Source organism: Falsirhodobacter halotolerans (genome assembly GCF_022899245.1).
Taxonomy (GTDB): Bacteria; Pseudomonadota; Alphaproteobacteria; order Rhodobacterales; family Rhodobacteraceae; genus Falsirhodobacter; species Falsirhodobacter halotolerans.
Window position 1 is genome coordinate 1949526 of sequence record NZ_JALJAZ010000001.1, and the last position, 57085, is coordinate 2006610.

Genomic DNA, 57085 nt, shown 5'->3' on the forward strand with positions numbered 1-57085 from the left:
ACACGATATCCATGGTGGCGATGATGGCGGACACGTCGGCCAGCTGATGACCCTTGGCCAGATGGTCGATCGCCTGAAGGTGGGGATAGCCCGGCGCGCGGATCTTGGCGCGATACGGGCGGTTGGTGCCGTCGGCCACAAGGAACACCCCGAATTCGCCCTTCGGCGCTTCGACCGCGGCATAGACCTCGCCCGCCGGGACGTGGAACCCTTCGGTATACAGCTTGAAGTGGTGGATCAGCGCTTCCATCGAGCGCTTCATCTCCGCCCGCTTCGGCGGCGCGATCTTGCCCCGCGCCAGCACATCGCCGGGGTTCTGCCGCAGCAGCGCGCAGGCCTGCTTCACGATCTTCAGCGATTCCCGCATTTCCGCCATGCGGCACAGATACCGGTCATAGCAGTCGCCGGACTTGCCCACCGGGATCTGGAAATCGAACTCGTCATAGCATTCGTAGGGCTGCGACCGCCGCAGATCCCAGGCCAGACCCGAGCCGCGCGCCATGATGCCCGACATGGACCAGTCGAACACGTCCTGCTGGCTGACGATGGCGATATCGACGGTGCGCTGCTTGAACACGCGGTTTTCGGTGATCAGCTCATCCACGCGGTCCAGAACGGCGGGGAACGTCTCGCACCATGCCTCGATATCGTCGATCAGGTCGGGCGGCAGATCCTGATGCACGCCGCCGGGCCGGAAATAGGCCGCGTGCAAACGCGCACCGCAGGCCCGCTCATAGAACACCATCAGCTCCTCGCGCGGAACGAAGGTCCAGAGTGGCGCGGTCAGCGCGCCCACGTCCAGCGCGCCGGTGCCGACGTTCATCAGATGGTTCAGCAACCGGCCGATCTCGCAGAACAGCACGCGGATGATCGAGGCGCGGCGCGGCACCTCCGTCCCCGTCAGCTTTTCGATGGCCAGACACCAGGCATGTTCCTGGTTCATCGGCGTGACGTAATCCAGCCGGTCGAAATAGGGCAGGTTCTGCAGATAGGTCCGGCTTTCCATCAGCTTTTCGGTGCCGCGGTGCAAGAGACCCACATGCGGATCGCAGCGCTCCACCACCTCGCCGTCCAGTTCCAGCACCAGACGCAGCACGCCGTGCGCCGCCGGGTGCTGCGGCCCGAAGTTGATGTTGAAGTTGCGGATCTTCTGTTCGCCCGCGGGGGTGGGAAGATCGTCCATCATGGCTTGGCCTTGTCATCGCCGGGAAGGATGTATTCCGCACCCTCCCACGGGCTGAGGAAGTCGAACTGCCGGTATTCCTGCACCAGCTTCACCGGCTCGTAGACGACGCGCTTCAGCGTCTCGTCATACCGCACCTCGGTATAGCCGGTCGTGGGAAAATCCTTGCGCAGCGGATGGCCGCGAAAGCCGTAATCCGTCAGCAGGCGGCGCAGGTCGGGATGGCCCGAGAACAGGATGCCGAACATGTCGAACACCTCCCGCTCATACCAGTTGGCCGCCGGATAGACGCCGGTGATGGACGGCATCATCCCGTCCTCGGCCAGCGCGCATTTGATGCGGATGCGGTGGTTCAGGTGCATCGACAAAAGGTTGTAGACCAGATCGAACCGCTCTGGCCGTTCGGGGTAATCCACCGCCGTAATGTCGATCAGCGTGCCGAACCGGCAGGCGCCGTCCTGCTTCAGGACTTCCATCACCGCGACGATGGCGTCGGCCCGCACCTCGACCGTCAACTGCCCATGCGCGATCGCATGGCCCGTCACTGCGTCGGGCAGGCGCAGTTCGATCTGGGCGCCAAGCTCGGCCAGCGCGTCGAACGTCGTATCGGGAGAGGCGTCGGTCATCGTGGCGTCCCTTTCCTTAGCGCGTCAGCGTGCCGGTGCGGCGGATCTTGCGTTGAAGCTGCAGGATGCCATACAGCAGCGCCTCCGCCGTGGGGGGGCAGCCGGGAACATAGATATCCACCGGAATCACCCGATCACAGCCCCGCACCACGGAATAGCTGTAGTGGTAATACCCGCCCCCGTTGGCGCAGGAGCCCATGGAGATGACATAGCGCGGTTCGGGCATCTGGTCATAGACCTTGCGCAGCGCGGGGGCCATCTTGTTGGTCAGCGTGCCGGCCACGATCATCAGGTCCGACTGGCGCGGCGAGGCGCGGGGCGCCGTTCCGAACCGTTCGATGTCATAGCGCGGCATGGAGGTCTGGATCATCTCCACCGCGCAGCAGGCCAGCCCGAACGTCATCCAGTGCAAGCTGCCGGTGCGCGCCCAGTTGATCACATCCTCGGTGGAACTGAGGAGGAACCCCTTGTCCTGCAACTCCCGGTTCAGGGCTTGCGTCGCGACCTCGGGGTCGCCGCCCGCGCGGTTCACGGATGTGCTCAGGCCCATTCCAACGCCCCCTTCTTCCATTCGTAGATGAATCCGACCGTCAACACCCCAAGGAATACCATCATCGACCAGAACGCCGCCATGGAGATGTCGCCGAAGGCCACGGCCCACGGGAACAGGAACGCCACCTCAAGGTCGAAGATGATGAACAGGATGGAGACGAGATAGAAGCGCACGTCGAACTTCATCCGCGCGTCGTCGAACGCGTTGAACCCGCATTCATAGGCCGACACCTTTTCCGGGTCGGGATTGCGCACCGCGATGAGGGCCGCCGCCAGAAGCAGAACCAGCCCCAAGGCCACGGTGATCCCAAGGAAAACGATGAGCGGGAAGTACTCTCGGAGAAGTTCGTCCACGAGTGGCTCCTTCAGCCAGCACCCACCTCAGAGTGCGCGAAAAGTTGCTGCGCTTCATGTATCCTTGGAAGGCACAGGGGTCAACCGAGCACGGGGAATGGCCACGTCAGTAAAATAAGGGAAAGCGCACCCGATGATCAAAAAATATTCTTTGGGATACCCGCGCATTCGACGGCATACCGAAATCATCGGACAAGCCGGTCCATCACGGCCTCCAGATCGGCATAGCGGTGCAGGAGCGCGTCGGGCTTCAGCGCCGCCACCGCCCCGCCCGCCGGGCCGAAGGTCACCAGCGCCACGGGCACCCCGGCCGCCGCCCCGGTCTTCAGGTCCGTCTCGGTATCCCCGACCAGGAACGACCGCCCCACCTCGCCCCCCGCGCGCCGGACCGCCTCGAGGTAGGGGGCCGCGTCGGGTTTGCGGGTGGGCAGCGTGTCGGCCCCGATCATCGCGTCGAACAGGTCCGTCACCCCCAGATGCGCAAGCAGCGTATGGGCCAGACCCTCGGGCTTGTTGGTGCAGACCGCCGTCGCAACTCCGGCGCGGCGCAGCCCCTCGACGGCCGCCACCGCGCCGGGATAAAGGGTCGTGTGCACCGCGATCGCCTGGCCATAGGCCTCCAGCAGGATCGGGAATTGCCGGTCGATATCGGCATCGGTGAAGGCCGTCCCCACCCGCTCGAACCCCAGCTTCAGCATGGCCCGCGCGCCACGCACCGCCGTCGCCGCATCCTCCACCGGATGCAGGCGGTCGCCATGCCCCAATGCGCGAAAGCAGTGGTTGGCCGACGCCACCAGATCGGCGGAGGTGTCGGCCAGCGTCCCGTCCAGATCGAATACCACGCAACGCATCTTGAAACCTCCGGTAAGACAGTGTGACCGCCCCGCCCCTTGCGGTGCCCCGCCCAAGGGGTAAAACCAGCGGCAGACAAAGACCAGAGGGACATATGGCCGGGGTTTCGCTCATCATCCTTGCGGCGGGCATGGGCTCGCGCATGAACTCGGACCTGCCCAAGGTTCTGCACCGCATCGGCGCGGCCCCCCTTCTGCATCATGCGATGCAGGCCGGGCGCGCGCTGGATCCCGATCGCACCATCGTCGTCACGGGCCACGGCGCCGACGCGGTGGACGCCGCCGCCCGCGCCTTCGACCCGGAGGTGGAGACCGTGCGCCAGACCGAGCAGCTGGGCACCGGCCATGCGGTGGCGCAGGCGGCCCCCCTTCTGGCGGGGCAGACGGGCGACGCCGTGGTTCTTTACGGCGACACGCCCCTGATCCGCCCCGAGACGCTGGAGGCGATGCGCGCCGCCCGTGCCCGCCACGCGGTCGTGGTCCTGGGCTTTCACCACCACGGCGCGGGCCGCTATGGCCGCCTGATCGCCGAGGGCGAGGCGCTGGAGAAGATTGTCGAATACAAGGACGCCACCGAGGACCAGCGCGCCGTCACGCTGTGCAATTCCGGCGTCGTCTGCGCCGATGCGGGCACGCTGATGGACCTTGTGGCCCGGATCGGCACCGCCAACGCGGCAGGAGAATACTACCTGACCGACATCGTGGAGATCGCGCGCGCCCGTGGTCTGACCGCCGGTGTCGTGATCTGCGACGAGGCCGAGACGCTGGGCATCAACACCCGTCAGGAACTCGCCGCCGCCGAGGCCGCCTTCCAGACCCGCGCCCGGGCCGAGGCGCAGGAGAACGGCGTCACCCTCACCGCGCCCGACACCGTGTTCTTTGCGCTGGATACCGTGGTGGGCCGCGATACCGTCATCGGCCCGAACGTGGTCTTCGGCCCCGGCGTCACCGTGGAAAGCGAGGCGGAGATTCGCCCCTTCTGCCATCTGGAAGGGTGCCACATCTCTCGCCTTGCCACGGTCGGGCCCTTCGCCCGCCTGCGCCCCGGCGCGGAACTGGCCGAGGATGTGCATGTCGGCAACTTCGTCGAGATCAAGAACGCCATTCTGGACGAGGGCGTGAAGGTCGGCCATCTCACCTATCTGGGCGATGCGCATGTGGGCGAGAGGACCAATATCGGCGCGGGCACCATCACCTGCAATTATGACGGCGTGAACAAGCACAAGACGACCATCGGCCCGCGCGTCTTCATCGGGTCGAACACGATGCTGGTCGCCCCCGTGACTGTGGGGCGCGACGCCATGACCGGATCGGGCAGCGTCATCACCGAGGATGTCCCGGCCGAGGCGCTGGCCATCGGGCGCGCGCGGCAGGTCACCAAACCCGGTCTGGCGGTGAAGTTGATGGACCTGTTCCTGTCCAAGAAAAAGAAGGGCTGACCCCATGTGCGGCATCATCGGAATCCTCGGAAAGCACGAGGTCGCCCCGCAATTGGTGGAGGCGCTGCGCCGTCTGGAATATCGCGGCTATGATTCGGCGGGCATCGCCACCGTGAACGCGGGCGTGCTGGATCGCCGGCGGGCGGTCGGCAAGCTCGTGAACCTCTCCGATCGGCTGGTGCATGACCCGCTGGCGGGGAAATCCGGCATCGGCCACACCCGCTGGGCCACCCATGGCGCGGCCACCGAAACCAACGCCCACCCCCATCGCGCGGGCAAGGTGGCGGTGGTCCATAACGGCATCGTCGAGAATTTCCGCCCCCTGCGCGAAGAGCTGGAGGCCGACGGCTATGCCCCCGAAGGCCAGACCGATACCGAGGTCGTGGCCCTTCTGGTCGCGCGGGAGATGGACCGTGGCGCAGCCCCCCGCGACGCGGCCCTGTCGGTGATCGACCGGCTGGAAGGGGCGTTCGCGCTGGCTTTCCTGTTCGACGGGGAAGAGGACCTGATGATCGGCGCGCGCAAAGGCTCCCCCCTGGCCGTGGGTCATGGCGAGGGGGAGATGTTCCTCGGCTCGGACGCCATCGCTCTCGCCCCCTTCACCAACCGCATCACCTATCTGGACGAAGGCGACCGCGTGATCCTGACCCGCGCGGGGGTGGAGATCCTGGATGCCGAGGGCACCCGCGTCCCCCGCGCCATGGCCCGTATCGACGTGGGCGCGACCCAGATCGACAAGGGCGGGTTTCGGCATTTCATGGCCAAGGAAATCGCCCAGCAGCCCGCCGTTCTGGCCGATGCGCTGGCCCATTACGTCCCGTCCGACCTGAACATGCCGCTGGATTTCCGCGCGGTGGATCGCCTGACGCTGGTCGCCTGCGGCACCGCGCATTACGCCTGCCACGTCGCGAAATACTGGTTCGAACAGATCGCCCGCCTGCCGGTGGACATCGATATCGCCTCCGAATTCCGCTATCGCGATCCGGTGCTGACCGACCGCCAATGGGCCGTCTTCGTCAGCCAGTCGGGAGAGACGGCGGACACCCTCGCCGCCTTGCGCCACGCCACGGGTCGGGTGGGCAAGACGGTGGCGGTGGTCAACGTCGCTACCTCCTCCATGGCGCGGGAGGTGGATGTGGCGCTGCCGATCCTTGCGGGGGTGGAGGTGGGCGTGGCGTCCACCAAGGCCTTCTCCTGCCAGCTTCTGGTGCTGCTCCTGATGGCGCTGAAGGCCGCGCATGACCGGCGCGTGATCGACGACGCGACCCTGACCGCCCGACTGGCCGAGGTTCGCACCCTGCCCGGCCTGATGAATCAGGCGATGACCGTGGCGGACCCCATCGCCGCCCTGTCCGACGATCTGGCCGAAGCGCAGGACATCCTGTTCCTTGGCCGCGGACCCATCTATCCCTTGGCGCTGGAAGGCGCGTTGAAGCTGAAGGAACTCAGCTACATCCACGCCGAAGGCTACCCTTCGGGCGAATTGAAGCACGGCCCCATTGCCCTGATCGACAGCCATGTGCCGGTGGTGGTCCTTGCCCCCCGCGACGCCCTGTTCGACAAGACCGTGTCGAACATGCAGGAGGTCATGGCCCGCCACGGGCGCGTCCTTCTGATTTCGGACGCGCAGGGGCTGGCCGAGGCGGGGGCGGGCTGCTGGCGCACGGTGCGTATGCCCGACGTGCCCGACGTTCTCGCGCCGCTCGTCTATGCCGTTCCGGCCCAGCTTCTGGCCTATCACACCGCCGTTGCCAAAGGCACCGATGTGGACCAACCCCGCAACCTCGCAAAATCGGTGACCGTGGAATGACCGCTCTCGACACACTTCACACGGCCATCGACGCCGCCGACCGCCCGCAGGCCGCCATCGACGCGCAGGTGGCCGAATGGCGCGACACCCTGACGGTGGAGGATCGCGTGGCCCTTGCCGCCGATCTGTGGGACAGCGGCGAGGAGCCCGCCCGCATCGCTGCCGCCCGCCTTCTGTTTCAGGCCCGCCTGCGCCCCGACGACCGGGCGTGGGGGCTGCTTCAGGCCTGGGTGGCCCAGGCCGCCGATCAGAAACAGGCCGATCTGGTCGCCAAAAGCGCCGAGAAACGAGTGATGGCCGACCTGTCGCGCCTTCCCGTCGTGGCGGACTGGCTGGAGGACGCCTCCCCCCTGATCCGTCGAGCGGGGCTGATCGCCACGCTGGCGCTGGCCAAGCTGGACCACCCCTCCGAAGCGCAGGCCGAAGCCCGCACCCGCATCTATGCCCACCTGCCCCGCATGATGAATGACGAGGATCGGATGGTGCGCGGTGCGGTGGCCGAATGGCGCACCGTCTATAACCGCCATAAATAAAGGCCGGGTTTCCCCGGCCTTCCATCCTCAGATATGCAGCGCCTTGCCATAGGCGCTCAGCACCGATTCGTGCATCATCTCGCTCAGCGTCGGGTGCGGGAAGACGGTCTGCATCAGGTCTTCCTCGGTCGTCTCCAGCGTGCGGCCGATGACATAGCCCTGGATCAGTTCCGTCACCTCGGCCCCGACCATGTGGGCACCCAGAAGCTCGCCGGTCTTGGCGTCGAACACGGTCTTGATCAGGCCCTCGGCCTCGCCCAGGGCGATCGCCTTGCCGTTGCCGATGAAGGGGAAACGCCCGACTTTCACGTCGAAGCCTGCTTCCTTGGCCTTCGCCTCGGTCATGCCGACCGACGCGATCTGGGGGTAGCAATAGGTGCAACCCGCAATCGTCCCGGGCTTGATCGGATGGCCCTTCTGGCCCGCGATCATCTCGGCCACCATCACGCCTTCATGGCTGGCCTTGTGCGCCAGCCACGGCGCACCGGCAATGTCGCCAATGGCATAGACACCGTCCACGCCCGTGCGGCAGTATTCGTCCACCACCACATGCGTCCGGTCGATCTTGACGCCCAGCTCTTCCAGCCCCAGCCCTTCGACATTGCCGACGATGCCCACGGCGGAAATCACCGTGTCGAACTCCTGCGTCGTGACCTTGCCGCCGGATTCCAGATGGGCAGTGACCTTGCCGCCCGCCTTGTCCAGTTTCTTCACGGACGTCTTTTCAAGGATCTTCATCCCCTGCTTCTCGAACGCCTTCTTGGCGAAGCCCGCAATCTCGGCATCCTCCACCGGCAGGACGCGATCCATGACCTCGACCACGGTGGTGTCGGCGCCCAAAGTGTTGAAGAAGGACGCGAATTCGATGCCGATCGCGCCCGACCCGATGACCAGCAGCTTCTTCGGCATCCGCTTGGGTTGCAGCGCGTGGCGATAGGTCCAGACCAGATCGCCATCGGCCTCCAGCCCCGGCAGGGTGCGGGCCCGCGCCCCGGTGGCCAGCACGATGGCCTTGGCGGTCAGGTCCTGCGTCCCCTTCTCGCCCTTGACGGACACCTTGCCCTTGGCGGGGATCGTCGCCTCGCCAATGACCACGGTGATCTTGTTCTTCTTCATCAGGTGGCCGATGCCCGAGGACAGCTGCTTTGCCACCCCGCGCGAGCGTTTGACCACCGCGTCGAGATCATAGCTGATACCTTCGGCCTTCAGCCCGAATTCCTTGGCACGGTGCATCAGGTGGAACACTTCGGCCGAGCGCAAAAGCGCCTTGGTCGGGATGCAGCCCCAGTTCAGGCAGATGCCGCCCAGATTCTCGCGTTCCACGATCGCGACCTTCAAGCCAAGCTGCGCGCCACGGATGGCCGCCACATAGCCGCCGGGTCCGGCGCCAATCACGATCATGTCGAAGTTGTCGGCCATCGAGCCCTCCACTGAAAACTAGTTCAGTATTAAACTATCACCGGACCACACGCAACGGACCCTCCGCCCGGAAACGTTCGACGAAGCCGGCATAGGCCCCTTCGGACATGAACGCCTCTTCTTCGGGGGTATTCGCGCGGCCCAGGGCGGCGTTGCGGAACGGGAATCGCCCGAACTGCTTGATGATCGCCTCATGCGCGCGGGCGTGAAGATAGTTCTCCGCCCCTTCCGGCATCCGTTCCCGGAAGAGGTGAACGGCCAGCGCCTGATCCTCGGGATATTCGGAATGTTCGAACGGCAGATAGAAAAACTGCCGCTCCGGCTCGGGGGCCAGCATGTCCCAGCCATGTTCCAGGGCGCGGCGTGCGGCGGCGCGGGCCTGCGGATCGGTGGCGAAGGCGCGCGCCTTGCCGCGCCAGATGTTGCGCGAAAACTGGTCGCAGACGATCAGGAAGGCCAGCGTTCCCGCCGGGCCGTCGATCCAGTGGTCCAGACCGCCCTGCAGCGCCGCCTCCCACAGATCGCCGAAACTTTCGCGGATCTCCTCGTCCAGTTCGGGATCGGCGGAATACCAGTCCTCGGGGGAACATTCGCCCAACCAGAAATCGAGCACGCTTTGTGGATCGTCCATCAGATACCTCCGTCCCCCCACCGTGACAGAGCGGCGGGGGTCTGACAACACTAGGGCGATCTCAGAGTTGCTCCACCTCGGCCGCGGTATCCTGACCCGCTTCCTCCATCAACTGACCCACGGCGACGGCGGCGGCGGTCGGCGCCATGACGACGAAGGCCCCCGTATCCTCGGGCTTGGGCGCGGTGCGCTGCGTCGTGCGATAGGCGGCATAGGCCGCGATCATCACCATCAGGGCGCAGATGAACACGAAGAACCCCTGTTGCCCGATCCGGTCCATCATCCAGCCGATGATCGGCGGCCCCGCCATCGCCCCCAACCCGTTCGACAGCAGCAGGCCCGCGCTGGCCCCCGCCATCTGCTCTTTGGTCAGGTGGTCGTTGGTGTGCGCGATCAGCAGCGAATACATCGGGTTGGCCACGCCGCCGATGACGATCGCCGCCGGGATCAGCACCCACATGGCGATGGGCAGGAAGGTGGTGATGAACATCGCCACCGCGCCCACCGCCGCGACGATCCCGATCAGCGCGCGGCGGTCCATCCGGTCCGACATCCAGCCGATGGGATACTGGAACACCAGCCCCCCCACATACATCGCGGCGATGAAGGCTGAGATCTGCGCGACCGACAGCCCGACCACCGTGCCCCAGACGGCGGCCATGCCGAACATGCAGGCGAAGATCCCGCCCGCAAGGAACATGCCCACCACGCCCAAGGGCGACACTTCATAAAGGCGAGCGAAGGACAGCCGCTCCGTCGTCTCGAACGTGGGGGCCTGCGTCACCGTCAGCAGGATCGGGATGAAGGCGATGGACACGAGGACCGAGGGCAGCACGAAGATCGCGAACCCCGCCGGATCGCCCACGTTCAAAAGGATCTGCGACGTCACGATCCCCAGCATCTGCACGATCATGTAAATCGACAGCGCCTGCCCGCGCGTCTCGTTCGTGGCGGTGTTGTTCAGCCAGCTTTCGGCGGTGATATAGACGCCCGAGAAGCTGAACCCGATCGCCACCCGCATCAGCGCCCAGATCAGCCAGTCCGGCATCACCGGATAACAGACCAGCACCGCCGAGATGATGGAGCCCAGCGCGGCGAACACCCGCACATGGCCCACGCGCTGGATCATGTCCGGCACCATTTTCGACCCGAACAGGAAGCCCGCGAAATAGGACGACATCACAAGCGATATCTGCAGCGTCGTGAAGTCCTCGATCCCGCCGCGAATCCCAAGAAGCGAGCTTTGCATCCCGTTGCCGACCATCAAGAGCAGCACGCCGACAAGAAGCGGCCAGGTGGAAAAGAATACGGCGGTCATGAATCACCCGAAGGAATAAGCAGCGACGAATCGCCATAGGAGAAGAAACGGTAACCCTGCGTGACGGCGTGATCGTAGATGGCGCGGATGCGCGCCTCGCCCATCAGGGCCGAGACCAGCATCAGCAGGGTCGATTTTGGCAGGTGGAAGTTGGTCATCAGCGCGTCCGTCACGCGGAAACGGTATCCGGGATAGATGAAGATGTCCGTCGTGCCCCGCCACGCCCGCACCTGCCCCGAGGCGGCGGCGCTTTCGATCAGGCGCAGGGCGGTGGTGCCCACGGGGATGATCCGGCCCCCGGCGGCGCGGGTGGCCGAGATCTCGGCGGCGGCGTCCTCGGTCACCTCGCCCCATTCGGCGTGCATCTTGTGGGTGGTCACATCCTCCACCTTGACCGGCAGGAAGGTGCCCGCGCCCACATGCAGCGTGACTTCGGTGAAGGTGACACCCTTGGCGCGCAGGGCGGCCAGAAGGGCATCGTCGAAATGCAGGCTGGCGGTGGGGGCCGCAACCGCGCCGGAATGGCGGGCAAACACCGTCTGGTAATCGTCGCGATCCTGCGCATCAGGGGCGCGTTTGGCGGCGATATAGGGGGGCAGCGGCATCGCCCCCACCTGCGCCAGCGCCGCATCGAAGGCGTCGCCTTCGGCATCGAAGACCAACCGCAGTTCGGTCTCCGACTTTTCCACCACGCGGGCCGACAGCGCGTCCGAAAAACGGATCACCTCCCCCTCCGCCAGTTTCCGCAGCGGTTTGGCCAGCGCCCGCCAGCCGGTCGCGGCGGGTTCCAGCAGCGTCACCTCGATCTTGGCGGTGGCCTCCCCCTGCCCCGTCATGCGGGTGCGGGTGCCGGTCAGGCGGGCGGGAATGACCCGCGTGTTGTTCAGGACCAGCCGGTCGCCGGGCCGGAAGATGTCCACCAGATCGCGCACATGCCGGTCGTGGATCGCCTCCCCTTCGGCCAGCAGCAGCCGGGCCGAGGTGCGGGGCCGCGCGGGCCGGGTCGCGATCAGATCGTCGGGCAGGTGGAAATCGAAATCGGACAGTTTCATTCGGCCAACCTCGGCGGGGGGGATTGAAGAAGATCGCGCAGCGGGCCGGGGGCCAGAAGCGCCAGCGGATTGGCGGAAAACTTCGGCGCGTCCGCCGTCCCGCGCAGGCGATAGGTGACGCCGAACAGCCCTTCGCCGCGCGGCGCCAGCGCCCCGTTCAGGAAATAGATGGGGGATACGACGCCCTGCATGAAGAATCGCTTGTCCGCCATCCGATACACTCCCGCCGCCGTTACACCCAGCGACGCCCCGACCGCAACGCCTTGCGTGACCTCCACCGCGCCGGGGGTGAAGCGGAACCGCGCCTCGGCCCCGTCGAACAGGATGCCGCCCCCTTCGGCCGCCTGCGCCGCGCCCACGACCGAGACGGCGTTCACCGCCTGCGCCAGAACCGGAAGGTCGTGGATACGCAGGGCGTTGGCGCGGGCCACGCCGTCATATTCGCCCGACGCCGCGCGGGGGGTCAGGATCACTTCCATCGGGCCGCCGGTCGCCTTGTCGAAGATCCCCGCCGACCGCAGCGCGCCCCCCGCATCGCGGGCGTAAAGGCGGATCGCCGTGCCGTGCTCGGACGGGGTCAGGCGGCCCGTCGCCTCGGTCCCGCCATTGATCCGGCCTGCGAAATCGCCTTGGAACCCGCCCGCCGTGCGGAAATCGCCGCGCATGTCGGTCAGCGCCAGCGCGTCGCTCACCCGCACCTCGTCCAGTCGGGCCGTGACCGGCGTATCGCCCGCGCCGTCGCCCCCGCCGGGTCCCAGGGACAGGCGGCGCAGGTCCACCATGCCCGCCCCCACCGCCACCGCCGGGGTCTGCCCCGCGCCCCGCGCGGTCAGCGTCACCGGCGCATCCAGCCAGCCGTTCAGACGCAGGCGCGAAAACCGGACCGCGTCCAGCCCGCCTGCGGGGGTCAGGTCCACCCGCCCCTCGGCGGCCAGCCCGCCGCCCTCGACGGCCAGACGGCGCACCTCGGTCGGTTCCGACAGGACGGCGTCCACCTCCAGCCGCCCCGCCGCCGCCGCGGGCTTCGACCACCCCACCGCCGGAACCGCCGCCCCGATCCCGCGCAGGTCCGAGGTCAGGGTCAGGTGCGGCGGCTGGCCGGGGTCGAGCGCCACCTGAAACCGCCCCTGCCCCTGCCCGGTGATCAGCCCGTCGGGCAGGTCGATGCCGAAGGTGCGCGCGGCCCGAGGCGACAGCGTCGCCTGGCCCACCACCGTCTGGGTCGTGCCGGGGGCGGCCAGCGGCAGGCGATAGGTGGCGGTGAACGGGACCCCCGCCAAGGTGCCGTCCCCGGCCACGGTCAGGGCCTGCGGCGTTGCCGCCAGCGTCAGGGCGTCGGACAGCAATTCCTTGCCCGGCACCAAGGTCGAGGATGCGAAATCCGTGATCCGCCCCTGCACGTCGAAATCGACGGCATCGGGGGTCAGGCCATCGACGATGGGCAACGTCAGCCGCGTGCGCACCGCCGCCTGCCCCGTGCCCAGATCGACGCTGCGGTTCGCGCGGCTTAAAAAGCGGAAGGGCGGCTGATCCAGAAGCGACAGCGCCGCCGTCACGCTGGACCGGGTCACAAGGTCGATCTGCGCCCGGATGGGGCGTTCGCGCAGGTCCGGCACGACAAGGGTGGACCGATCCGCCGCCACCCGCCCCCCTTCGGGCGGGGTTACATGGCCGCGTTCCAGCACCATGGAATACCGGTCGTTCTGGATGGCGGAATACCCCTCCCCCCCCTCGATCGGCGGCAGGGTGCGCAGGAAGCGCACATCGCCCCCGGCAAAGGAATAGCCCAAGGCCACCCGCGTCTCCTGCCCCGGGGCGATGCGGACAGCGGCGCGCACGTCGCGCAGATTGCCCTCCAGCACGTTCTGGTCCAGCCAGTCGCGCGTGCGCGGCACCAGCGTCACGGGCCACAGCGCCAGAAGCTGGTCGCGGCGGATGGCGTTCAGCGTCGGATCAAAGGACAGCCACCAGCCGTCGGGATCCGCGCGCACCTGGCCCCGCCCGCGCAACGTCCGCTCCCCCTCCATCAACGCGACCTGCCCGATGTCCAGCGTGAACGGATCAAGCCGCAGCCGGGCGTCCAGCTGCCCTTCGGAAAAGCGGACGGGTTCGGTGAACAGGCCCTGCGGGTCCACCGCCACATCGCGCAGGCGGATCTGCGCCAGAAGCGTCTGCGGCCGCCCCCGCTCCAGATCGCGCAGAAACATCTGCCCCACGGCCTTGGTGCGCAGGGTGGGGCCCTGCACCGACAGATCGGCCAAATCCAGACGCTGATCCGTGGGGTCGTAGCCGATCGTCAGGCCCGCGCTGTCGAACGGAATGGGGCGCATGTCGTCGCGCGGCAGCAGGGCGCCGCGTCCCAGCTCCAGACGCGCATCGAACGCCGCCAGTGCCCCCGTCCGGTCCAGCGAGGCGCGCACCGTGCCCGCCGCCGGGGCCCGCAGCACCGCAAGCACGGCCAAGGGGGCCGCCTGCGCCGCCACGTCGGTCGTGGCCACATCGCGCACATCCGCGCGAAGCGTGGTCTGACCGTTCTCCAGATCGGCGGCGATGCTCAGCCCCAGCCGGCCTTCGGTGGTGCCCGCCACCCCCGCCGACAGATCCGCCGAAAGGATGTCGTCGTCGCGCAGCAGCGTCAGGCTGCCGTCCCGCAGTTCCCAGATGCGGTCCGCCCGCTCGTCGTCGATCCGAACCGTCACGCGGGAAATGGAAATCTCGTGCAGGTCCGAGATGACGGGCGCGGTCAGAAAACGCCGCACCTCCTCCAGCGCGCCGGCGTAATCGGTGGTCATGGCGCCTTCGGCCTGAACGCCCAACGCCAGATCGAAGCGGCCATCCGCATCGCGCCGCACCGCGATGCGGGCGCCGTCCAGCACGACGGCATAGGGGCGCGGCACGGGGGTCAGCAGGGTCGGGTGGGTGAAGACCAGCCGCGCCTCGGGCAGGTGCAGGATGGGGCGCTGGGTCGCATCGGACACGCGGATGTCGCGCAGCACCACGCGCGGGCGCAAACTGCGTTCCACGGCCAGCGACACGCCGCCCAGACGGACCGCCACGCCCGTGGTGCCCGCCTGCCGCAGCCCCGCGTCGATCCGGTGCTGCGCCACGTCCAGCACCGCGCGCGGCAGGGGCACGGCGCGGCCCGACACGGCCAGCGCGCCGATCGCCAGCACGACGAGCGTCAGCGCCACGAGGCACATGGCCCCCGCCCCCCGCATCAGCCGTCCTGCCGCCCGCTTGCCCGCCACACCCGTTCCTCTATCCTGCTTCATCAGGCGATGCCTGTTTCCCGCCGCAATGGCAACATAGGACAAGGACCGATCATGACCCGCACCGCGCCCGATTTCACCCTGCCCACCACCGATGGCGAGGTTACGCTTTCGGCCCTGAAGCAGCCGGTGGTTCTGTATTTCTATCCCCGCGACGACACGCCCGGCTGCACGCTGGAGGCGCAGGACTTCCACCGCCTGTCGCCCGAGTTCGAGGCGGCGGGCGTCCGGGTGATCGGCATTTCCAAGGACGATCTGGCCTCGCACAACAAGTTCTGCGGCAAATACGGGCTGGGGATCACGCTGGCCTCGGACGTGGCGGGGGTGGCGGAGGCGTATGGCGTGTGGGTCGAAAAGAACATGTATGGCAAGAAAAGCATGGGCATCGAACGCGCCACCTTCCTGATCGACTCCGAAGGGCGGATCGCGCAGGAATGGCGCAAGGTGAAGGTGCCCGGCCATGCCGAGACCGTGCTGGACGCCGCCCGCGAACTGTAGTTACCCACAGGCAATGTGGCGAAAATCCGCCGAAATGCGCAAGGTTCCGCCGCAGTGCGGAACCCGATTTCCAAATTGGTTGCCCTTTCCCGCCCCGCTGCCGTATCCATACGGCGGGACAGGGAATGCGAGTCAGGAAATCTTCCGATATTCGCATTGCGGTCGTGGGTCACGCGGGCGTCTTGTCTGGGCAACAACAACGGAAACCGATCCTTTGCTGAAACGCACCACCTACCGGCTTCATTCGACACTGGAACGCTGGCTTCCCGAACAGCGGCTGTATCTGAAGTCCGACACGGCCACGCGCTTCGTGCGCATCCGCCCCCTGACCCAACTGGCCGCACTGGCCGGGGGGGTGACGCTGACGGGATGGGCCATGGTGGCTTCGGCCATCGTGTTCATGGACGGCGTATCGACCGAATCCGGCAAGGGCGCCACCGCCCGCCAGCAGGCGATGTATGAACAGCGCCTGAACGAATTGTCCGACGACCGTGACGCCCGCGCGCAGGAGGCGGCGAACGCCCAGGCCCGCTTCGCCACCGCCCTGGCCGAAGTGTCGTCGATGCAATCGCGCCTGCTTGCGTCCGAAGACGAACGGCGCGAACTGGAAAGCGGCCTCGGCGCGGTGCAGGACACCCTGCGCAAGACGCTGGAGGAACGCGATTCCGCCCGGACCGAAATCACCCGCGTGACCGCCGCGATGAACGACCGCACCCCCGAGGACGGGGTGGAGGCGACCGACACGCTGAAGATGATCACCGCCGCGCTGGACAGCACCGCGCGCGAACGCGACGACATGGCCCAGGCCGCGCAGACCGCGCTGGCCCAAAGCACCGACACCGCGGACGAGAAAGCGGCGCTGGAGGCGCGCAACAACGCGATCTTCACCCAGTTGGAAGACGCGGTGGAGATGTCGATGGAGCCGCTGGACCGCATGTTCCGCGCCGCGGGCCTCAACACCGACGACCTGCTGCGGCAGGTGCGGCGCGGCTACTCCGGCCAGGGCGGCCCCCTGACGCCGGTCAGCCTCTCCACCATGAGCGGCGCCGTCTCGGCCGAGGAAACGCGCGCCAACGCCATTCTGGACGGGTTGGAGCGGATGAACATGTATCGCATCGCCGCCATGCGCGTGCCGATGGCGATGCCGGTCACCAGCCGTTTCCGCTACTCCTCCGGCTTTGGATATCGCAACGATCCCAAGGGCGCGGGCCGCCGGATGCATGCGGGCATCGACATGGCCGCCCCCGTCGGCACCCCCATCCTGACCACCGGCGACGGTGTCGTGGTCAAGGCCGGTTGGGGCAACGGATATGGCCGCATGGTCGAGGTGCGGCACGATTTCGGCATCATGACCCGCTATGCCCACATGTCGCGAATTGATGTGAAAGTCGGCGATAGGGTGTCGCGTGGCGACCAGATCGGTGCTATGGGAAGTTCAGGACGGTCCACCGGCAGCCATCTGCATTACGAAGTGCATGTTGGCGGTCAGGTCGTGAACCCCATGACCTTCATCAAGGCGGGAAGAGATGTTTTCTAAAAGCAGAGTGAACGAGCCCGGCCCGAAACAGGGCGATGGCGAAAACAAATCCTGGACGGACGCGCCCAAGGGCGATGCGCCCCCCCCGCGCGCCAAGGCGGGCACTTCGGTCCTGTCCTCGGATCTGACGATCACGGGCAACATCAAGACCACCGGCGACGTTCAGGTCGAAGGCACGGTCGAAGGCGACATCCGCGCCCACCTGCTGACCGTGGGTGAAACCGCCACCATCCGGGGCGAGATCGTGGCCGACGATATCGTCGTCAACGGTCGGGTCATCGGCCGCGTTCGGGGTCTGAAGGTTCGCCTCACCTCCACCGCGCGGGTGGAGGGCGACATCATCCACAAGACCATCGCGATCGAGTCGGGCGCGCATTTCGAAGGCTCGGTTCAGCGTCAGGACGATCCACTGCAGCAGGGCAAAAAGGCCATCGCGCCGCCCCAGCCGCAGGTAACGCAGACGGCGGCCCCTGCCCCGGCCGCGCCCCCCAAACCCCAAGTTTGACAAAAGCGCCCCACGGGGCGCTTTTTTATTGCATGCTCACTTTTTATGACACCTTTAAAAAAGACTTCGTATTCCCAATTAAATTCAAGACAGCGGGAAAATTTTAATTTCCATAAAATCGCCTCTTGTTTAGCAGATTACGGCTATCATTCGATACGTCTATCTGACGACTTCCACGGAGCGGATTTTATTGCACTTCACATCGGCGGAAGTGATATTTTAAGGGTGCAACAAAAGGCCCGCATGACTATCGATAAGAAATACGAGGGCAAAGATATTTACATTGCCTTCTGAGAAGATGAGCAAGTGTATCTTTACCCACACGACAAAACAATTGACTGGATTGTAGCTCAAGAGCGCATTTCGGGCACTGTATCTTGGAGTACGCATCGTGGGTATTCGTGGCCAAGAATACCGGTTTGGGCAAAAGATTATATGAAGCAATTCGCAATTTGATAGGTCCAACAATGCGGGATGACCCCGCATCCATTAAGCGTCACTCCGCGTTCGCTTCCGCCCGGCTTTTCCCGGCCACGTCCTGCGCCAGCGTCGCCGCCATGAACTTGTCCAGATCGCCGTCCAGCACGCCCTGCGTGTCCGATGTCTCCACGCTGGTCCGCAGGTCCTTCACCATCTGGTAGGGCTGAAGGACGTAAGAGCGGATCTGGTTGCCCCAGCCCGCGTCGCCCTTCGCGTCGTGTTGGGCGTTGATCGCGGCGTTGCGGCGGTCCAGTTCCTGTTGATACAAGCGCGACTTCAGCGCGGCCATACAGTTGGCGCGGTTCTGGTGCTGCGACTTCTCGGAGCTTGTCACCACGATGCCCGTCGGAATGTGGGTGATCCGCACGGCGGAATCGGTGGTGTTGACGTGCTGCCCACCCGCGCCGGACGAGCGATAGGTGTCGATGCGGATGTCGCGGTCGGGAATGTCGATCTCGATATTGTCGTCCACCACCGGATAGACCCAGACCGACGAAAACGACGTGTGCCGCCGTGCCGCGGAATCATAGGGGGAGATGCGCACCAGACGGTGCACGCCCGATTCCGATTTCAGCCAGCCATAGGCGTTCGGCCCGGAAATCTTGTAGGAAACGGACTTGATCCCCGCCTCCTCGCCCTCGGACATGGACTGGGTTTCGACCTTGTAGCCCTTCTTTTCGGCCCAGCGGACATACATCCGCGCCAGCATCGACGCCCAGTCGCAGCTTTCGGTGCCGCCCGCGCCCGCATTGACCTCCAAAAATGTGTCGTTGCCGTCCGCCTCGCCGTCCAACAGCGCCTCAAGCTCTTTCGCCTGGGCCAGGGTGACCAGATCGCGAATGGCCTGCTCGGCCTCCTCCACGATGTCCTGATCGCCCTCGGCCTCGCCCAGCTCGATCAGTTCGACATTGTCGCGCAAACCCGCGTCGATCAGGTCGAAGGTGGAGATCTGGTCCATCAGCGCCTGCCGGTCGCGCATCAGCTTCTGCGCTTTGGCCGGGTCGTTCCAGATGTCGCCCGCCTCGATCATGGCGTTGAACTCCTCCAGCCGGTGACTGGCGGTTTCACGGTCCATGCGCTGCGCCAGAAGCTCCAGCGATTTGCGGATCGTCTCGACGTGGTTCTGGATTTCAGTGCGCATGGGTGTCCTCGGCAGGTGTGGGGTCGTCTTATCCGCTTGCCCCCCGCGCTTCAAGCGGGGGGCGGCGGGAGTGTCAGTAGAGCCCCCCAGAGCTGAGCGTGCCAAAGCCCGCATTCTCACGCGGGATGACCCGCCGTTCGCCGGTGGAGGTGGTGACCGCCTGACTGTCTTCGGTTTCGCCCGGCGCGAACATGGGCAGGTTTTCCCCCATGACGAAGCCGCCATCTACCGCGTTGCCGAATTGCGGCTCGATTCCATCGCGGAAATATTCCGAGATGACGTTCGGACCCGATGCGCTGTCCGGCAGGCGCGCGCCCGAGAACCGGTCGATCTTCATGAAATATCCGCCCGGCGGCACCTTGAAATCCGTCCCGCCAAAGCGCGCCACGGCCTTTTCCATGAACTCCTGGAACACCGGCACGCACAGGGTTCCGCCGAAGGCCGACCGGCCCAGCGAACGCGGCTGGTCATACCCGATATAGCAGCCCGCCACGATGTTGGAGGTGTAGCCGATGAACCACACGTCCTTGGCGTCGTTCGTCGTCCCCGTCTTGCCCGCCACGGGCACGGGCAGATGCACGCCGCTGCCCGATCCGCGCTGCACCACGCCCTGCATCATGGAGGTGAGCTGATAGGCGGTGATCGGGTCCATGATCTGGTCGTTGTTGGCCTGAATCTCCGGGGCCTGCCCGCCGGGCAGCGTGGCCGATCCGCAGTTCGTGCAGGTGCGCTGATCATGACGATAGACCGTCCGCCCGAAGCGGTCCTGCACCCGGTCCACCAGCGTCGGTTCCACCCGCTGCCCGCCATTGGCGAACATGGCATAGGCCGACACCATCTTCATCAGCGTCGTTTCCTGCGCGCCCAGCGCGTTGGCCAGGAATTGCCGCATGGGGGCATAGACGCCGAACCGTTCGGCATATTGCGCCACGGTGTCCATGCCGATTTCCTGCGCCAGACGCACGGTCATCAGGTTGCGCGACTGTTCGATCCCCACGCGCATCGGCGTCGGCCCGTAATAGCGCCCGGAGGCGTTCTGCGGCGTCCAGAGGCCCTGAGGGGTGTTCACCTCGATCGGGGCGTCAACGATGATCGTGGCGGGCGTCATGCCCCGATCCAGCGCGGCGGCATAGATGAACGGCTTGAACGACGACCCCGGCTGACGCTGCGCCTGCGTCGCCCGGTTGAAGCTGCTGTCCTGATAGGAGAAGCCGCCCTGCATCGCCAGAACGCGGCCCGAATTCACGTCCATCGCCATGAACCCGCCCTGCACCTCGGGCACCTGACGCAGGGACCACGCGTCCCCGCTTTCGCGCACCAGCACCACGTCGCCCACCGCCACCAGATCGGAGGCCTCGTCGGCGCGGGGGCCAAGGCTGCCATTGGCCGTCAGCTTGCGCGCCCAGGTCACGTCGCTGGCGGGAACGGTGCCCGTGCCCTCCACGTCCTCGATGCCCAGCGTCGCGGTCGCCCCGGCCTCCAGCACCACCGCCGGGTGCCAACCCGGAATGTCGCGCGGAACGGCGGCGGCGGACAGGGCGGGACGCCAGTCGTCCTCGGATCCCAGCACCTCGGGGGGCAGGGTCACGCGGCTGCCGCGCCACACGCCTTTGGAACGGTCAAGCTTCTCCAACCCTTCGCGCAGGGCGGCGGCGGCGTCGGCCTGCAATTCGGGGTCCACCGTGGCGCGGACCGAAAGGCCGCCGCCGAAGAACTGCTGTTCGCCGAAATCCCGCGACAACTGGCGCCGGATCTCGTCCGAGAAATAGCTGCGGGGGGGCAGCGCCTCGCGGTAGGGTTCGTAATCGCCCGTCTGGACCGACCGCAGCGGTTCGGCCAGCGACGCCTCCATCTGCGCATCATCGATATAGCCGTTCTGGCGCATTTCGCGCAGGACGTAATCGCGCCGCTGGGTCAGGCGTTCCCCGTTGGTGGCGGGGTTGTAGCGGCTGGGCGCCTGCGGCATCGACGCAAGAACCGCGGCCTCGGCCGGGTCCAGATCGCTCAGGCTCTTGTTGAAATAGGTCTGCGCCGCCGCTGCCACGCCATAGGAGTTCTGGCCCAGGAAAATCTCGTTCATATAGAGTTCCAGAACCTTGTCCTTGGACAACGAACTGTTCAGCCGTGTGGCCAGGATGATTTCCTTGATCTTGCGTTCCGCCGTGCGGTCCGAGGACAGAAGGAAGTTCTTGGCCACCTGCTGGGTGATGGTGGATGCGCCGCGCACGGTGGCGCCGCGCGTCTGCACCGCCTCCACGATGGCCGCCGTGATGCCGCGCGGGTCATAGCCCTGGTGGGTATAGAAGTTCTTGTCCTCGGCCGAGATGAAGGCGTTCTTCACCAGATCGGGGATTTCCTCCACCGGGACGAAGATGCGGCGTTCATGGGCAAACTCGTCGATCACCTGCCCTTCGCCGTTATAGATGCGGCTGATCGTGGGCGGCGTGTATTGCGCCAGACTGTCATGGCTTGGCAGATCGCGCGAATACATCCAGAAGACCGCGCCCAGAACCAGGGCCCCGAACACGATCCCAAGGGTGATCGCCGTGAAGATGGCCCCGAGAACGGAGCCGATGAACCTGAACACTACCCTGCCCCCGCACCTGTGCTGGGCGGTATATACTCCGCGTGGGGGCGAAGGTCAAAACGACAGGTGCGGCGGTAACGCGATCTTATGGGGGCCCCCTCAGGGGGCGACGATGAACCGAAGCTCGCCATCCTGCGCGGCCCAGGCCTTCAGCGCGTCGCGGATCGCCTGCGCCATGCGCAGACGCCAGGCCTGCGTGGTCATCAGCGCCATGTCGCGGGACGAGGACATGAACCCCAGTTCCAGCAGCACCGACGGCATGTCGGGGGATTTCAACACCGCGAAATCCGCCGCCTGCCGCGGGCGGGTGTGCATACGGATGTCCTGCCCCTTGATCGCCCGTTCCAGCGTCCAGGCCAGACGTTCGGTGCGCGGGGTGGTATCGGTGCGGGTCATGTCCATCAGCACGCGGGCCAGCGCATCGTCCTGCCCACCCAGATCGACGCCCGCCAGAATGTCGTCGCGGTCGTGCATCGCGGCCAGCACTTCGGCCGCGCGGTCGGTCGCGTTCGGGGAAAAGGTGTAGATGGTGGCCCCCGACGCCTCGCCCGAACGGATGGCGTCGGCATGGATCGACAGAAACACCCCCGCCCCCGCTTGACGCGCGCGGGTCAGCCGCGCCTCAAGCGACACGAACTCGTCGCTGTCGCGCGTCAGGGCCACGCGGAACGTGCCGTCGGCCACCAGCACCGCCTGCAGCTCCCGCGCGAATTGCAGGGTCAGCGCCTTTTCGGCATAGCCCTGATAGCGGGCGCCGGGGTCGATCCCGCCATGGCCGGGGTCCAGCATCACCGTCAACGGCCCGCGCCCCTGCGCCGGTGCGGGGGCGGGTGGTTCGGGCAGGGTCCATTCGGGCGGCTCGGGGCGGGCCGCCTCGGCGCGGAAGGCGGCCTCGTCGGTCTTTTCCAGCGCGATGGTCACGGTGGCCCCGTTCCCCGTCGCCATGTCGGCGCGGGTGATCGCGAAGGGACCGTTCAGCCCCACCACCAGCCGCGACCAGCCGGGGCGAAGCGAGCCGGAGGTGACCGAGGTCACCCGCCGCCCATGCGTCCACTCGGCCTCCCCCAGATCGGCGCCGCGAAAATCGACGATCAGGCGCGGGGGATCGTCCATCAGCCGCGCGCGCCACGGCACGGGGGCCGAAAGCTTCAGCACCGCTTCCACCCCGCCCAGCCACGGCGTGCGGATGGCCGACCCTTCGGGGTCAAGCCGCGCCCCCTCCTGCGCCACCGCCGCCACGGCCAAGGCCAGCCACAGGGCCAACGCACGCCAGATCATGCCCGCCCCGCCATGAACGTCACAAGCCGGTCCAGCCCTTCCTCGATATCCGCCGTGGCGCGGGCATAGGAGAAGCGCAGCCATTGCCCCCCGCGCACCGGGTCGAAATCATGGCCCGGCGTGACCGCCACCCCCGCCTGATGCAGGATGTCCTGCGCCAGCATACGGCTGTCAGGCGTCAGGTCGGACACGTCGGCATAGATATAGAAGGCCCCATCGGGCGGCGCGATTTTCGTGAACCCCGCCTGCGGCAGGCGTTCCAGCATCAGGGCGCGGTTGCGGGCATAGACGGCGCGGTTGGCCTCCAGCTCCTCCCCCGCCTCAAGCGCGGCCAGCGCGGCCACCTGACTGGCATGGGGCGGGCAGATGAACAGGTTCTGCGCCAGACGCTCCACCCGGCGGACATGATCCTCGGGCACGACCATCCAGCCGATGCGCCAGCCGGTCATGGAAAAATACTTGGAAAACGAATTGATCACATAGGCGCGGTCCGAGATTTCCAGCGCCGATACCGCACGGGGGCCGTAATGCAGCCCGTGATAGATCTCGTCCGAGATGAAGGTTATGTCGCGCCCCGCCGCATGGTCCATCAGCGCGGCCATCGCGGCACGGTCCAGCATCGTGCCCGACGGGTTGCCGGGCGATGCCACGATCAGCCCCGCCAGATCCGGCACCGCCGCCAGATCCTCCGGCACGGGCTGCAGACGGTTCTCCACCCGCGCGGGGATGCCCACGGGCGTCACGCTCAGCGCGCGCAGGATCTGGCGATAGGAGGGATAGCCCGGCTCGCCCAGCGCCACACGGTCGCCCGCATCGAAAAGCGCGGTGAAGGCCAGAAGGAACGCCCCGGACGACCCCGAGGTCACGATCACCCGCGCCGGGTCCATATCCACGCCATACCAGCGGGCATAAAGCGCCGCGATCCCCGCCCGCAACTCCGGCAGGCCCAGCGCCAGCGTATAGCCCAGGGGCCGGTCCATCGCCGCCGTCAGCGCCGCCCGCGCGGCGGCGGGGGCGGGCGTTCCGGGCTGGCCCACCTCCATATGGATGATACGGCGGCCTTGCGCCTCCAGCGTGGCGGCGGCATCCATCACGTCCATGACAAGGAACGGATCGACCCCGCCCCGGTTTGAAACGCGCATCTTTGCCCCCACATATGGCCCACACCCTTCTGTCGGGCACATGGTCGCAGAGGTCAACACTTGCCATCCCGCCGCGCAGCGTGTTCCCTGCCGCCGCAAACATGGAGTCGCCGATGAAACGCCTTGCCCTTGCGGCTGCCCTTGCCGCCCTTGCCCTGCCCGCCGCGGCGCAGGACATGACGAATGCCGAACGCCAGGTGCTGCGCAAGGAAGTGCGCGATTACCTGCTGGAAAACCCCGAAGTGCTGATGGAGGCGATTCAGATACTGGACGAACGCCAGCAGCAACAGCAGGTCGGCGCGGACGAGGCGTTGATCGCCGCCAATGCCGACGCGCTCTTCTCCTCCCCCGCCGATTGGGTGGGCGGCAACGTGGATGGCGACGTGACGGTGGTGGAGTTCATGGATTACCGTTGCGGCTATTGCCGGCAGGCCTTTGCCGAGACGGAGCAGCTTGTTGCGCAGGACGGCAACATCCGCTTCGTGCTGAAGGAACTGCCGATCCTGGGCGAACAGTCGGTCATGGCCTCGCGCTTTGCGCTGGCCGCGAAGGCGATCGGCGGGGATGATGCCTACAAAAAGGCGCATGACGCGTTCTTCACCCTGCGGGGGGAGGTGAACGACGCCACCCTGACCCGGCTGGCGGGCGATCTGGGGCTGGATGCGGCCGAGGTGAAGGCCCGCATGAACGCCGACGACATCACGCAGATCATCGCCGACAACCACGCGTTGGCGCAGAAGATGCAGATCCAGGGCACGCCGACCTTCGTCGTGGGGGACACGTTGCTGCGCGGCTACGTGCCCGGTCCGCAGATGGCGCAGATCGTGCGCAGCGAACGCGAGGGGTAAGATGGGGGGCGGCGGTTATTCCGCCGCCACATCCTCGGCCGCGGCCTTCTCGGCCTCGATCTGCGCGGCCTTGGCCTCCACCTGCTCCACGATGTGGTCGATCATCTGATCGTTCGACAGCTTGTGGCTTTGCTTGCCCGCCAGATAGACCATGCCGCTGCCCGCCCCGCCGCCGGTGAAGCCGATATCGGTCATCAGCGCCTCGCCCGGGCCGTTCACCACGCAGCCGATGATCGACAGGCTCATGGATGTGGTCACATGGGCCAGACGTTCCTCCAGCGTGGACACGGTCTTGATCACGTCGAACCCCTGCCGCGCGCAGGAGGGGCAGGAGATGATCGTGACACCGCGGTGGCGCAGGCCCAGCGATTTCAGGATTTCATACCCGATCTTCACCTCCTCCACCGGATCGGCGGAGAGGGAGACGCGGATCGTGTCGCCGATCCCCATCCACAACAGGTTGCCCAGACCGATGGCGGATTTCACCGTGCCGGAAACCAGCCCCCCGGCCTCGGTGATGCCAAGATGGATCGGGGCATCCGTCGCCTCGGCCAGCGCCTGATAGGCGGCGGCGGCCAGGAACACGTCCGACGCCTTCACCGAAATCTTGAATTCGTGGAAATCGTTGTCCTGCAGGATCTTGATGTGATCCATGCCGGATTCGACCATCGCCTCCGGGCACGGCTCGCCGTATTTCTCCAGAAGGTGGCGTTCCAGCGACCCGGCATTCACCCCGATGCGAATGGAACAGTTGTGATCGCGGGCGGCCTTGATGACCTCCTTCACCCGCGCCTCGTCCCCGATATTGCCGGGGTTGATCCGCAGGCAGGCCGCGCCCGCCGCCGCCGATTCGATCGCGCGTTTGTAATGGAAGTGGATGTCGGCGACCAAGGGTACCGGACTTTCGGCCACGATCTCCTTCAACGCGCGGGACGATTCCTCGTCCGGGACGGAGACGCGGACGATATCCGCCCCCGCCGCCGCCGCCGCCTGAATCTGGGCGATGGTGCCGCGGACGTCGGTGGTCAGCGTGTTGGTCATGGTCTGGACCGAGATCGGGGCATCGCCCCCCACGGCCACATTGCCCACCATGATCTGCCGGGATTTCCGGCGATAGATATTTCGCCACGGACGGACGTGGTTCAGCGACATGGGGGAAAACTCCGCTTTGGCCATGCGCCGAACATAGGTGGCGCGGGGCCGTTCGGCAACCGCCCCTATTGCGCGGCGTCGGCGGTCAGGATCTTCTGCAGATCGGCATCCTGCGTCGCGTCCGCGGCGGCATAGGTTTCGGTCAGCGCCTGCGGCGTCAGGCTGACATTCTTGACCACCGACGCCCCGGCAGCGGCGGGGCCATAGGTCTGCCCGTTCACCGCGAAATAGACCGAGCCGGAATTGCCCGCGCGCAGCCGCGCCGGTTCTTCCATCTGCGGCACCTCATACCGTTCGCCGGCCCCGAGGATCTTTTCGAACAGCACCGTGCCGTCGGCCGATTGCACGCGCACCCAGGACGGGCGCACCGCCAGGATTTCCACGGCCGGGGCCTGCGCCGCGACCACCTGCGGGGCGGCGGCGTCGGGCTGTTCGGGGCCGAACACCTCGCCCGCCTCGGCCGTCTGAACCGCACCTGCACGGGGGTCGATCGTGCCGATGGGCCCGTCGCGCGGCACAAGAACCGGCACATCCAGCGCCTGATCCTGCGGGCGATAGAGGCGCGCCATCAGATCATCGGACCGCAGGCCGGCTTCGGTCGCCGGTTGCACGGGATCGTCGGCACGGCGCCCCATGCCCGCCAGCGGATCCATGTCCGCCACGACATCGGGCGATTGGGTCACGGGGGCCAGCTGCACCTGCTGGATCTGCTTCAGAACCGACCAGCCGCCGAAACCGATGCCGCCGATCAGCATGGCCACGACCAGGATCGACGCCACGGCCCGCAGATCGATCTGCGCGGCAAGGCTTTGCCCGCGCGGCAGGAATTTCGGATGCGGATCGGCCAGCGGATCGCGCGCGACCCCGGCCCGGACGGGAACCGGACGCTTGGGCGATCCGGTCGCCATGCCGTGATGCAGCGTGAAATTGGCCTCGACGCAGAACTTCTCATAGGCCCATTCCGGGTCCATCCCCAGATACCGGGAATAGGACCGGATATAGCCTGCGATGAACCCCTGGCTTTCGAACGCCGTAAGGTCGCAATTCTCGATCGCGGCGATATAGGTGGCCTTGATCCGAAGCTCGCGCTGGACGTCCAGAAGGGATTTTCCCAGCGTCGCCCGTTCGCCGCGCATGATGTCGCCAAGACGCAACTCGAAGTCGTCAAACCCCTTGGGTTTGCCGTCCGTCGCCGTCGAAGGGGATGTCCTCCGCCAGATCATGCTCAATTCTGCCCTGCCCCGGATATGCCCGAGCCTTGTCCCGACTCGAGCCGCTTGATACTTCGATCACCTATCACAGACCAGAGAGCATTGCATCCGGCAATTCGTCAGGCCGACATCTCGGCGCGATTCAGCGCACAGTGCCCCCACAGGGAATCCAGCGCCTTCACCAGCCCGTCGATCTGCGCCGCGTCATGCAGGGGGGACGGGGTGAAGCGCAGCCGTTCCGTGCCGCGCGGCACGGTGGGGAAGTTGATCGGCTGCACATACATGCCATGATCTTCCAGCAGCATGTCCGACAGCATCTTGCAATGGACGGGGTGCCCCACATGCACCGGAACGATGTGGCTGCCGTGATCGATCAGCGGCAGGCCCAGCCCCTTCAGCCGCATCTTCAGCGTCGCCGCCTGGCTTTGGTGCCGCGCCCGCACCGCGCCGTCGCCCTTCAGATGCCGGATCGACGCCGCCGCCCCCGCCGCCACCGCCGGCGGAAGCGAGGTGGTGAAGATGAACCCCGGCGCATAGGACCGCACCGCGTCCATCATCTTCGCCGACCCCGCGACATAGCCGCCAAACACCCCGAACGCCTTGCCCAAGGTGCCGTTGATGATGTCGATCCGCCCCATCAGCCCGTCGCGCTCGGCCACCCCGGCCCCGCGCGCGCCATACATGCCCACGGCATGAACCTCGTCGATATACGTCAGCGCGCCGAATTCGTCCGCCAGATCGCAGATCGCCCCGATGGGACCGAAATCACCGTCCATGGAATAGATCGACTCGAACGCGATCAGCACGGGACGCCCGCGCAGACCCTCGAGTATCTCGCGCAGATGGGCCAGGTCGTTGTGGCGGAACACGTGCTTTTCCCCGCGCCCGTTGCGAATGCCCTGGATCATCGACGCATGGTTCAGCTCGTCCGAGACGATGACCAGACCGGGGAACAGCTTCGGCAGGGTCTGCAACGTCGCGTCATTGGCCATATAGGCCGAGGTGAAGACCAGCGCCGCCTCCTTGCCGTGCAGATCGGCGATCTCCGCCTCCAGCGCCTTGTGATAAAGCGTGGTGCCCGAGATGTTGCGCGTGCCGCCCGACCCGGCGCCGGCCGCGTCCAGCGCGTCGTGCATCGCGGCCAGAACGTCGGGATGCTGCCCCATGCCAAGATAGTCGTTGCCGCACCAGACGGTGATCTCCCGCTCGGTCCCGTCGGGTCGGCGCCACAGGGCGCGGGGAAAATCGCCCTGCCGACGCTCGATGTCGATGAAGGTGCGGTAACGCCCTTCGTCATGCAGACGGCTCAGGGCGGTGTCCAAGGCGGTATCATAGGTCATGTGCTGTCTCCCTGACGCCCGGATGGGTTGGCTGGGGCTTGTCGCGTCAGGCCGCAGGCGCGGCTTGACGTGGATGTAAGGGGCGCGTCGTCCCGGTGAAACTGGACAAAACGCCCGACGGATCAGTTCTGAAGGATGACCCGGCAGCCCGCGCCGCATTCGGCGATGGCCGCATCCGCCGCCCCCGCGCCCTTGGCCAGACCCCATTCGCCGGTGGAGGGGGAGATGGCGAAGGCCTTCGGCCCCTCGCCCCGGAAATCGTTCAGGAAGGCGGCGGTCGCGGCCTGCGACAGTTGCACCGGCTGCTGCTGCCAGCCTGCGGGCCGGATATAGCCCACGACTTCGCACGCCCGCTCGGCCTTGCGCTTGGCGTTGCAGTCGCGCAGGGCGGCGGTCGCGGCGGCGTCGGTCGTGTGATAGTTGGCCGCCGCCACCGTGGCCTCGGTCATGATCCCTTCGGCGGGCGAAATCGCAATCGCGCCGTAATAGGGCTGCTGCACGCCCACCGTGCGCAGAAGCGCGGCCTGATCGGCGGGCAGATAGTCCTTGGGCAGGATCTCGACGTCGATGCCCGCCCGAGGGTAGAGCATCCCGCGCACGTCCGTCAGCGTGGTCTGCGCGGCGGCGGGGGTGGCGATCAGAAGCGCAAGGGCAAGGTATTTCATGGTCGTCCTTCCGGTGGCGGCGTGTTCGCCCCGAACATAGCGCGGCGCGTCCGGTCTGGACAGGGGCGGATGCGGTGATACCCTGCGCGCAATTCGGACAAGGACATTCCCATGACGCTTCAATCGGTTCTGGACACCATCGACCGCGACCTGCCGCAGGCGACGGAACGGCTGCTGGACCTGCTGCGCATCCCCTCCATCTCCACCGATCCGGCGTTCAAGGGCGATTGCGACCGGGCGGCGGACTGGCTGGTGGCCGATCTGGCCGAGCTGGGATTCGACGCGCGCAAGGCCGTCACGCCGGGGCATCCGATGGTCGTGGCCCATTCGGGGACCGAAGGCCCGCATGTCCTGTTCTATGGCCATTACGACGTGCAGCCGGTCGATCCGCTGTCGCTGTGGGACCGCGATCCCTTCGACCCGCAGGTGGAGGAGACGGCCAAGGGTCGCGTGATCCGCGGGCGCGGGTCGTCCGACGACAAGGGCCAGCTCATGACCTTCATCGAGGCCTGCCGCGCGTGGAAGGCCGTGCACGGCACCCTGCCCGGCCGCATCACCATCTTCCTTGAGGGGGAGGAGGAATCCGGCTCCCCCTCGCTCATCCCGTTCATGAAGGAGAACGCGGACGAGTTGCGCGCCGACATCGCCCTGATCTGCGACACGGGCCTGTTCGAATCCCGCACCCCCGCCATCGTCACCATGCTGCGCGGGCTGGCGAAATGCGAAGTGACGGTCCACGCCGCCAACAAGGACTTGCATTCGGGCATGTTCGGCGGGCTTGCGATCAACCCGATCCGCGTGCTCACCCGCATTCTGGGCGGCCTGCACGATGACACGGGCGCGGTGGCGGTGCCCGGATTCTATGACGGGGTGAAGGAACTGCCCGACGCGATGCGCCAGCAATGGCAGGCGCTGGCCTTCGATCACGCGTCCTTCCTTGGCGACGTGGACCTGTCGGTCCCCGCCGGCGAACAGGACCGCACCCCGTTGGAGATGATCTGGTCCCGCCCCACGGCGGAGATCAACGGCATCTGGGGCGGCTATACCGGCGCGGGGTTCAAGACCGTGCTGCCCGCCGACGCCCATGCCAAGATCAGCTTCCGTCTGGTGCCCGGCCAGGACCCCGACGCCGTCATGGCCGCGTTCGAGGCATGGTTCACCCCCCAGCTTCCCGCCGATTGCGCGGCGGAGTTCAAGGACGTCAACGGATCCCCGGCGGGCGAAATGCAGATCAGCCATCCGGCCTTCGAGAAGGCCCGCCTTGCGCTGTCGGACGAATGGGAGGTGCCCGCCGCCTATGTCGGCTGTGGCGGGTCGATCCCCATCGCGGGATATTTCCAGACCTATCTGGGGATGGACGCCATGCTGATCGGGTTTGGCAAGGATGACGACCAGATCCATTCCCCGAACGAAAAATACGACCTGGACAGCTTCCACAAGGGCATCCGCTCCTGGGCACGGATCCTCGACCGGCTGATGTGATGCGCACCGAACAGGACATCCTGCGCCTGTCCATCATGGTGACCTTCGCCCTGGCCGCATTCGGCGTGGGCTTCGGCATCTGGACGGGATCATCGTCGATCATCTTCGACGGCGTCTATACCACGCTGGACGCCAGCATGACGGTGCTGGCCCTTCTGGTGTCGCGGCTGATCACCGATTCCCTGTCCGAAAGCGCCCGCGCGCGGCTGGTGCAGCATTTCACCATGGGCTTCTGGCATCTGGAGCCGATCGTGCTGGGCCTCAGCGGAACGCTGCTGATCGTCGCCTCGGGCTATGCGCTGCTGACGGCGATCAGCGACATCCTGTCGGGTGGGCGGGCATTGGAATTCGGCCATGCCGTGATCTATGCCGTCATCGCCGGGGTGGTGGCCGCCGCCATGGCCCTGTTCGGGCACCGTCAGAACAGGAGCATCGGATCGGCCTTTCTTGCGCTGGACGTGAAGGCCTGGACGATTTCGGCGGGGCTGACCTCGGCCTTGCTGGTCGCGTTCGTCTTCGGCTGGCTTATTCAGGGGACGCGGCTGGAATGGCTGTCACCCTATGTCGATCCGGCCGCCTTGGCGCTGGTGTGCCTGATCGTGCTGCCCATGCCCATCCCCACCGTGCGCGGGGCGCTGGCCGACATCCTCCTCGTCACCCCGCGCGACCTGCGCGAGGAGGTGGAGGGCGTGGCCCAGCAGATCGTCGATCAATACGGGTTTCTGGATTACCGCGCCTACGTCGCGCGGGTCGGGCGCGGGCGCCAGATCGAGCTGTATTTCATCGTCCCCACCGGAACGCCCCCCCGCGCGCTGGAGGAATGGGACGCGATCCGCGACGAGATCGCCCCCCTGATCGAAGGTCGGGGGCCGGACCGCTGGCTGACCATCGCCTTCACGACCGATCTGAACTGGGCCACGTAGGATACGAAAAAACCGCCCCGAGGGGCGGCCTTTTTCGTGGAATGGCGCGGTTGACGGGGCTCGAACCCGCGACCCTCGGCGTGACAGGCCGATACTCTAACCAACTGAGCTACAACCGCATTCCAACGGCAGCAGGACTTGGGGCGAAAGTGGCGCGGTTGACGGGGCTCGAACCCGCGACCCTCGGCGTGACAGGCCGATACTCTAACCAACTGAGCTACAACCGCCCTTTCGCCGCCCGGACCTGCCGAACGTGGGGAGGGTTTACGCACACGCATCGCCCCCGTCAAGCGCCCTTTCGCGCGAAATCGTCACGTTCCGCAAAAGGTGCGATAGGGGCCGAAATCCGCAGGTGCAGGCTGGGCCAGCGCCTCGTGCTCCGGCTGGTCGTCGAACGGGCGCTGCAACACCTGCGTCAGGCGGTCGAACGGCCCCATGTCGCCCGCATGGGCGGCGGCCAGCGCCTCCTCCACCCGATGGTTGCGCGGGATAAACAGCGGATTCGCCGCCCGCATCCGGTTGGCCGAGCCGTCGTCCTGCCGCGCCTGCCAGCGGGGAAGCCAGCCCTCCAGCCACCCATCGGCCATCAGGCGCGAACGGAACCCGTCCATGTCCCGCCCCAGATCGCGGAAGGACAGCGTCCAGTCGGCCCCTTCGATCCCGCGCAGAAAGTCCTCGGCCAGCGCTAGATCGCCCGTCTCCTCGCCCGCCAGACCCAGCTTGGCCCGCATTCCCGACAGCCAGGCCGCCTGATACTGCGCCGCCACGCCCTCCAGTATCCCGGTCGCCCGCGCGATGGCCTGCGATTCGTCGGTGTCGATCAGCGGCAGAATCGCCTCGGCCAACCGCGCAAGGTTCCACCCCAGGATCATCGGCTGGTGGCCATAGGCATACCGCCCCTGCCGGTCGATGCTGGAAAACACCACCCCCGGCGCATAGGCCTCCATGAACGCGCATGGCCCGTAATCGATCGTCTCGCCCGATATGGTCATGTTGTCGGTGTTCATGACCCCATGGACAAATCCCACCAGCATCCATTTCGCGATCAACTCCGCCTGCCGCGCGGCGACATCGGCGAAGAACCCCGCGTAATCCCCCGCCCGATGCGGATAATGCCGTGCGATGGCGTAATCGGCCAAGGCCTGCACATCGCCGTTCGCCGCCGCATACTGGAACGTGCCGACGCGCAGATGGCTCGCCGCCGTCCGCACCAGAATCGCCCCCGGCAGCGGCCCGTCCTCGCGCCACACCGACTCGCCCGTCGTCACCACGGCCAAGGCTCCGGTCGTGGGGATGCCAAGCCCCGTCATGGCCTGCGCCATCAGATATTCGCGCAGCACCGGCCCCAATGCCGCCTTGCCATCCGCCCCACGGGAATAGGGCGTCCGCCCCGACCCCTTCAGCGCGACGTCGGTCAGCACCCCGTCGCGCGCCACCTCGCCCAGCAAAAGCGCGCGCCCATCGCCCAGCCGGGGGGAATAGCCGCCGAACTGGTGTCCGGCATAGACCTGCGCCACGGGATGCGCGCCCTCGGGAACCTCCATCCCCGCCAGCATCTGCGGCGAGGCGTCGGCCAACCCAAGGCGGTCCGCCAGCGCGCGGTTCATCCGCAGGATCTTGGGACCCGGAACGTTCGCGCCTTGCCACGGGGTGACAAGGTCGGGAAGGGCGTCGGCGTAATGATGGGTCAAACGGATCTGGGTCATGGCCCCAAGATGGGCCGTTCGGCCGTCCACCGCCACCCGTTCACGATAAAATCACACCCCGGCGACGGAAATGTGGGAACCGAACGTAAGGGTTGGGGTTAACCCCGCATATTCAGGGGTGACACCTCATCGGATCCTAAGGAGATATTGGATATGACCCGTAAAGTCGTTCTCGCCATTTCGGCCCTCACCATCGTCGCCACGGTCGCAGCTTGCGGCAACACCCGCGGTCAGCGCGTGGCCACCGGTGCCCTGGGCGGTGCCGTCGCAGGTGAGGTTCTGGGCGGAGAGCCGGTTGCCGGCGCCCTGATCGGTGGCGGCATCGGCGCCGTCAACTAAGACGCTGCGCCTTCGGGCAAACGAAAACCGGGGGACGCGGTCCCCCGGTTTTTTCATGTCCGCACCTCAGGTTCGGGTGGCAAGAACCGCCATCCGCTCGCCGCATTCGCGCAGCGCGCCCCGATCGCGCCCCCAAGCCAGCTCCACCTCGCCTTGGGTCAGCGCGCGCTCCGGCAACGTCTGCGGCAAGGCGCAAGGCACGGTCAGGCTCGGAACCTCACCGCTGGTTGAGGCGGCGCACGCTGTCAGCGCGCAAAGACAAGGCAGAAGCATCAGGGTCCGCATGGGCGGCATCCTCCAGGGTTCGGAACAAACGATCACGTTCGGCCACGGCGCGCAGCCGCGCAGCCTCGGCCCGGCGGGCGGCGGCGGCGGCGGCCTCTGCCCGGGTCTGCGCCTCGGCCAAACGCAGGGCGGCGGCCGTGTCGGCGGCACGATGCCCCATCCGCCACCCATGCCCCCCGCAGGCCAACCCGAAGGCCAGCAACGCAAGGATCAGCCACGCCCTCATGACGCCACCAGATCGGGCACCTTCGCCCATTTCGCATAAGCCGCCGCCAACCGCGTGTGGTATCCGTGTCTGGCGTAGCCTGCGCCGTTATAGCCCCGCGCAAAGGCCGACCAGTCATGGCGGCGCAGTTCGTCATCCAGCCCCTCGGACTGGATGAACCGCACCATCGCCTCAAGCTGGGCCGGCTCCGAATCCATGAAGGCCGCGACCATCGCCTGCGCGGTCGGGTATCCGGCGGCCTTGTGGTTGAACCCCATGATCTGCCCCAGACCCCAGGAACAGGACCGCAGTGCCGCCACCGGATCCAGCATCATCGCCATGACCAGGCGGGGATAGCTGTCGCGCGGATAGGGCTTCTCCCCCCATTTGGGATAGGCAAGGCCCGCCCGTTCCGCCCCACGGCGCTTGGCCTCGGGCAGTTCGCGCCAGAAGACATGCGGCTCGAACAACATGCGCGGGCGGCCCTTGGCGTCGAACCCGCCGCCCGCCGTCTCCACCTCGATCACGGCGCGGATTTCGTCCTCGCCCACGCCGATCAGCGCGCCGATCTCCGGCAGATCGTAGTCGTTCAGCCGCACCGCGCGGCCCTGAAAGCGGTGTGTCATAGGAACCCCCAGATGAAAATGACGACGGCAAGGGCAAGGGACCAGGTGCGGCATTCCTCGGCGACCAGACGGCGGATGGGATCAGGCATCGCCCATCCTCCGCGCCCGCGTCTCCACCAGCGCCACGATCAACCGGACGCCAGACATGCCCAGCGTGCCGGCCACGAACGCGGCCATGGTCATGGAATGGGGGGATTCGGTCATCCCCAGCGTCCACAGGATGATCGGCCAAAGATAATGGCCGGCCAGCACCCCGCCCGCCACCGCCATGCCGGCATCGCGCAAATGCCGCCGGTCGGTCGCGATCCAGCGCGTCAACCCGCCCAGCGCACTGGCCAGAAGCGTGCCACCGCCCTCCGACAGCACCGCGCCGCATCCCAGAACGATCCGCTCCATCCCCCAACCCTTTCGTCGTGATGGGGGCAAGGTGCGACGGCGGGGGTTAAGACAGCCGATCCGCCCCGCGCGGTGCGGGTGCAACGGGTGCGCTCAGGGCCGAAAACGACAAAAGCGGACCGCGATGGCCCGCTTTTCGTAAAATGGTGCGGTCGAGAGGACTCGAACCTCCACGGGAGTTACCCCACAGCGACCTCAACGCTGCGCGTCTACCAATTCCGCCACGACCGCATATCCTGACTTGGTAGCGGGCTTGTAGCCGAGGCCGATCATGATGAAAAGCGGATTTTTACGCCCCCCGCACGATTGTATATGACCGCCGTTTCGCCCATGTGTGGGAACAGCGAACGGATATGAGCGACCCTTATGGAATGGACCCATCTTCCCGGCCGGGCGGATTATGCGGCAACCCTTGCCGCGATGGAGGAACGGGTCGCCCGCATCGCCGCCGGTGACGCACCCGAGGCGGTCTGGCTCTTGGAGCATCCGCCCCTCTATACCGCCGGCACCTCGGCCGACCCCCAGGATCTTGTGGCCCCCGACCGTTTCCCCGTCTTCGCGGCCGGGCGTGGCGGGCAATACACCTATCACGGGCCGGGGCAGAGGGTCGCCTATGTGATGCTGGATCTGGGCGCCCGCGGACGCGACGTGCGCAAATTCGTCTGCGCGCTGGAGGGCTGGGTCATCGCCACCCTCGCCGAATTCGGTGTGCGGGGCGAACGGCGCGAGGGGCGCGTCGGCGTCTGGGTCGCCCGCCCCGATCTTCCCCCGACCGCGACCGGCGCCGTGCGCGAAGACAAGATCGCGGCCATCGGCGTCAAGCTGCGCCGCTGGATCAGCTTTCACGGCATCTCCATCAATGTCGAACCCGATCTGGCCCATTTCGACGGCATCGTGCCCTGCGGCATTCGCGATCACGGCGTCACGAGCCTTGTCGATCTGGGCCTGCCGGTCACCATGGCGGATGTGGATGCGGCCCTGATGGCCACCTTTCCCGATCATTTTCCGAAGGCCGCGCGATGACCGCCCTGCTGACCACCGATCCCCGGCGAATCGCCCTTGCTCATACCGCGCTGGCGTTGGTGGCGGGCGCGCTGGCCTTGGCGGCGGTCCTGATCCTGCGCGCCACCCCGACCCTTGCCGATGCGCTGAGCCTGGCCCATGGCGCAATCCTGACCGTATTCGTGACGTTGCCGGTTCTGTTCTGCGGGCTGGGCCTCTGGCGCATGGCGGTGATGATCGGCGCGCCGGGCCTCGCCTATCCCCGCGCCGCCAATCTTGGGGCATGGCTGCATGGCGCAAGCCTGCCCACCGGGGCCGCATCACTTCTGCTGGCGGACGCGCGGCTCGCGCTTGCGGCGTTGGCGTTGATGGCGACCTGCCTGATGATCGGCGCGTTCAACGCGATCGCGACCTTCCTCAATATGCGCGCGCCGGGCGTGACGCTGGCAAAGGCCGCACCCCTCGCTTGGGCCACTTCGCTGACCGGGATGGTGATCCTGACGGCCCTGCCAGTGATGATGGCCGCCGCCATGGATCCCGTTCCCAGCCTTCCCGCCCTGCGCGACATAGTCTGGGTCACCGGGCAGCCGCATCTGACGGCGCTGTGTCTTCTGACGCTGGGCGTGGCGTCCAGCCTGCTGCCCCCCCCTCGTCGCAGGGCGCTGGCGCAGGGCAGCCTCGGGATGATCGCGGCACTGGGACTTGTCTTGTGGTTGCAGCAGGTGCTGAACACCGGGCCGATGCCCGATGCACAGGCCATGTTCCGCCTTACCATCCTGATCGCTGCCCCCTTCGCGCTGCTGTTCGCCGGCGCGGGCTGGGGGTTGCCGCGCGGCCCGCAGGCCGTCTGGATCATCGGGATGATCGCCGCCACCGCCGCCGGCCTTCTTCCCTTGGCCGAGGATATGACCGCCCGCCTTCATGGGATCCTCGGCCTCGCCTCGGTCTTTGCGACCTTCGGGGCGACGATGCTGTGGTTTCCTGCGCTGACCGGACGGCACCTGCCGCCCCGCATGGCATATGGGCAGGCCGTGGCAATGGTCGCGGGGGGGCTTCTGACGCTCCTTCCCGCCGCGCAGCCCATGGCCACGATCGGCATGGCGCTGATGACGGGGGCCTTCATGGCCTTTCTCGGCATGGCCGCCTGGGCGTTGGCCTTCGGCCCCCGCGCGCCCACGGAAACGGCGGAGGCGCGCTCCGCCGCGCCCCAGATCAGCTGAGCCGGGCCTTCACCTGCGGCCCCACGGCGGCAAAGTCCATCTGGCCGGTGTAACGCGTCTTCAACTCCGCCATCACCCGCCCCATGTCCCGAAGCGAGGTTGCGCCCGTGGCGGTCACGGCGGCATCGATCGCCGCCGCCACTTCGTCGGGCGACAGGCGGCGCGGCAGGAACTCCTCCACCACCTTGATCTCCGACCGCTCCTTCGCGGCCAGCTCGGGCCGCCCGCCCTCGTCATAGACGCGCGCGCTTTCCTGACGCTGCTTCACCATCCGCCCCAGCACGGCCAGAATGTCGGCATCCGACACCGCCTCCTGCCCCTCGCCGCGCGCGGCGATGTCGCGGTCCTTGATGGCGGCGTTGATCAGGCGCAGGGTGGACAGGCGGTCACCATCGCGGGCGCGCATCGCCTCTTTCAGCGCATCTTGCAGTCGGTCGCGGGTGCTCATCGGGATCATCCTTGTGTCACAAGGGCGAATACATATCGCGCCTGCCCAGATGCGGCAAGAATGAACGAACCCGCCTTGACCCTGCCCGTTCGGACGCCTAATTTCCGCCCGTTTATCAAAAAGGAGTCGCGCCATGGAGCCGCAATCGAAACCCACCGCCTGCCTGGCGCTGGCCGATGGGACGGTCTTCTACGGACGCGGCTTCGGCGCGACCGGGGAAACGGTGGCCGAACTGGTGTTCAACACCGCCATGACCGGCTATCAGGAAGTGATGACCGATCCCTCCTATGCAGGTCAGATCGTCACCTTCACCTTCCCCCATATCGGCAATGTCGGCACCACGGCGGAAGACGATGAAACCGCCGATCCCGTCGCGGCGGGCATGGTCGTCAAATGGGACCCGACCGAGCCGTCGAATTGGCGCGCCACCGAAACGCTGAACGAATGGCTGCGGCTGAAGGGCCGGATCGGCATCGGCGGTCTCGACACCCGCCGCCTGACCCGCGCGATCCGCCAGCAGGGCGCACCCCATGCGGCCCTTGCGCACGATCCCGACGGCAATTTCGACGTGCCCGCCCTTGTGGCCCGCGCCAAGGCCTGGGCCGGTCTGGTCGGCCTCGACCTCGCGCGCGACGTGACCTGCGCGCAATCCTATCGCTGGGATGAAATGCGCTGGGCTTGGCCCGACGGGTTCAAGAAGCGCGAGGGCGAGGGCCTGCGCGTCGTCGCCATCGATTATGGTGCGAAGCGCAACATCCTGCGCTGCTTGGCCTCGGCCGGTTGCGACGTGACGGTCCTGCCCGCCACGGCCACCGCCGAGGAGGTGCTGGCCCTGAACCCCGAAGGCGTGTTCCTGTCGAACGGCCCCGGCGATCCGGCGGCCACGGGCGAATATGCCGTCCCGGCGATCAAGGGCATTCTGGAGCGTGACATTCCGGTCTTCGGCATATGCCTCGGCCACCAAATGCTGGCCCTCGCCCTTGGGGCGCAAACGGTGAAGATGAGCCACGGGCACCACGGCGCGAACCACCCCGTCAAGGACAATGAGACGGGCAAGGTGGAGATCACGTCGATGAACCACGGTTTCACCGTGGACAGCCAGACCCTGCCCGCCGGCGTTTCGGAAACCCATGTCAGCTTGTTCGACGGATCCAATTGCGGCATCCGCATGGATGGCCGCCCGGTCTTCTCGGTGCAGTATCACCCCGAGGCGAGCCCCGGCCCCCAGGACAGCTATCACCTGTTCGAGCGGTTTGCCGAGGCGATGAAGACCCGCCGCGCCTGACGGGCCCGGGCGCGCGTTAACCATAGGTTAACCGTTTCACGACAGGATCGGTCGGGTCACTCAAAGGCCCGACATGTCCGCCCAAACCCTCCTGTTTCCCGGTCGAAAATCGGAAAACCCCGTTCCGCGGATGCGTGTGCAGGTGGCGGACACGCTGCGGCAGGGCGGGGCCTTGGATGACGACGGCGTCGCGGCCGCCCGTGCATTCGCCGCCGAACGTGAGGTGACGTTCCCCCGCGCGGTCGTCGCCCTGCGGCTTGTGGCGGATGACACGCTCTATCCCCTTCTCGCACAGCATTACGGCGTGCGCCGGATCGATCCGGTCGCACATCCGGTGGACCCGCGCCTGACCGACCGTCTGGGCCTCGATCTGTGCCTGCAGGAGGGCATCATCCCGTGGCGCGACACGGGGGGAATGACGATCATCCTCGCGCCCCTGCCCGAGGTGTATGACCGCCTTCGCCCCCAGCTTCAGGCCTGTTTCGGCCCCACCGTCTTCGCCCTTGCCCCCGAACGGGCGATCACCATGGCCCTGTTGGAGGCGCGCGGCCCGATCCTTGCCACCCGCGCGCAATCCCTGACGCCCGACCTCTACAGCTGCCGCCACTGGAACAGCTCGGCCGTGCAGGAGCCGGTGCTGCTGGCGCTGATCCTGCTGGTGGGGTTCACCATCCTGTGGCCCGGCGCGGTGCTGGCGGCGGCGACGATCTGGGCCATCATGTCGCTGATCCTGTGCATGGCGCTCAAGGCCGCCGCCGCCATCGCCGCCCATCGCCAGGCCCTGCCTGCGCCGCCGCCGCCTCTCATCGCCCGCCTGCCCGACGTGTCGATCATCGTCGCCCTTTATCGCGAGGCCGACATCGCCGAACGTCTGGTCGAACGTCTGTCCCGACTGGATTACCCCCGCGACAAGCTGGAAATACTTCTGGCGATCGAGGAGCGGGACACCCTGACCCGCGATGCGCTGGAACGGGCCGCCCTGCCGGAATGGATGCGGCTGGCCATCGTCCCGCATGGCAAGCTCAAGACCAAGCCGCGCGCCCTGAACCACGCCCTCGGCCTTTGCCGCGGGTCGATCATCGGCATCTTCGACGCCGAGGATGCGCCCGCCCCCGACCAGATCCGCCGCATGGTGGACCGGTTCCACGCCACCCCCGCCGAGGTGGCCTGCCTGCAAGGGGTGCTCGATTACTACAACCCCCGCACCAACTGGATCGCGCGCTGCTTCACCATCGAATACGCCACGCTGTTCCGCATCATTCTGCCGGGCATCCAGCGCATGGGCCTTGCCATCCCCCTGGGCGGCACGACCCTCTATGTCCGGCGCGAGGCGTTGGAGAAGGTGGGCGCATGGGACGCCCACAACGTGACCGAGGATGCCGATCTGGGCCTGCGCCTCGCCCGCTTCGGCTACCGGACCGAGGTTGTGAACACCGTCACGCATGAAGAAGCGAACTGCATGCCGGTGGCATGGGTCAAGCAACGCTCGCGCTGGCAGAAGGGCTACATGATGACGTGGTTCGTGCATATGCGCGCCCCCATGCGTCTGCGGGCCGAAATCGGGGCGCGGGCGTTCTGGGGCTTTCAGATCATGTTCTTCTGCGCCCTGTCGCAGGCCATCCTCGCCCCGGTCCTGTGGTCCTATTGGCTGCTGGCGCTCGGCTGGTCGCATCCCGTCACCAACGCGCTGCCCACATGGACGGTCATCGCCCTTGTGGCCATGTTCCTGATGACCGAAGCGATCAACATCACCATCGGCATCCTCGCCATCCGCAAGACCGGACATCGGATGAACCCGCTTTGGGTGCCGACGCTGATCTTCTATTTCCCGCTGGCGACCTTATCGGTTTACAAGGCCTTGTGGGAAATGGTCCGCGCCCCGTTCTATTGGGACAAGACCACCCACGGCCATTTCGGCTAGCGCAGGCGCAATTCCCCCGCATCCACCAGAAGCCGCGTCTCGAACGCGCGGCTGATATGGCGGCGCAAGGCCTCGTCCGCCGCGTCCCCGTCCCGCGCCTCGATCGCAGAGACGATGGCATCATGTTCGGCCATCGCCGCGCCGTCGCGGCCCTCGGCGGCCAGCGATGTTCCGGCCATCAGCGCCATCGACCGCTGCAACAGCCCCAGCTGCTGCACCAGAAACCGGTTGTGCGAGGCCAGATGAATCTGCTTGTGAAACCGCCGGTTGGCACGCGAAAGCTTTTGCGGATCGGCCCCCAGCAGGTTCTGATCCTCGTCCACCATCCGGCGCAGCACATGGATTTCCTCGTCCCGCGCGTGGCGGGCGGCCAGCCGGGCGGCCAACCCCTCCAACTCGGACCGCACGGCATAGAATTCCGCCAGCTGGTTGTGATCCAATGCCGCCACGATCAGGCTGCGCCCGTCGCGCACGACCATGGATTGCGTCTCCATCCGCTGCAACGCTTCGCGCACGGGCGTGCGCGAAACGCCCAGCCGGTCGGCCAATTCGGATTCCACCAGCCGGTCCCCCGGCTTGTAGGTCCCGCCCTCGATCGCCTCGATGATCAGCGAATAGGCGTCTTTCTGCATGGCCGTCCCTTTTCGTAGCGCGCGCGCCAAGATAACATGGCCCCCATGGATTCCAATGACTTCCGGCACGTTCGCGCGTGGGTGTTCGATCTGGACAACACGCTCTATCCCCCTTCGGCCCGCCTGTTCGACCAGATCGAGGTGCGGATGACCGATTACGTCATGCGCACCCTGTCCGTCACACGGGCCGAGGCGGACCACCTGCGCGCGACCTACTGGAAGCTGCACGGCACCACATTGGCGGGGCTGATGACCGAACACGGGGTCGATCCAGTGCCCTATCTGGTGGACGTGCACGACATCACGCTCGATCATCTGACGCGGGACGCACCGCTCGCCGATCGCATCGCCCGGCTGCCGGGACGCCGGATCGTTTACACCAACGGCTCCGCCCCCTATGCCGAACGGGTGCTGACGGCGCGCGGCCTGTCGGGCCTGTTCGACGGCATCTTCGGTGTGGAGCACGGCGATTATCGCCCCAAACCCGACCGCAAGGCGTTCGAGACGGTCTTCGCCAAGGCGGGGATCAATCCGCGCGAAGGGGCCATGTTCGAGGATGACCCCCGCAACCTGATCGCGCCCCACGCCATGGGTATGCGCACGGTCCATGTCGCTGGATTGCCCGCCCCCGCACCCCATATCCATCATCACACCGACGATCTGGCCGGATTTCTGGCGCGTATAGTGGATTAGGGCATGGATACCGACATTCTGATCTCCGGCGGGGGCATTGCCGGTCTGACGGCGGCGGCGGCGTTCGGGACCGCCGGCTACCGCGTGATCTGCGTCGATCCCGCCACCCCGGCCGAGGCCGATCAACGCTCCACCGCCTTTCTTCAGCCCGCCATCGGCGTACTGGACGCGGCGGGCCTGTGGGACGACTTGCGCCCCCACGCGGCCCCCCTTCAGGTGATGCAGATCGTGGACAGCGGCCGTTCGGGCGCGGCCCCCCGCACCACCGCGCGATTCGATGCGGTGGACATATCGGACCACCCCTTCGGCTGGAACATCCCGAACCAGACCCTGCGGCAGGTCATGGCCGCCCGCGTGGCGGACCTGCCCACCGTGACCCACATCACCGGCACCGCGACCGACCGCCTGATGACCCGCCAATCCGAAGCGAAGGTCACCCTGACCGACGGCACCCGCATCCGCGCCCGTCTGGTCATCGCGGCGGACGGACGCGATAGCCCCATGCGCCCCGCGGCGGGGATTGGCACCCGCACCACCCGCTTCGGCCAGCGCGCGCTGGTCTTCACCGTCACCCATCCCATCCCGCATGACAACATCTCGACCGAGGTGCATCGGTCGGGCGGCCCGTTCACCCTCGTGCCCCTGCCCGACCGGGGTGGCCAGCCCTGCTCGGCCGTCGTGTGGATGGAGGCGGGGCCGACCGCCGAACGCCTCCGCGCCCTGCCGCAAGCCGAATTCGAGGCGGCGATCACCGACCGGTCCGCCGGACTCCTCGGGGCGCTGACGCTTGCCAGCCCCATCGGCAGCTTTCCCATCATCGCCCAGATGGCCGACCGCATGGGCGCCGAACGGCTGGTCCTGATGGCCGAAGCGGCGCATGTCCTGCCCCCCATCGGCGCGCAGGGCCTCAACACATCGCTTGCCGATCTGGCGGCGCTGCTGGATTTGGCCGACCCCGCCACCTTGGGCGACGCCGCCATGATCGAGGCCTATCACCGCCGCCGCCATGCGGATGCCAAGGCACGGATGATGGGCGTGGGGCTTTTGAACCGCGCCTCCATGACAGGCCTTCCGCCGCTTCAGGACCTGCGGGCCACCCTGCTGGCACAGATGCACGGCATAGCGCCCCTGCGCCGCAGCCTGATGCGGATGGGCCTGGGTGTCAGATAGGACCGATCCGCCGCTCCTCGGACAAGAGCACGTTCGCCTCCACCTGCCCCACGCCGGGGAGGGTCATGATCCGCCGCCGCAGCACCCGCTCGAAATCCGCGATGTCCCGCGCCACCACCCGCAGGCGATAGTCGAAAAGCCCAAGGACGTGCTGGACGATCTGCACCTCGGGGATGGCCGACACCGCGCGCTCGAAATCCTCCAGCCCCACGCGGCCCTTGGCGGCCAGCTTGATGCCCAGAAACACCGTCACGCCGAACCCCAAGGCCTCGCGGTTGACGATCACGCGGCGTCCCGCGATGATCCCCGCCTCCTCCAGCCGCTTGATCCGCCGCCATGTCGCGGGCTGCGACAATTCCACCCGACGGCCCAATGCCCCCGCCGACAGCGTGGCATCGCCGGCCAGCGCGCGCAGGATCGCGCGGTCCGTGTCGTCCAGATCGGTCATACCGGCAAAGCCTCCGCATCCTTCAGGGTGGAGATCAGCATCAGCGCCTCGATATCGGCGATATGCGGCAGGGTCAGGATGCGGTCGCGATAGATTTCCTGATAATGCGCCATGTCGCGGGCAATGACGATCAGGCGCAGGTCCACACGGCCCAGAAACGTCTCGATCGCCAGCACCTCCGGCACCGACCGCGCGGCGGTGATGAAATCGTCAAAGGCGCGCGGCGCGGTCTTGTCCAGCGTGAAGCGCAGGGCGACCTCCACCTCATACCCCATGGCGCGCCAGTCGATCACCGCCTCCTGCGCGCGGATGATCCCCTGTTCCGTCATCCGTTCCAGCCGCCGCCACGCGGTCGCCGCCGCCACCCCGGCACGGTCGGCAATTTCGGCCGTGCTGGCCGAGGGATCGGCCAGAAGATGACGCAGCAGACGCCGATCCGTATCGTCAAGCATGGTTTGTCCGCAAATCAATCAAAGAACGTATGATATTTTTACATTTGCGCATATTTCTGCGCCCTGAACAATATGAAACCCGCCGCATCCCCCGTAAGGTCCCCCCATCAGTAAACGGAGAGACCCGATGCGCGTGTATTACGACCGCGATTGCGACATCAACCTGATCAAGGACAAGAAGGTCGCGATCCTCGGCTATGGCAGCCAAGGCCACGCCCATGCCCTGAACCTGCGGGATTCGGGCGCGAAGAACCTCGTCGTCGCCCTGCGCGAAGGCTCGCCCTCGGCCAAGAAGGCCGAAGCCGAAGGCCTGAAGGTCATGGGCATCGCCGAGGCCGCAGCCTGGTGCGACCTGATCATGTTCACCATGCCCGACGAACTGCAGGCCGAAACCTACAAGAAATACGTCCATGACAACCTGAAGGAAGGCGCCGCCATCGCCTTCGCCCACGGCCTGAACGTGCATTTCGGCCTGATCGAGCCGAAGGCGGGCGTGGACGTCATCATGATGGCCCCCAAGGGCCCCGGCCACACCGTGCGCGGCGAATACACCAAGGGCGGCGGCGTGCCCTGCCTTGTCGCCGTGCATCAGGATGCGACGGGCCGCGCGATGGAACTGGGCCTCTCCTACTGCTCCGGCATCGGCGGCGGGCGTTCGGGCATCATCGAGACGAACTTCCGCCAGGAATGCGAAACCGATCTGTTCGGCGAACAGGCCGTTCTGTGCGGTGGCCTCGTGGAACTGATCCGCATGGGCTTTGAGACGCTGGTCGAAGCGGGATACGAGCCCGAGATGGCCTATTTCGAATGCCTGCACGAAGTGAAGCTGATCGTGGACCTGATCTATGAAGGCGGCATCGCCAACATGAACTACTCGATCTCAAACACCGCCGAATACGGCGAATACGTGTCAGGCCCGCGCATCCTGCCCTATGACGAAACCAAGCGCCGCATGAAAGAGGTCCTGACGGACATCCAGAACGGCAAGTTCGTCCGCGACTTCATGCAGGAAAACGCCGTGGGACAGCCGTCGTTCAAGGCCACGCGCCGCATCAACGACGAACACCAGATCGAACAGGTGGGCGAGAAACTGCGCGCGATGATGCCGTGGATATCCAAGGGCAAGATGGTCGATCGCGCCCGCAACTGATGACAAAAGGGCGCCCCGCGGGGCGCCCTTTTCATTTCCGTGCCGTGGCGCGAACCCGTGCGGGCCGCGGGGCCATCGCCACCATCAGGGCCAGACATCCAAGACCCGCACCGAACGCCATCAGCCATTCCATCTGCATCGATCCGTCATCCTTTTCCAGAACCGACAGATCAACACGCAATGCGCCGAACTGTTCCTCAGGCCGCCCGCTCCACCGCCGCGACGATGCTGTCCACCACCTCGGTCAACACGACCGCATCCTCCGCCTCGGCCATGACGCGGATCAACGGCTCGGTCCCCGATTTGCGGATCAGCAGCCGTCCCTGCCCCTGCAACCGCGCCTCGGCCTCGGCGATCGCGGCCTTGACGGGGGCCGCCGACAACGGCTCCTGCCCCGCCGCATAGCGGACGTTCTTCAAAAGCTGGGGCACCGTCTCGAACGTCTGCGTCAGGTCGGACGCCGCCCGCCCGGTGCGCGCCATTTCCGCCAGGAATTGCAGGCCCGCCACCAACCCGTCGCCTGTGGTGGTATAGTCGGTCATCACGATATGCCCCGACTGTTCGCCCCCAAGATTGAACCCGCCCTGCCGCATCCGTTCCACGACATAGCGGTCGCCCACCGGCGTCCGCTCCAGCCGCAGACCCTGCGCGTGCAGATGCCGCTCCAGCCCGAGGTTCGACATGACCGTGGCCACCAGCGCGCCCCCCTTCAGGCGCCCCTCCTCGGCCCAGCGGCTGGCCAGAAGCGCCATGATCTGGTCCCCGTCCGCCACACGGCCGTGCTGGTCCAGAATCATCACCCGATCCGCGTCGCCGTCCAGCGTGATGCCCACATCCGCCCCATGCGCCACGACCGCCTCCGCCGCCGCTTCGGGATGCGTCGATCCGCAGCCCTTGTTGATGTTCTTGCCGTTGGGGCTGGTGCCGACCGGGATCACCTCGGCCCCCAGCTCCCACAACACCTCGGGTGCTGCGCGATAGGCGGCCCCGTTGGCGCAGTCGATCACGACGCGCAGCCCATCCAGCTGCAGCCCTTGCGGAAAGGTCGTCTTGGCATATTCCTGATAGCGCCCGCGCCCATCCTCGATCCGCTTGGCGCGCCCGATATCGGCGGGATCGGCCAGCGGAATGTCGGTGCCGAGCAAGGCCTCGATCTCGGCTTCCGCCGCATCCGACAGCTTGAACCCGTCTGGGCCGAAAAACTTGATGCCGTTGTCCTGATGCGGGTTGTGACTGGCCGAGATCATGACCCCAAGATCCGCCCGCATCGACCGCGTCAGAAACCCGACCGCCGGTGTCGGCACGGGGCCCAGCAGCAGCACGTTCATTCCCATCGCCGTCAGCCCCGCCGTCAGGGCGTTTTCCAGCATATAGCCCGACAAACGCGTGTCCTTGCCGATCACCACGCGCGGCAAGGCCGACTTGCGCTGGAAATACTTCCCCGCCGCCAGCCCAAGACGCAACGCGATTTCCGCCGTCATGGGGGGCGTGTTGGCGGTGCCGCGCACCCCGTCGGTTCCGAACAGCTTTCTCATCACACCCCCGTTGCGGCCTGCCACAGGCGCAGGGCCTGCCGCGTTTCATTCACATCATGCACACGCAGGACCTGCACGCCCTGCGCCACCCCCGCCAAAGCCACTGCCACCGATCCCGGCATCCGGTCGCGCGGGACCTCCGCCCCGCCGATCGCGCCGATGAACCGCTTGCGCGATACGCCTAGCAGAACCGGACATCCCAGCGTGTGGAACAGCGACAGACGGCGCAGCAACGTCACGTTATGCGCCGCGGTCTTGCCGAACCCGATGCCGGGATCGACCACGATCCGGTCGCGCGCAATGCCCGCCGCTTCGGCCGCGGCCATCCGGTCGGCCAGATGGTCATAGACCTCCAGCAGCACATCGTCATAGCGGGGGTCGTCCTGCATCGTCTCCGGCAGGCCCTGGGCATGCATCAGACAGACCGACGCGCCCATCCTCGCCACCGCCGCCGCCATGCCCGGATCGTAAAGCATCGCCGACACATCGTTGACCATATCCGCATCCGACGCGACCGCCACCCGCGCCTTGCGCGTATCGACCGATATCGGCACCCGCCCGCGCAGCCCGTCGATCACGGGGCGAATGCGGGCGATCTCCTGATCCTCCGGCACGGTCTCGGCCCCCGGCCGGGTGCTTTCGCCGCCGATGTCCAGCAGGTCGGCCTCCAGGGTCCGGCCATGCGCCACCGGGTCATAGCGGCCGCCATCGGAAAAACTGTCCGGTGTCGCGTTCACGATGCCCATGATGCGGGGGGCCGCCCAGTCCAGCCCGTGCAACGGCGCCCGCCGCGCGGTCATCCGGTGCAGCACCTCGGTCGGCACATCGGACAAAGGCACGATCTGCGGCGCGGTTCCGCGCGCAAGAACCTCCACCCGGTCGAACCAGCACCACCCCCCGGCCAGCGTCCGCGCCCCGGCGGGGCGGGCGGGATCGGTCATCGGAATGGGGCGGTAATACGTCATGCCGTTCGTTCTATGCCTGCGCCCGCAGGGTCGCAAGTCAGGGTCGGGTCTGCGGAATGCGGCTTTCCGCCGGAAATGTGTCAAACACCGTGATCGACGCGGCCCCCAATTCCCCGGCCAGCCATTCGGCCAGGGCCACGGGCGTGGTGGAGGGCGGGTCGGCGGCGTCCAGCACCATCCGCGCGGGCGCCCAGAGGACGGCCTGCCCCTGCCCCACCGCCCATTCGATCTCGGTCCGCGATCCCGCGACGGTAAATCGCGGATCGGCATCGGCGCGGTGCCACGCGGCCATGTCCAGCGCCAACAGATCCGCGCGGCGCTGCTTTTCGGGATCGGTCAGGCGCGGGCCTTCGGCGTGCAGGCAATGCACCGCCCCCGGCAGCAGCCCCTCGGCCCGCCCCAGCCAGACCACCGGCACCGCGCGCGACATGTGGGGGGCCGCCACCTCGCCCCGCCGGCGCAGAATGCGGATGCCAAGCGTGAAGGGGCCGCGATCCGGCTTCTCGATCTCGATCTGCGCCGACAGCGCCTGAGGGTGCGCCAGCACCCGCGCCGCGATCCCGTCGGCCAGGGTTTCCAGAAGCGCCACGCGCCCCGCCGAAAGCTCGCCCGAAATCGCCTCGGCGATGCGGTCATAGGACAGGATGCGGTCCACATCGTCCCCCGCCTCCACCCGCGCCACCTCCACCTCCACGTTGAAGCGCAGGCGTTGGGTGATGCCGCGTTCGACCTCGAAGGCTCCTATCTCCACCTCCACGGTGTGATCGCGCAGGAAGATGCGGTCATGCGGCATGGAACGGCCCCCTATTCGCGATAGAAAAGATGATCGCCGATGGTGACCGTATGGGGCAGATCGCGCGCCCAGGACGGCTCCACCGCGTTGGTGTGGAAATGCGTGGCGCCCATGGTCAGGATGCGTGGGCCGTTGTCCAGCATGATCGCGGCGATCCGCTTGGCACGATCGGCGGCCTCACGCTCGCGCATCGCCTCGGGCTTGCCGTCGCAGGCGAATGAGAACTGGCATCCCGACCGTTCCGCCCCTTGGGTCGTCACATCGCAGACGGTGTCGGGATAGCGGGGGGATTCGACGCGGTTGATGATCACCTCGGCCACGGCGAATTGGCCGCGGATCGGTTCGCCCCGCGCTTCGAAATACAAGGCCTCGGCCATGCATTCCAACTGGGGGTCGGCGGCCACCTCCGGCTCCTGCGCCGCGATCCAGCTGTCGTCATACCGGACCAGCGGCAAGGCGTCGCGCAGGCGCGGAAAGGCGGACGGCAGATCGTTCAGGGGAGGGGTATAGGCGGCGGCGTTCAGCGTGGGGGCGATATGCGCAAACGCGGGGCCAAGGGCCGGACTTGCCTGGGTGGTCGTGCCCATGATCCCCATGGCGCAGGCCAGCCCAAATCCAAACAACTTCATAACGTCGGTTCACTCTGCAAGGGTCGCGCAACCGGGAACGTCCTTTCACCCATCAGCGCACAACAGGCGCCGCGCATATCCCAATGCGGTGCAAGAGTCCACAGAACCGCCGTCAGACCCCCGCCGGGTCGGCTGGGTTCGGCGCGCCGACATGGGCGGGACGGCGCAATTCCCCCGTCTGCCAGTCGCGCGCGCCCACCGGCGTGACCCGTTCGCGCAAGGCCAGATGCGCCGCCGCCAGCCGCGCCATCGGCACCCGGAAGGGCGAACAGGAGACGTAATCGAACCCCGCCTTGCGGCAGAAATCGATCGATTCGGGGTCGCCGCCATGTTCGCCGCACAGGGCCAGCGTCAGATCCTTGCGCGCCGCCCGCCCGCGTTCGGCCCCGATCAGCAACAGCTCCCCCACCCCGTCCACGTCCAGCACGTGGAACGGATCCTCGGTAAACACCCCCGATTGCAGATAGGGGCCCATGAACCGCCCCGCATCGTCGCGCGACAGGCCATAGGTCATCTGCGTCAGATCGTTGGTGCCGAACGACAGGAACGCGGCGTTCACCGCGATGTCCGACGCGCGCAACGCCGCGCGCGGGGTTTCGACCATCACGCCCAGGCGATAGGCGAACTCGCCCCCGCGCGTGGTGCGGACCAGGGCTGCCACCGCGTCGATCTTGGTGCGGACCAGCTCCACCTCGCGCCGGGTGGAAACGAGGGGGATCATGATCTCCGGCACCACGGTCACGCCGTCGGCGGCGCAATCCAGCGTCGCCTCGAAGATCGCGCGGGCCTGCATCTCGTAGATTTCCGGCCAGACGATGCCGAGCCGCACGCCGCGCATCCCCAGCATCGGGTTGAATTCCGACAGCGCCTCGGCCCTTCGCGTCACCTCGGACAGCGGACGATCCAGCGCCTCGGCCAGGGCGCGCAGCCCCTCGCGCGTGTGGGGCAGGAATTCGTGCAAAGGCGGGTCCAGCAGGCGGATGCAGACCGGACGTCCCGCCATGATCTGGAACACACGCCGGAAATCCGCCCGCTGCATCGGTAGAAGACGCGCCAGAACCGCCGCCCGGTCGGCGGGCGTGTCGGCAAAGATCATCTCGCGCATCACGGTCAGGCGGTCTTCGTCGAAGAACATATGCTCGGTCCGGCAGAGGCCGATGCCCTGGGCGTCGAACTTGCGGGCGATCTCGGCATCCGCCGGGGTGTCGGCATTGGCGCGCACCCCGATGTCGCGCGCCGCATCCGACCAGTGCAGAAGCGTGCGGAACGTCTCGTCCAGCGCGGGGGCCAGCATGGGCATCGCCCCCGCCAACGCCTCACCGGCGGAACCGTCCAGCGTCACCACATCCCCCTCGCGCAGCACGCGGCCCGAGGGGGTGGTCATCGCCCCTTCCCGCACATCCAGCCGCATGTCCCCCGCGCCGACGACGCAAGGCACGCCAAGCCCCCGCGCAATCACGGCGGCATGGCTGGTGACGCCGCCCCGCTCGGTCAGCACCCCCGCCGCCGAATGCATCCCGCGAATATCCTCGGGCGAGGTTTCGCGTCGCACCAGAATCGACGGCTCCCCCCGCGCGGCAAAGGTCTGCGCGGCGATGGCCGTGAAGGCCAGCCGCCCCGTGGCCGCCCCGGGCGAGGCCGCGATCCCCCGCACCAGCACATCCCGCGCGGCATGGGGATCGACCTGCGGGTGCAGCACCTCGGACAGGGCGCGCGGCTCGATCCGCAGCAGCGCCTCTTCGCGCGGGATGATCCCGTCATCGGCCAGCGCGACCGCGATCCGCACCGCCGCCCGCGCCGTCCGGTCCACCTTGATCGCATCCAGAACCGACAGGCGGCCATCCTCGATGGTGAACTCGATCTGCATCTCCTCGCGCAGACGTTCGCGGCAGCGGGCACCATGGCGGATCAGATCGGCGAACACCTTCGGCGCGCGGTCTTCCAGCGACGGCCCGCGCGGATCGCGCGTCAGAAAGATCGCCGCCTCCTCTCCCAGGGCCACCGGGCCCTGCGTCTGGCCGCGAAACCGTCCGACGATCTGCGGCTCGCCACTCGTGCCGCTGACGAACTGGATCATGCCGGTGCCCGAAAGGCCCGGCCCGAACCCCTGCGCCATCTCCTGCACCAGAAGGCCAAGCCCCGCCCCTTCCGGTGCGCCCTTGGCCTGCCGCAAAAGACGCGCGCTCGTCCCCTCCCACGCCCGGGCCATGGAGCGCAGGACGTCGGTCAACTGACGCTGCGGATCCTCGGGGAACGGCTCGTCCGTTTCCTCGCGATAGGCGCGAAGCGCGGTGGCAAGGTCCGCGCCATCGAACATGTCGGGGTCCAGACGGGCGACATGGATGGCATAGGATTGCACGAACCGGCGATACATCGTATCCGCCGCCTGCGCCCCATGCGTGCGGGTCAGTTCGGCATGGCGCTGGCTGTTCATGCCCACGTTCAGCACCGTCGCGGGCCCGCCCCAATCGGGGTTTTCCGGGCTGGGCCGGACCGAGACCAGAGCCGCATCCCCGAACCGCATCAGGACCGCGCGGCAATCCACCGGCTGCCCTTGCGCGATGGCCCGCACGGTGGTCATCGGCAGCGCCACGGTGGGCGGCACCGGAATGTCCAGACGGATCAGCCGTTGCAGACATTTCGCCCGCCAGCCATGCGTGGCCCCCGCCAGCGTTTCCGTGGGCGTCAGGGGGGCGATGTCGGTCAGGATGGCGGCAGGTGCGTTCATGGGGCCTACGATAGCAGGCCCCGCGCGCGCCGACTACTCCGCGATTTTGGTCAGATCCGCCACGCCCGCACAGGCCGCGCGAATGCGGTGCAGCAGATTCAGGCGGTTGCGGCGCAGCACCTGATTATCCACGTTCACCTGCACCTCGGTGAAGAACGCGTCGATCGGGGCGCGCAAGGCGGCAAGCGCCTGCATGGCGGCGGCGAAATCCTCCGCCTCCATGGCCGGGCCAATGCGGGTCTGGGCATCGTCCAGTGCGGCGAACAAGGCACGCTCCGCATCGGTTTCGGCGAATTTCGCATCCGCGCCGAAGGAATATTCGACCCCGTCCTTCGCCTCGGCCTGGCCCACGATGTTGTTGGCACGGCGGAAACCTTGGATCAGGTTCGTCCCATCCTCGGTCACGACGAAGGCCTGAAGCGCCGTCGCCCGCTTCACCAGCAGGGTCAGATCGTCGCTGCCCGGCATGGCAAGGCAGGCGTCGATCACGTCATGGCGGATGCCCTGATCGCGCAGGAACACCTTCAGGCGATCATGGAAGAACGACAGCAGGTCCGCATCGCCCACCGACAGAAGCGGCAGGCGGGTATCGTTCACCACCAAAAGCCGGATCACGCCCAGCGCGGCACGGCGCAGCGCGAAGGGATCCTTCGAACCCGTGGGCTTTTCGTCGATGGACCAGAAGCCGGTCAGCGTGTCCAGCTTGTCGGCCAGCGCCACGGTGACCGAGACGGGCGCGGTCGGCACCGCGTCGGAGGGGCCGAGCGGCGAATAATGCGCCTGACATGCCTCGGCCACCGCATCGGGCAGGCCGGCGGCGCGCGCATAATAGGTGCCCATCAGGCCCTGAAGCTCCGGAAACTCCCCCACCATGGCCGATTGCAGATCGGCCTTGGCGATGCGGGCGGCCTGTTCGGCGTGACCCGCATCCGCGCCCACCTGCGGGGCAAGCGTGCGGGCCAGCGCGGCGATCCGGTCCACCCGGTCGGCCTGGCTTCCAAGCTTGTTGTGGAAGGTCACATCGGCAAGACCGGCGGCCATCCCCTCCATCCCGTCGGCCTTCACGCGGCGCAGATCGTTTTCCCAGAAGAACTTCGCATCCGACAGGCGGGCGGACAGAACCTTCAGGTTGCCCGCAAGGATCGTCGCCCCGTCATCCGCCGTCGCGCGATTGGCCACCGTCACGAACCGCTCGATCCGGCCCGAGGGGGCGCGGACCGAAAAGAACTTCTGATGCTCCTTCATCGAGGTCTGCAGGACCTCCGGCGGCAGGTCGAGGAAGTCCGCCCCGATCGGGCCCATCAGCACCACGGGCCATTCCACAAGGCCCGCAACCTCGGCCAGAAGACCCTTGTCCTCCACCACCTCAAGCCCTTGGGCAAAGGCGGCGTTGGTCGCGTCGTTCCAGATGATCGCCTCCCGCTCGGCGCTGTCCAGCACCACATGCGCGGCGGACAGCTTGGCGCGGTAATCGTCGAAATTGGTCACCGCAAACCGCGCGGGGGCCATGAAACGGTGCCCCTCGGTCGTGTTGCCCGCGGTCAGGTGATCGACCGTGACCGGCACCACGTCCGACCCGGCGTCATCGCTCATCACGCACAGGATGGAATGCAGCGGGCGCACCCAACGCAAGGTGCCGCTGCCCCAACGCATCGACTTGGGCCAGGGGAAGGCGCGGATCGTCCGCTCCACCACCTCGGCCACGATATCGACCGCCGGACGGCCCGGTTTGGTGACGCGGGCGAACAGGACTTGGCCCTTCTTGTCGTCCCGCACCTCCACCACGACGCCGTCCAGATGGACATGCGCGCCCGACGGCTGACCGGCCAGCGCCATGACGGGGGCGGCGTCGGTGATCCCCAGACCCCGCAGAAACCCCGCCAGCGCCTGTTCGGGCGCGTCGGCCTTGGGGCCCTTGCGCTCCTCGCGCACGGTGGGGGATTCCTTGGCCAGCCCTTCCACCGCCAGCACCAGACGGCGCGGGGTGGAGAATGCCCCGGCCGAGGCATAGGTCAGACCCGCCTCCACCAGTCCATCCGTTACCAGCTTGCGCAAATCCTCACGCGCGCGGGCCTGCATACGGGCGGGAATTTCCTCGGAAAACAGTTCGAGCAGCAGATCGGCCATGGTGTTTCCCTCAGTTCGCGGCGGGGGTGGTGACGAAAGCGTCGGCGCAGGCTTTCGCCAGCGCGCGCACCCGCCCGATATAAGCCTGACGTTCGGTGACGGAGATCACGCCCCGCGCGTCCATCAGGTTGAACAGGTGGCTGGCCTTGATGCACTGGTCATAGGCGGGCTGGGCCATGACGATGGTGCGCCCCGCCGCATCCGTTTCGGGCGCGGACAGGATGCGCCCGCACTCGGCCTCGGCATCCTTGAAATGTTGCAGCAGCGTGGCGGTGTCGGCCACATCGAAGTTCCAGCGGCTGTATTCCCGCTCCGCCTGCCGGAACACGTCGCCATAGGTCAGGGGCGTCGGGCTGTCCGGATCGTTGAACGGCATGTCCATGACGTGATCCACGCCCAGAACATACATCGCCAGACGCTCCAGCCCGTAGGTCAGCTCGCCCGACACGGGCTTGCAGTCATGCCCGCCGACCTGCTGGAAATAGGTAAATTGCGACACTTCCATCCCGTCGCACCAGACCTCCCATCCCAGACCCCAGGCGCCCAAAGTCGGGGATTCCCAGTCATCCTCAACGAAACGGATATCGTGCAGCGCCATGTCGATGCCGATCGCCTGCAACGATCCGAGATACAACGCCTGAAGATCGGGGGGCGAGGGCTTCAGGATCACCTGATACTGATAGTAGTGCTGAAGCCGGTTCGGGTTTTCGCCATAGCGCCCGTCGGTCGGACGGCGCGACGGCTGGACATAGGCCGCGGCCCAGGGCTTCGATCCAAGCGAACGCAGCGTGGTCGCCGGGTGGAACGTCCCCGCCCCCACCTCCATGTCATAGGGTTGCAGGATGGCGCAGCCCTTGCCCGCCCAATAGGTCATCAGGCGAAGGATGATCTCCTGAAAGCTGCGCGGCGGTGTGGTCATGACGGGCCCCTTGGTCAAAGCGCCCCCTGCATAGGGCGGCGGCGCGCAAGGGTCAATCATCCCCGCCAGAAGCGCGGCATCAGCAGAACGAACACGGTCAACAGCTCCAACCGGCCCAGCAGCATACCGATGATCATCACCCATTTCGCCGCCACCGGAAAGCCGATCAGCGCCCCCGTCTGCCCCACGCCCGCCCCGAACACCGGCCCCACATTGGCGATGGAGGTCCAGGCGGCAGTGATGGAGGCGCGCACGTCCAGACCCGCCAGCGACAAGAGCACGACCAGCACGCCGAAGGTCAGCATGAACATGGTGAAGAACAGGATCACGGAATCCATCACGTCCCGCTCCACCACCCGCCCATCATAACGGACGGCGATGACCGCGTTCGGCGAATGCAGGCGGCGGATCTGGACCTTCACCGCCTCGAACAGGATCTGATAGCGGAAGACCTTCACCGAACAGCCGGTGGACGACGTGCAGCCCCCGATCAGTCCGACGATGATCAGGATCATGAACGGAAACGTTGCCCACTGCGTCAGATCGGTGCTGACGAACCCGGTGCCGGAAAAGGCCGACGCGACGTTGAACAGCGCCTCGCGCGCCGATGTCAGGATCGGCGCGCCGTCCCGAAGGACGTGATAGGCCGTCACCGCCGTTGCGGCATAAAGGTTCCATCGCAGATAGGCCCGCACCTGAGGATCGCGCCACATGGGCGCGTAATGCCCGTTCACCATCTGGACATAGCGGATGAAGGGCAGCGTCGCCGCCAGCATGAACACCGTGCAGGCCAGTTCCAGCCGCGCCGGAAACGCCCCGAACGACGCGTCATAGGAGGAGAAGCCCCCCGTGGCGGCGGTGGAGAGCGCATGCATCAGCGCGTCCGTCCCGCTCATCCCCAGCGCGTTGTAGGTCAGCGCGCACAGCACCGTCATGCCCACATAGATGCGGATCAGCGCGCTGGAAATGTCGATCGCCCGTGGCAGGACCTTTCCCTGCGTGTCGAACCCTTCGGAGCGGAAGAACTGCATCCCCCCCACCTTCATCACCGGCAGGAACAGCATGGCGACGATGACGATCCCCAGCCCGCCCAACCAATGCAGGATCACCCGCCACATGTTGATGCCCACGGGCAGGTCGTCCAACCCCGCGAACACCGTGGCGCCGGTGGTGGTCACGCCCGATACCGCCTCGAAGATGGCATCGGTCAGCGTCGCCTCGGTCGCGCCCATCAGGAAGGGCAGCGCCCCGAACAGCGGCATTGCGACCCAGACGCCCGCCGTCAGGATGAAGATCTGCTGCAAGCTCAGCGTTTTGCGCGGGCCGTTGGCGCAGGCCAGCGCGACCATCCCGCCCGTGACCATGGTCAGCAGGCTGCATTGCAGAAACACCTCCCAATGCCCGTTTCCAGCCCGGTAGTCGAACATCATGGGCACCAGCATCATCAGGCCCAGAAAGGCCACGATCAGCCCGATGACATAGCCGACCGGGCGCAGGTCGATCAGCCCCGTCCGTCGGGGGCGGCCCACGACCGCCGTCATGCCTCACCCCACATGGAACAGGGTCGTGAACAGGCGCGGATCCA

Annotated in this window: 54 protein-coding genes and 3 tRNA genes (2 of these 57 only partly in view); 17 read left to right on the forward strand and 40 right to left on the reverse strand. The window is 66.9% G+C overall.

What is annotated here, in order from left to right; translation table 11 throughout:
• The 5 genes from MU449_RS10175 to MU449_RS10195 form a co-directional block, all read right to left on the reverse strand.
• Positions 1 to 1186, reverse strand: the 5' portion of a protein-coding gene (locus tag MU449_RS10175) for an NADH-quinone oxidoreductase subunit D (protein WP_244737978.1). The gene continues 20 nt to the left of window position 1, outside the view; 1186 of the gene's 1206 nt are visible here — the first part of the coding sequence; the start codon lies at positions 1184 to 1186; its stop codon lies beyond the left edge, outside the window.
• On the reverse strand, positions 1183 to 1809 hold the full coding sequence (locus MU449_RS10180; protein ID WP_244737979.1) for an NADH-quinone oxidoreductase subunit C: 627 nt from the start codon (positions 1807 to 1809) through the stop codon (positions 1183 to 1185). Before MU449_RS10180 ends, MU449_RS10175 begins: the two co-directional genes overlap by 4 nt.
• Before the next feature lie 16 nt (positions 1810 to 1825).
• Complete coding sequence (locus tag MU449_RS10185; protein ID WP_244737980.1) at positions 1826 to 2359, reverse strand: NuoB/complex I 20 kDa subunit family protein; 534 nt, start codon at positions 2357 to 2359, stop codon at positions 1826 to 1828.
• Positions 2350 to 2715: an NADH-quinone oxidoreductase subunit A gene (locus MU449_RS10190; RefSeq protein ID WP_244737981.1), complete on the reverse strand. Its 366-nt coding sequence runs from the start codon at positions 2713 to 2715 to the stop codon at positions 2350 to 2352. The genes MU449_RS10185 and MU449_RS10190 overlap by 10 nt, the downstream gene beginning before the upstream one ends.
• Before the next feature lie 185 nt (positions 2716 to 2900).
• Complete coding sequence (locus MU449_RS10195) at positions 2901 to 3566, reverse strand: HAD hydrolase-like protein (protein WP_244737982.1); 666 nt, start codon at positions 3564 to 3566, stop codon at positions 2901 to 2903.
• A gap of 95 nt (positions 3567 to 3661) precedes the next feature.
• Here MU449_RS10195 and glmU point away from each other — a divergent pair, with 95 nt between their 5' ends.
• The 3 genes from glmU to MU449_RS10210 are packed head-to-tail and all read left to right on the forward strand — an operon-like array spanning position 3662 to position 7348.
• Positions 3662 to 5005, forward strand: a complete 1344-nt coding sequence (glmU, locus tag MU449_RS10200; RefSeq protein WP_244737983.1) for a bifunctional UDP-N-acetylglucosamine diphosphorylase/glucosamine-1-phosphate N-acetyltransferase GlmU — start codon at positions 3662 to 3664, stop codon at positions 5003 to 5005.
• A gap of 4 nt (positions 5006 to 5009) precedes the next feature.
• Complete coding sequence (gene glmS / locus MU449_RS10205; RefSeq protein WP_244737984.1) at positions 5010 to 6815, forward strand: glutamine--fructose-6-phosphate transaminase (isomerizing); 1806 nt, start codon at positions 5010 to 5012, stop codon at positions 6813 to 6815.
• Positions 6812 to 7348 carry a DNA alkylation repair protein gene (locus MU449_RS10210; RefSeq protein ID WP_244737985.1) on the forward strand — a complete coding sequence of 179 codons (537 nt, stop codon included), beginning with the start codon at positions 6812 to 6814 and terminating at the stop codon, positions 7346 to 7348. Before glmS ends, MU449_RS10210 begins: the two co-directional genes overlap by 4 nt.
• Positions 7349 to 7375: 27 nt before the next feature.
• Here the strand turns inward: MU449_RS10210 and lpdA are convergent, their stop codons facing one another.
• Genes lpdA through MU449_RS10235 form a run of 5 tightly spaced genes read right to left on the reverse strand, consistent with a single transcriptional unit; the run spans position 7376 to position 15040 of the window.
• Positions 7376 to 8767: a dihydrolipoyl dehydrogenase gene (lpdA, locus tag MU449_RS10215; protein WP_244737986.1), complete on the reverse strand. Its 1392-nt coding sequence runs from the start codon at positions 8765 to 8767 to the stop codon at positions 7376 to 7378.
• 37 nt (positions 8768 to 8804) lie between these two features.
• Entirely contained in the window at positions 8805 to 9401 is a 597-nt protein-coding gene (locus tag MU449_RS10220) for a DUF924 family protein (protein WP_244739033.1), read from the reverse strand.
• 58 nt (positions 9402 to 9459) lie between these two features.
• A complete protein-coding gene (locus MU449_RS10225; RefSeq protein WP_244737987.1) occupies positions 9460 to 10716 on the reverse strand; it encodes an MFS transporter in 1257 nt (418 codons plus the stop codon).
• Entirely contained in the window at positions 10713 to 11768 is a 1056-nt protein-coding gene (gene queA / locus MU449_RS10230; protein ID WP_244737988.1) for a tRNA preQ1(34) S-adenosylmethionine ribosyltransferase-isomerase QueA, read from the reverse strand. The genes MU449_RS10225 and queA overlap by 4 nt, the downstream gene beginning before the upstream one ends.
• Positions 11765 to 15040, reverse strand: coding sequence for a YhdP family protein (locus MU449_RS10235; protein ID WP_244737989.1), 3276 nt, complete (start codon positions 15038 to 15040; stop codon positions 11765 to 11767). The genes queA and MU449_RS10235 overlap by 4 nt, the downstream gene beginning before the upstream one ends.
• Before the next feature lie 51 nt (positions 15041 to 15091).
• Here MU449_RS10235 and MU449_RS10240 point away from each other — a divergent pair, with 51 nt between their 5' ends.
• The 3 genes from MU449_RS10240 (at position 15092) to MU449_RS10250 (ending at position 17577) form a co-directional block, all read left to right on the forward strand.
• Positions 15092 to 15535, forward strand: coding sequence for a peroxiredoxin (locus tag MU449_RS10240; RefSeq protein ID WP_244737990.1), 444 nt, complete (start codon positions 15092 to 15094; stop codon positions 15533 to 15535).
• Positions 15536 to 15749: 214 nt separating this feature from the next.
• On the forward strand, positions 15750 to 17072 hold the full coding sequence (locus tag MU449_RS10245) for a M23 family metallopeptidase (RefSeq protein WP_244737991.1): 1323 nt from the start codon (positions 15750 to 15752) through the stop codon (positions 17070 to 17072).
• Positions 17062 to 17577, forward strand: a complete 516-nt coding sequence (locus MU449_RS10250) for a bactofilin family protein (RefSeq protein ID WP_244737992.1) — start codon at positions 17062 to 17064, stop codon at positions 17575 to 17577. The genes MU449_RS10245 and MU449_RS10250 overlap by 11 nt, the downstream gene beginning before the upstream one ends.
• A 496-nt stretch (positions 17578 to 18073) precedes the next feature.
• Here MU449_RS10250 and prfB read toward each other — a convergent pair whose 3' ends face one another.
• The 4 genes from prfB to MU449_RS10270 form a co-directional block, all read right to left on the reverse strand.
• On the reverse strand, positions 18074 to 19198 hold the full coding sequence (gene prfB / locus MU449_RS10255) for a peptide chain release factor 2 (RefSeq protein WP_244737993.1): 1125 nt from the start codon (positions 19196 to 19198) through the stop codon (positions 18074 to 18076).
• A gap of 73 nt (positions 19199 to 19271) precedes the next feature.
• Entirely contained in the window at positions 19272 to 21785 is a 2514-nt protein-coding gene (locus MU449_RS10260; RefSeq protein ID WP_244737994.1) for a penicillin-binding protein 1A, read from the reverse strand.
• A gap of 99 nt (positions 21786 to 21884) precedes the next feature.
• Positions 21885 to 23063 (reverse strand): N-acetylmuramoyl-L-alanine amidase, encoded by a 1179-nt coding sequence (locus tag MU449_RS10265; RefSeq protein WP_244737995.1) that lies wholly within the window; start codon positions 23061 to 23063, stop codon positions 21885 to 21887.
• Complete coding sequence (locus tag MU449_RS10270; protein ID WP_244737996.1) at positions 23060 to 24205, reverse strand: pyridoxal phosphate-dependent aminotransferase; 1146 nt, start codon at positions 24203 to 24205, stop codon at positions 23060 to 23062. Before MU449_RS10270 ends, MU449_RS10265 begins: the two co-directional genes overlap by 4 nt.
• 113 nt (positions 24206 to 24318) lie before the next feature.
• On the opposite strand from MU449_RS10270, the gene MU449_RS10275 reads away from it, so the two are divergent.
• Positions 24319 to 25053, forward strand: a complete 735-nt coding sequence (locus MU449_RS10275) for a DsbA family protein (protein WP_244737997.1) — start codon at positions 24319 to 24321, stop codon at positions 25051 to 25053.
• Positions 25054 to 25068: 15 nt separating this feature from the next.
• On the opposite strand, the gene ispG is transcribed toward MU449_RS10275, so the two are convergent.
• From ispG to MU449_RS10295, 4 genes are all read right to left on the reverse strand, one after another.
• Entirely contained in the window at positions 25069 to 26205 is a 1137-nt protein-coding gene (ispG, locus tag MU449_RS10280) for a flavodoxin-dependent (E)-4-hydroxy-3-methylbut-2-enyl-diphosphate synthase (protein WP_244739034.1), read from the reverse strand.
• A 65-nt stretch (positions 26206 to 26270) separates the two neighbouring features.
• Positions 26271 to 27428: a helix-turn-helix domain-containing protein gene (locus tag MU449_RS10285; protein ID WP_244737998.1), complete on the reverse strand. Its 1158-nt coding sequence runs from the start codon at positions 27426 to 27428 to the stop codon at positions 26271 to 26273.
• A 107-nt stretch (positions 27429 to 27535) separates the two neighbouring features.
• Complete coding sequence (gene hemA, locus MU449_RS10290) at positions 27536 to 28756, reverse strand: 5-aminolevulinate synthase (protein ID WP_244737999.1); 1221 nt, start codon at positions 28754 to 28756, stop codon at positions 27536 to 27538.
• 122 nt (positions 28757 to 28878) lie between these two features.
• Positions 28879 to 29421, reverse strand: coding sequence for a 5-aminolevulic acid synthase (locus MU449_RS10295; RefSeq protein ID WP_244738000.1), 543 nt, complete (start codon positions 29419 to 29421; stop codon positions 28879 to 28881).
• Positions 29422 to 29532: 111 nt separating this feature from the next.
• On the opposite strand from MU449_RS10295, the gene MU449_RS10300 reads away from it, so the two are divergent.
• The gene (locus tag MU449_RS10300; protein WP_244738001.1) at positions 29533 to 30903 is read left to right on the forward strand and encodes a M20/M25/M40 family metallo-hydrolase; all 1371 of its coding nucleotides are present in this window, start codon (positions 29533 to 29535) and stop codon (positions 30901 to 30903) included.
• Complete coding sequence (locus MU449_RS10305; RefSeq protein WP_244738002.1) at positions 30903 to 31826, forward strand: cation diffusion facilitator family transporter; 924 nt, start codon at positions 30903 to 30905, stop codon at positions 31824 to 31826. Before MU449_RS10300 ends, MU449_RS10305 begins: the two co-directional genes overlap by 1 nt.
• Before the next feature lie 42 nt (positions 31827 to 31868).
• On the opposite strand, the gene MU449_RS10310 is transcribed toward MU449_RS10305, so the two are convergent.
• From MU449_RS10310 to MU449_RS10320, 3 genes are all read right to left on the reverse strand, one after another.
• Positions 31869 to 31945 (reverse strand) — tRNA-Asp (locus MU449_RS10310).
• A 31-nt stretch (positions 31946 to 31976) separates the two neighbouring features.
• Positions 31977 to 32053, reverse strand: a tRNA-Asp gene (locus MU449_RS10315).
• 84 nt (positions 32054 to 32137) lie between these two features.
• On the reverse strand, positions 32138 to 33532 hold the full coding sequence (locus tag MU449_RS10320; protein ID WP_244738003.1) for a protein adenylyltransferase SelO: 1395 nt from the start codon (positions 33530 to 33532) through the stop codon (positions 32138 to 32140).
• 153 nt (positions 33533 to 33685) lie between these two features.
• Between MU449_RS10320 and MU449_RS10325 the strand changes: the two genes are divergently transcribed.
• The gene (locus MU449_RS10325; RefSeq protein WP_244738004.1) at positions 33686 to 33871 is read left to right on the forward strand and encodes a hypothetical protein; all 186 of its coding nucleotides are present in this window, start codon (positions 33686 to 33688) and stop codon (positions 33869 to 33871) included.
• Positions 33872 to 33937: 66 nt separating this feature from the next.
• Here the strand turns inward: MU449_RS10325 and MU449_RS15820 are convergent, their stop codons facing one another.
• The 5 genes from MU449_RS15820 to MU449_RS10345 form a co-directional block, all read right to left on the reverse strand.
• Positions 33938 to 34060, reverse strand: a complete 123-nt coding sequence (locus tag MU449_RS15820; protein WP_280517652.1) for a hypothetical protein — start codon at positions 34058 to 34060, stop codon at positions 33938 to 33940.
• A 28-nt stretch (positions 34061 to 34088) separates the two neighbouring features.
• A complete protein-coding gene (locus MU449_RS10330; RefSeq protein WP_244738005.1) occupies positions 34089 to 34382 on the reverse strand; it encodes a hypothetical protein in 294 nt (97 codons plus the stop codon).
• Entirely contained in the window at positions 34379 to 34987 is a 609-nt protein-coding gene (locus MU449_RS10335) for an N-acetylmuramidase family protein (RefSeq protein ID WP_244738006.1), read from the reverse strand. Before MU449_RS10335 ends, MU449_RS10330 begins: the two co-directional genes overlap by 4 nt.
• Before the next feature lie 81 nt (positions 34988 to 35068).
• Positions 35069 to 35383, reverse strand: a complete 315-nt coding sequence (locus tag MU449_RS10340; protein ID WP_244738007.1) for a hypothetical protein — start codon at positions 35381 to 35383, stop codon at positions 35069 to 35071.
• Positions 35384 to 35527: 144 nt separating this feature from the next.
• Positions 35528 to 35614, reverse strand: a tRNA-Leu gene (locus MU449_RS10345).
• A 135-nt stretch (positions 35615 to 35749) separates the two neighbouring features.
• Here MU449_RS10345 and lipB point away from each other — a divergent pair.
• Together lipB and MU449_RS10355 are read left to right on the forward strand one after the other, a co-directional pair.
• Complete coding sequence (gene lipB, locus MU449_RS10350) at positions 35750 to 36406, forward strand: lipoyl(octanoyl) transferase LipB (protein WP_244738008.1); 657 nt, start codon at positions 35750 to 35752, stop codon at positions 36404 to 36406.
• A complete protein-coding gene (locus tag MU449_RS10355) occupies positions 36403 to 37605 on the forward strand; it encodes a cbb3-type cytochrome c oxidase subunit I (protein ID WP_244738009.1) in 1203 nt (400 codons plus the stop codon). Before lipB ends, MU449_RS10355 begins: the two co-directional genes overlap by 4 nt.
• Here the strand turns inward: MU449_RS10355 and MU449_RS10360 are convergent.
• Entirely contained in the window at positions 37598 to 38053 is a 456-nt protein-coding gene (locus MU449_RS10360) for a GatB/YqeY domain-containing protein (RefSeq protein WP_244738010.1), read from the reverse strand. The two genes, MU449_RS10355 and MU449_RS10360, sit on opposite strands and share 8 nt — an antisense overlap.
• Before the next feature lie 133 nt (positions 38054 to 38186).
• On the opposite strand from MU449_RS10360, the gene carA reads away from it, so the two are divergent.
• Entirely contained in the window at positions 38187 to 39338 is a 1152-nt protein-coding gene (gene carA, locus MU449_RS10365) for a glutamine-hydrolyzing carbamoyl-phosphate synthase small subunit (protein WP_244738011.1), read from the forward strand.
• Between the two features lie 73 nt (positions 39339 to 39411).
• Positions 39412 to 41259 (forward strand): glycosyltransferase, encoded by a 1848-nt coding sequence (locus MU449_RS10370; protein ID WP_244738012.1) that lies wholly within the window; start codon positions 39412 to 39414, stop codon positions 41257 to 41259.
• On the opposite strand, the gene MU449_RS10375 is transcribed toward MU449_RS10370, so the two are convergent.
• Positions 41256 to 41891 (reverse strand): GntR family transcriptional regulator, encoded by a 636-nt coding sequence (locus MU449_RS10375; RefSeq protein ID WP_244738013.1) that lies wholly within the window; start codon positions 41889 to 41891, stop codon positions 41256 to 41258. The genes MU449_RS10370 and MU449_RS10375 overlap by 4 nt on opposite strands.
• 45 nt (positions 41892 to 41936) lie before the next feature.
• Here MU449_RS10375 and MU449_RS10380 point away from each other — a divergent pair, with 45 nt between their 5' ends.
• Entirely contained in the window at positions 41937 to 42584 is a 648-nt protein-coding gene (locus tag MU449_RS10380) for a pyrimidine 5'-nucleotidase (protein ID WP_244738014.1), read from the forward strand.
• A gap of 3 nt (positions 42585 to 42587) precedes the next feature.
• Entirely contained in the window at positions 42588 to 43754 is a 1167-nt protein-coding gene (locus MU449_RS10385) for a UbiH/UbiF family hydroxylase (RefSeq protein WP_244738015.1), read from the forward strand.
• Here MU449_RS10385 and MU449_RS10390 read toward each other — a convergent pair.
• Together MU449_RS10390 and MU449_RS10395 are read right to left on the reverse strand one after the other, a co-directional pair.
• Positions 43747 to 44202 (reverse strand): Lrp/AsnC family transcriptional regulator, encoded by a 456-nt coding sequence (locus tag MU449_RS10390; protein WP_244738016.1) that lies wholly within the window; start codon positions 44200 to 44202, stop codon positions 43747 to 43749. The two genes, MU449_RS10385 and MU449_RS10390, sit on opposite strands and share 8 nt — an antisense overlap.
• Positions 44199 to 44654 carry an Lrp/AsnC family transcriptional regulator gene (locus MU449_RS10395; protein WP_244738017.1) on the reverse strand — a complete coding sequence of 152 codons (456 nt, stop codon included), beginning with the start codon at positions 44652 to 44654 and terminating at the stop codon, positions 44199 to 44201. The genes MU449_RS10390 and MU449_RS10395 overlap by 4 nt, the downstream gene beginning before the upstream one ends.
• A 127-nt stretch (positions 44655 to 44781) precedes the next feature.
• Between MU449_RS10395 and ilvC the strand changes: the two genes are divergently transcribed.
• Complete coding sequence (ilvC, locus tag MU449_RS10400; protein ID WP_244738018.1) at positions 44782 to 45804, forward strand: ketol-acid reductoisomerase; 1023 nt, start codon at positions 44782 to 44784, stop codon at positions 45802 to 45804.
• A 31-nt stretch (positions 45805 to 45835) separates the two neighbouring features.
• Here ilvC and MU449_RS10405 read toward each other — a convergent pair whose 3' ends face one another.
• From MU449_RS10405 to folE2, 10 genes are all read right to left on the reverse strand, one after another.
• Positions 45836 to 45985 carry a hypothetical protein gene (locus MU449_RS10405; protein WP_244738019.1) on the reverse strand — a complete coding sequence of 50 codons (150 nt, stop codon included), beginning with the start codon at positions 45983 to 45985 and terminating at the stop codon, positions 45836 to 45838.
• 16 nt (positions 45986 to 46001) lie between these two features.
• Positions 46002 to 47342, reverse strand: coding sequence for a phosphoglucosamine mutase (glmM, locus tag MU449_RS10410; protein WP_244738020.1), 1341 nt, complete (start codon positions 47340 to 47342; stop codon positions 46002 to 46004).
• Entirely contained in the window at positions 47339 to 48304 is a 966-nt protein-coding gene (gene folP, locus MU449_RS10415) for a dihydropteroate synthase (protein WP_244738021.1), read from the reverse strand. The genes glmM and folP overlap by 4 nt, the downstream gene beginning before the upstream one ends.
• A gap of 37 nt (positions 48305 to 48341) precedes the next feature.
• A complete protein-coding gene (locus MU449_RS10420; RefSeq protein WP_244738022.1) occupies positions 48342 to 49097 on the reverse strand; it encodes a dihydroneopterin aldolase in 756 nt (251 codons plus the stop codon).
• A gap of 11 nt (positions 49098 to 49108) precedes the next feature.
• Positions 49109 to 49726, reverse strand: a complete 618-nt coding sequence (locus tag MU449_RS10425; protein WP_244738023.1) for a cell wall hydrolase — start codon at positions 49724 to 49726, stop codon at positions 49109 to 49111.
• Positions 49727 to 49838: 112 nt separating this feature from the next.
• Entirely contained in the window at positions 49839 to 52454 is a 2616-nt protein-coding gene (locus tag MU449_RS10430; protein ID WP_244738024.1) for a putative PEP-binding protein, read from the reverse strand.
• A gap of 33 nt (positions 52455 to 52487) precedes the next feature.
• Positions 52488 to 54581 (reverse strand): glycine--tRNA ligase subunit beta, encoded by a 2094-nt coding sequence (gene glyS, locus MU449_RS10435; RefSeq protein ID WP_244738025.1) that lies wholly within the window; start codon positions 54579 to 54581, stop codon positions 52488 to 52490.
• 10 nt (positions 54582 to 54591) lie between these two features.
• A complete protein-coding gene (locus tag MU449_RS10440; RefSeq protein WP_244738026.1) occupies positions 54592 to 55500 on the reverse strand; it encodes a glycine--tRNA ligase subunit alpha in 909 nt (302 codons plus the stop codon).
• Positions 55501 to 55556: 56 nt separating this feature from the next.
• A complete protein-coding gene (locus MU449_RS10445) occupies positions 55557 to 57005 on the reverse strand; it encodes a TrkH family potassium uptake protein (protein ID WP_244739037.1) in 1449 nt (482 codons plus the stop codon).
• A 39-nt stretch (positions 57006 to 57044) separates the two neighbouring features.
• Positions 57045 to 57085 carry the 3' portion of a GTP cyclohydrolase FolE2 gene (gene folE2 / locus MU449_RS10450; protein ID WP_244738027.1) on the reverse strand. Its footprint extends 1030 nt past the window's final position, so only the last 41 of its 1071 coding nucleotides appear in the window; its start codon lies beyond the right edge, outside the window; its stop codon occupies positions 57045 to 57047.

Coding starts and splice junctions, on each gene's coding strand:
- MU449_RS10180 (WP_244737979.1), bottom strand. CDS start 1,809: ATGACCGACGCCTCTCCCGATACGACGTTCGACGCGCTGGCCGAGCTT.
- MU449_RS10185 (WP_244737980.1), bottom strand. CDS start 2,359: ATGGGCCTGAGCACATCCGTGAACCGCGCGGGCGGCGACCCCGAGGTC.
- MU449_RS10195 (WP_244737982.1), bottom strand. CDS start 3,566: ATGCGTTGCGTGGTATTCGATCTGGACGGGACGCTGGCCGACACCTCC.
- glmU (WP_244737983.1), top strand. CDS start 3,662: ATGGCCGGGGTTTCGCTCATCATCCTTGCGGCGGGCATGGGCTCGCGC.
- glmS (WP_244737984.1), top strand. CDS start 5,010: ATGTGCGGCATCATCGGAATCCTCGGAAAGCACGAGGTCGCCCCGCAA.
- MU449_RS10210 (WP_244737985.1), top strand. CDS start 6,812: ATGACCGCTCTCGACACACTTCACACGGCCATCGACGCCGCCGACCGC.
- lpdA (WP_244737986.1), bottom strand. CDS start 8,767: ATGGCCGACAACTTCGACATGATCGTGATTGGCGCCGGACCCGGCGGC.
- MU449_RS10225 (WP_244737987.1), bottom strand. CDS start 10,716: ATGACCGCCGTATTCTTTTCCACCTGGCCGCTTCTTGTCGGCGTGCTG.
- queA (WP_244737988.1), bottom strand. CDS start 11,768: ATGAAACTGTCCGATTTCGATTTCCACCTGCCCGACGATCTGATCGCG.
- MU449_RS10235 (WP_244737989.1), bottom strand. CDS start 15,040: ATGAAGCAGGATAGAGGAACGGGTGTGGCGGGCAAGCGGGCGGCAGGA.
- MU449_RS10240 (WP_244737990.1), top strand. CDS start 15,092: ATGACCCGCACCGCGCCCGATTTCACCCTGCCCACCACCGATGGCGAG.
- MU449_RS10250 (WP_244737992.1), top strand. CDS start 17,062: ATGTTTTCTAAAAGCAGAGTGAACGAGCCCGGCCCGAAACAGGGCGAT.
- prfB (WP_244737993.1), bottom strand. CDS start 19,198: ATGCGCACTGAAATCCAGAACCACGTCGAGACGATCCGCAAATCGCTG.
- MU449_RS10265 (WP_244737995.1), bottom strand. CDS start 23,063: ATGATCTGGCGTGCGTTGGCCCTGTGGCTGGCCTTGGCCGTGGCGGCG.
- MU449_RS10270 (WP_244737996.1), bottom strand. CDS start 24,205: ATGCGCGTTTCAAACCGGGGCGGGGTCGATCCGTTCCTTGTCATGGAC.
- MU449_RS10275 (WP_244737997.1), top strand. CDS start 24,319: ATGAAACGCCTTGCCCTTGCGGCTGCCCTTGCCGCCCTTGCCCTGCCC.
- ispG (WP_244739034.1), bottom strand. CDS start 26,205: ATGTCGCTGAACCACGTCCGTCCGTGGCGAAATATCTATCGCCGGAAA.
- MU449_RS10285 (WP_244737998.1), bottom strand. CDS start 27,428: ATGATCTGGCGGAGGACATCCCCTTCGACGGCGACGGACGGCAAACCC.
- hemA (WP_244737999.1), bottom strand. CDS start 28,756: ATGACCTATGATACCGCCTTGGACACCGCCCTGAGCCGTCTGCATGAC.
- MU449_RS10295 (WP_244738000.1), bottom strand. CDS start 29,421: ATGAAATACCTTGCCCTTGCGCTTCTGATCGCCACCCCCGCCGCCGCG.
- MU449_RS10300 (WP_244738001.1), top strand. CDS start 29,533: ATGACGCTTCAATCGGTTCTGGACACCATCGACCGCGACCTGCCGCAG.
- MU449_RS10305 (WP_244738002.1), top strand. CDS start 30,903: ATGCGCACCGAACAGGACATCCTGCGCCTGTCCATCATGGTGACCTTC.
- MU449_RS10320 (WP_244738003.1), bottom strand. CDS start 33,532: ATGACCCAGATCCGTTTGACCCATCATTACGCCGACGCCCTTCCCGAC.
- MU449_RS10325 (WP_244738004.1), top strand. CDS start 33,686: ATGACCCGTAAAGTCGTTCTCGCCATTTCGGCCCTCACCATCGTCGCC.
- MU449_RS10330 (WP_244738005.1), bottom strand. CDS start 34,382: ATGAGGGCGTGGCTGATCCTTGCGTTGCTGGCCTTCGGGTTGGCCTGC.
- MU449_RS10335 (WP_244738006.1), bottom strand. CDS start 34,987: ATGACACACCGCTTTCAGGGCCGCGCGGTGCGGCTGAACGACTACGAT.
- MU449_RS10340 (WP_244738007.1), bottom strand. CDS start 35,383: ATGGAGCGGATCGTTCTGGGATGCGGCGCGGTGCTGTCGGAGGGCGGT.
- lipB (WP_244738008.1), top strand. CDS start 35,750: ATGGAATGGACCCATCTTCCCGGCCGGGCGGATTATGCGGCAACCCTT.
- MU449_RS10355 (WP_244738009.1), top strand. CDS start 36,403: ATGACCGCCCTGCTGACCACCGATCCCCGGCGAATCGCCCTTGCTCAT.
- MU449_RS10360 (WP_244738010.1), bottom strand. CDS start 38,053: ATGAGCACCCGCGACCGACTGCAAGATGCGCTGAAAGAGGCGATGCGC.
- carA (WP_244738011.1), top strand. CDS start 38,187: ATGGAGCCGCAATCGAAACCCACCGCCTGCCTGGCGCTGGCCGATGGG.
- MU449_RS10370 (WP_244738012.1), top strand. CDS start 39,412: ATGTCCGCCCAAACCCTCCTGTTTCCCGGTCGAAAATCGGAAAACCCC.
- MU449_RS10375 (WP_244738013.1), bottom strand. CDS start 41,891: ATGCAGAAAGACGCCTATTCGCTGATCATCGAGGCGATCGAGGGCGGG.
- MU449_RS10380 (WP_244738014.1), top strand. CDS start 41,937: ATGGATTCCAATGACTTCCGGCACGTTCGCGCGTGGGTGTTCGATCTG.
- MU449_RS10385 (WP_244738015.1), top strand. CDS start 42,588: ATGGATACCGACATTCTGATCTCCGGCGGGGGCATTGCCGGTCTGACG.
- MU449_RS10390 (WP_244738016.1), bottom strand. CDS start 44,202: ATGACCGATCTGGACGACACGGACCGCGCGATCCTGCGCGCGCTGGCC.
- MU449_RS10395 (WP_244738017.1), bottom strand. CDS start 44,654: ATGCTTGACGATACGGATCGGCGTCTGCTGCGTCATCTTCTGGCCGAT.
- ilvC (WP_244738018.1), top strand. CDS start 44,782: ATGCGCGTGTATTACGACCGCGATTGCGACATCAACCTGATCAAGGAC.
- folP (WP_244738021.1), bottom strand. CDS start 48,304: ATGACGTATTACCGCCCCATTCCGATGACCGATCCCGCCCGCCCCGCC.
- MU449_RS10420 (WP_244738022.1), bottom strand. CDS start 49,097: ATGCCGCATGACCGCATCTTCCTGCGCGATCACACCGTGGAGGTGGAG.
- MU449_RS10425 (WP_244738023.1), bottom strand. CDS start 49,726: ATGAAGTTGTTTGGATTTGGGCTGGCCTGCGCCATGGGGATCATGGGC.
- MU449_RS10430 (WP_244738024.1), bottom strand. CDS start 52,454: ATGAACGCACCTGCCGCCATCCTGACCGACATCGCCCCCCTGACGCCC.
- glyS (WP_244738025.1), bottom strand. CDS start 54,581: ATGGCCGATCTGCTGCTCGAACTGTTTTCCGAGGAAATTCCCGCCCGT.
- MU449_RS10440 (WP_244738026.1), bottom strand. CDS start 55,500: ATGACCACACCGCCGCGCAGCTTTCAGGAGATCATCCTTCGCCTGATG.